The organism is Arthrobacter sp. KNU40, from assembly GCF_051515115.1.
GTDB lineage: Bacteria > Actinomycetota > Actinomycetes > Actinomycetales > Micrococcaceae > Arthrobacter.
Map to the genome: position 1 here is coordinate 1,070,097 of NZ_CP195850.1, position 57,017 is coordinate 1,127,113.

49 protein-coding genes (2 of these 49 cut by a window edge) are annotated in these 57,017 nt (G+C 64.0%); 17 read left to right on the forward strand and 32 right to left on the reverse strand.

Going from position 1 to position 57,017, the window contains the following annotated elements; all coding sequences use genetic code 11:
* The 7 genes from ACSKT0_RS05125 to ACSKT0_RS05155 all read right to left on the reverse strand — a co-directional run.
* On the reverse strand, positions 1 to 641 hold the beginning of the coding sequence (locus ACSKT0_RS05125; RefSeq protein WP_437772805.1) for a hypothetical protein. Its footprint begins 889 nt before the window's first position; the window shows 641 of its 1,530 coding nt (coding positions 1-641); the start codon lies at positions 639 to 641; its stop codon lies beyond the left edge, outside the window.
* A gap of 6 nt (positions 642 to 647) precedes the next feature.
* Positions 648 to 1,055 carry a hypothetical protein gene (locus ACSKT0_RS05130; RefSeq protein ID WP_437772806.1) on the reverse strand — a complete coding sequence of 136 codons (408 nt, stop codon included), beginning with the start codon at positions 1,053 to 1,055 and terminating at the stop codon, positions 648 to 650.
* A gap of 36 nt (positions 1,056 to 1,091) precedes the next feature.
* Entirely contained in the window at positions 1,092 to 1,700 is a 609-nt protein-coding gene (locus ACSKT0_RS05135) for a hypothetical protein (RefSeq protein ID WP_437772807.1), read from the reverse strand.
* A 10-nt stretch (positions 1,701 to 1,710) separates the two neighbouring features.
* Positions 1,711 to 2,202, reverse strand: a complete 492-nt coding sequence (locus ACSKT0_RS05140; RefSeq protein WP_437772808.1) for a stage II sporulation protein M — start codon at positions 2,200 to 2,202, stop codon at positions 1,711 to 1,713.
* 73 nt (positions 2,203 to 2,275) lie between these two features.
* Positions 2,276 to 2,542, reverse strand: coding sequence for an uberolysin/carnocyclin family circular bacteriocin (locus tag ACSKT0_RS05145; protein ID WP_345449998.1), 267 nt, complete (start codon positions 2,540 to 2,542; stop codon positions 2,276 to 2,278).
* Positions 2,543 to 2,845: 303 nt separating this feature from the next.
* Positions 2,846 to 4,285 (reverse strand): UDP-glucose dehydrogenase family protein, encoded by a 1,440-nt coding sequence (locus tag ACSKT0_RS05150; RefSeq protein ID WP_437772809.1) that lies wholly within the window; start codon positions 4,283 to 4,285, stop codon positions 2,846 to 2,848.
* The gene (locus ACSKT0_RS05155) at positions 4,282 to 5,550 is read right to left on the reverse strand and encodes a glycosyltransferase family 4 protein (protein ID WP_437772810.1); all 1,269 of its coding nucleotides are present in this window, start codon (positions 5,548 to 5,550) and stop codon (positions 4,282 to 4,284) included. Before ACSKT0_RS05155 ends, ACSKT0_RS05150 begins: the two co-directional genes overlap by 4 nt.
* Positions 5,551 to 5,922: 372 nt before the next feature.
* On the opposite strand from ACSKT0_RS05155, the gene ACSKT0_RS05160 reads away from it, so the two are divergent.
* Positions 5,923 to 7,812, forward strand: coding sequence for a polysaccharide deacetylase family protein (locus ACSKT0_RS05160; protein ID WP_437772811.1), 1,890 nt, complete (start codon positions 5,923 to 5,925; stop codon positions 7,810 to 7,812).
* A gap of 55 nt (positions 7,813 to 7,867) precedes the next feature.
* Here ACSKT0_RS05160 and ACSKT0_RS05165 read toward each other — a convergent pair whose 3' ends face one another.
* The 4 genes from ACSKT0_RS05165 to ACSKT0_RS05180 form a co-directional block, all read right to left on the reverse strand.
* On the reverse strand, positions 7,868 to 8,110 hold the full coding sequence (locus ACSKT0_RS05165; RefSeq protein ID WP_437772812.1) for a hypothetical protein: 243 nt from the start codon (positions 8,108 to 8,110) through the stop codon (positions 7,868 to 7,870).
* An 8-nt stretch (positions 8,111 to 8,118) separates the two neighbouring features.
* Entirely contained in the window at positions 8,119 to 9,555 is a 1,437-nt protein-coding gene (locus tag ACSKT0_RS05170) for a flotillin family protein (protein ID WP_437772813.1), read from the reverse strand.
* A gap of 109 nt (positions 9,556 to 9,664) precedes the next feature.
* The gene (locus ACSKT0_RS05175) at positions 9,665 to 10,936 is read right to left on the reverse strand and encodes an FAD-dependent oxidoreductase (protein WP_437772814.1); all 1,272 of its coding nucleotides are present in this window, start codon (positions 10,934 to 10,936) and stop codon (positions 9,665 to 9,667) included.
* Positions 10,929 to 12,257, reverse strand: coding sequence for an MFS transporter (locus tag ACSKT0_RS05180; RefSeq protein WP_437772815.1), 1,329 nt, complete (start codon positions 12,255 to 12,257; stop codon positions 10,929 to 10,931). The genes ACSKT0_RS05175 and ACSKT0_RS05180 overlap by 8 nt, the downstream gene beginning before the upstream one ends.
* 47 nt (positions 12,258 to 12,304) lie before the next feature.
* Between ACSKT0_RS05180 and ACSKT0_RS05185 the strand changes: the two genes are divergently transcribed.
* The 4 genes from ACSKT0_RS05185 (at position 12,305) to ACSKT0_RS05200 (ending at position 15,986) form a co-directional block, all read left to right on the forward strand.
* Positions 12,305 to 13,105, forward strand: a complete 801-nt coding sequence (locus tag ACSKT0_RS05185) for an IclR family transcriptional regulator (protein WP_437772816.1) — start codon at positions 12,305 to 12,307, stop codon at positions 13,103 to 13,105.
* A gap of 192 nt (positions 13,106 to 13,297) precedes the next feature.
* Complete coding sequence (locus ACSKT0_RS05190; RefSeq protein WP_437772817.1) at positions 13,298 to 14,428, forward strand: cupin domain-containing protein; 1,131 nt, start codon at positions 13,298 to 13,300, stop codon at positions 14,426 to 14,428.
* Positions 14,425 to 15,255 (forward strand): fumarylacetoacetate hydrolase family protein, encoded by an 831-nt coding sequence (locus ACSKT0_RS05195; RefSeq protein WP_437772818.1) that lies wholly within the window; start codon positions 14,425 to 14,427, stop codon positions 15,253 to 15,255. Before ACSKT0_RS05190 ends, ACSKT0_RS05195 begins: the two co-directional genes overlap by 4 nt.
* The gene (locus ACSKT0_RS05200; protein WP_437772819.1) at positions 15,255 to 15,986 is read left to right on the forward strand and encodes a maleylpyruvate isomerase family mycothiol-dependent enzyme; all 732 of its coding nucleotides are present in this window, start codon (positions 15,255 to 15,257) and stop codon (positions 15,984 to 15,986) included. The genes ACSKT0_RS05195 and ACSKT0_RS05200 overlap by 1 nt, the downstream gene beginning before the upstream one ends.
* Positions 15,987 to 16,139: 153 nt before the next feature.
* Here the strand turns inward: ACSKT0_RS05200 and ACSKT0_RS05205 are convergent, their stop codons facing one another.
* Positions 16,140 to 16,604 (reverse strand): DUF4383 domain-containing protein, encoded by a 465-nt coding sequence (locus tag ACSKT0_RS05205; protein ID WP_345450010.1) that lies wholly within the window; start codon positions 16,602 to 16,604, stop codon positions 16,140 to 16,142.
* A gap of 332 nt (positions 16,605 to 16,936) precedes the next feature.
* Here ACSKT0_RS05205 and ACSKT0_RS05210 point away from each other — a divergent pair, with 332 nt between their 5' ends.
* A complete protein-coding gene (locus ACSKT0_RS05210; protein WP_437772820.1) occupies positions 16,937 to 18,268 on the forward strand; it encodes a cell division protein PerM in 1,332 nt (443 codons plus the stop codon).
* A 30-nt stretch (positions 18,269 to 18,298) separates the two neighbouring features.
* Here ACSKT0_RS05210 and ACSKT0_RS05215 read toward each other — a convergent pair whose 3' ends face one another.
* The gene (locus ACSKT0_RS05215) at positions 18,299 to 18,721 is read right to left on the reverse strand and encodes a hypothetical protein (RefSeq protein ID WP_437772821.1); all 423 of its coding nucleotides are present in this window, start codon (positions 18,719 to 18,721) and stop codon (positions 18,299 to 18,301) included.
* 38 nt (positions 18,722 to 18,759) lie between these two features.
* On the opposite strand from ACSKT0_RS05215, the gene purN reads away from it, so the two are divergent.
* A complete protein-coding gene (gene purN / locus ACSKT0_RS05220) occupies positions 18,760 to 19,332 on the forward strand; it encodes a phosphoribosylglycinamide formyltransferase (protein WP_437772822.1) in 573 nt (190 codons plus the stop codon).
* A 116-nt stretch (positions 19,333 to 19,448) separates the two neighbouring features.
* Here the strand turns inward: purN and ACSKT0_RS05225 are convergent, their stop codons facing one another.
* From ACSKT0_RS05225 to ACSKT0_RS05235, 3 genes are read right to left on the reverse strand one after another with little or no spacing between them, the layout of a single operon-like run.
* Entirely contained in the window at positions 19,449 to 20,801 is a 1,353-nt protein-coding gene (locus ACSKT0_RS05225) for an MFS transporter (RefSeq protein ID WP_437772823.1), read from the reverse strand.
* A 20-nt stretch (positions 20,802 to 20,821) separates the two neighbouring features.
* Positions 20,822 to 21,778 carry an N-acetylmuramic acid 6-phosphate etherase gene (gene murQ, locus ACSKT0_RS05230; protein ID WP_437773969.1) on the reverse strand — a complete coding sequence of 319 codons (957 nt, stop codon included), beginning with the start codon at positions 21,776 to 21,778 and terminating at the stop codon, positions 20,822 to 20,824.
* Positions 21,771 to 22,709: an N-acetylglucosamine kinase gene (locus ACSKT0_RS05235; protein WP_437772824.1), complete on the reverse strand. Its 939-nt coding sequence runs from the start codon at positions 22,707 to 22,709 to the stop codon at positions 21,771 to 21,773. The genes murQ and ACSKT0_RS05235 overlap by 8 nt, the downstream gene beginning before the upstream one ends.
* Before the next feature lie 120 nt (positions 22,710 to 22,829).
* Here ACSKT0_RS05235 and purH point away from each other — a divergent pair, with 120 nt between their 5' ends.
* Positions 22,830 to 24,527, forward strand: a complete 1,698-nt coding sequence (gene purH / locus ACSKT0_RS05240) for a bifunctional phosphoribosylaminoimidazolecarboxamide formyltransferase/IMP cyclohydrolase (RefSeq protein ID WP_437772825.1) — start codon at positions 22,830 to 22,832, stop codon at positions 24,525 to 24,527.
* Positions 24,528 to 24,721: 194 nt separating this feature from the next.
* Here the strand turns inward: purH and ACSKT0_RS05245 are convergent, their stop codons facing one another.
* Together ACSKT0_RS05245 and ACSKT0_RS05250 are read right to left on the reverse strand one after the other, a co-directional pair.
* Positions 24,722 to 25,756, reverse strand: coding sequence for a trypsin-like serine peptidase (locus ACSKT0_RS05245; protein WP_437772826.1), 1,035 nt, complete (start codon positions 25,754 to 25,756; stop codon positions 24,722 to 24,724).
* A 173-nt stretch (positions 25,757 to 25,929) separates the two neighbouring features.
* Entirely contained in the window at positions 25,930 to 26,922 is a 993-nt protein-coding gene (locus ACSKT0_RS05250; protein ID WP_437772827.1) for a trypsin-like serine peptidase, read from the reverse strand.
* Positions 26,923 to 27,132: 210 nt separating this feature from the next.
* Here ACSKT0_RS05250 and ACSKT0_RS05255 point away from each other — a divergent pair, with 210 nt between their 5' ends.
* A complete protein-coding gene (locus ACSKT0_RS05255) occupies positions 27,133 to 29,352 on the forward strand; it encodes an NADP-dependent isocitrate dehydrogenase (protein WP_437772828.1) in 2,220 nt (739 codons plus the stop codon).
* Between the two features lie 80 nt (positions 29,353 to 29,432).
* Here ACSKT0_RS05255 and ACSKT0_RS05260 read toward each other — a convergent pair whose 3' ends face one another.
* Positions 29,433 to 30,533 carry an FAD-dependent oxidoreductase gene (locus ACSKT0_RS05260; RefSeq protein ID WP_437773970.1) on the reverse strand — a complete coding sequence of 367 codons (1,101 nt, stop codon included), beginning with the start codon at positions 30,531 to 30,533 and terminating at the stop codon, positions 29,433 to 29,435.
* Between the two features lie 115 nt (positions 30,534 to 30,648).
* Here ACSKT0_RS05260 and ACSKT0_RS05265 point away from each other — a divergent pair, with 115 nt between their 5' ends.
* Positions 30,649 to 31,095, forward strand: coding sequence for a DoxX family protein (locus tag ACSKT0_RS05265; protein WP_437772829.1), 447 nt, complete (start codon positions 30,649 to 30,651; stop codon positions 31,093 to 31,095).
* Between the two features lie 5 nt (positions 31,096 to 31,100).
* On the opposite strand, the gene ACSKT0_RS05270 is transcribed toward ACSKT0_RS05265, so the two are convergent.
* Together ACSKT0_RS05270 and ACSKT0_RS05275 are read right to left on the reverse strand one after the other, a co-directional pair.
* Entirely contained in the window at positions 31,101 to 31,715 is a 615-nt protein-coding gene (locus tag ACSKT0_RS05270; protein ID WP_437773971.1) for a uracil-DNA glycosylase, read from the reverse strand.
* Between the two features lie 779 nt (positions 31,716 to 32,494).
* Positions 32,495 to 33,850 carry a DUF3100 domain-containing protein gene (locus ACSKT0_RS05275; RefSeq protein ID WP_437772830.1) on the reverse strand — a complete coding sequence of 452 codons (1,356 nt, stop codon included), beginning with the start codon at positions 33,848 to 33,850 and terminating at the stop codon, positions 32,495 to 32,497.
* A gap of 208 nt (positions 33,851 to 34,058) precedes the next feature.
* Between ACSKT0_RS05275 and ACSKT0_RS05280 the strand changes: the two genes are divergently transcribed.
* Entirely contained in the window at positions 34,059 to 35,546 is a 1,488-nt protein-coding gene (locus tag ACSKT0_RS05280) for a chlorohydrolase family protein (RefSeq protein ID WP_437772831.1), read from the forward strand.
* A gap of 121 nt (positions 35,547 to 35,667) precedes the next feature.
* On the opposite strand, the gene ACSKT0_RS05285 is transcribed toward ACSKT0_RS05280, so the two are convergent.
* From ACSKT0_RS05285 to ACSKT0_RS05295, 3 genes are all read right to left on the reverse strand, one after another.
* Entirely contained in the window at positions 35,668 to 36,942 is a 1,275-nt protein-coding gene (locus ACSKT0_RS05285) for a hypothetical protein (protein ID WP_437772832.1), read from the reverse strand.
* A gap of 107 nt (positions 36,943 to 37,049) precedes the next feature.
* Entirely contained in the window at positions 37,050 to 38,000 is a 951-nt protein-coding gene (locus ACSKT0_RS05290) for a hypothetical protein (RefSeq protein ID WP_437772833.1), read from the reverse strand.
* A gap of 100 nt (positions 38,001 to 38,100) precedes the next feature.
* Positions 38,101 to 39,171 (reverse strand): Gfo/Idh/MocA family protein, encoded by a 1,071-nt coding sequence (locus tag ACSKT0_RS05295; protein WP_437772834.1) that lies wholly within the window; start codon positions 39,169 to 39,171, stop codon positions 38,101 to 38,103.
* Between the two features lie 147 nt (positions 39,172 to 39,318).
* Between ACSKT0_RS05295 and ACSKT0_RS05300 the strand changes: the two genes are divergently transcribed.
* The 3 genes from ACSKT0_RS05300 to ACSKT0_RS05310 are packed head-to-tail and all read left to right on the forward strand — an operon-like array spanning position 39,319 to position 42,388.
* Positions 39,319 to 40,419 (forward strand): hypothetical protein, encoded by a 1,101-nt coding sequence (locus tag ACSKT0_RS05300; RefSeq protein ID WP_437772835.1) that lies wholly within the window; start codon positions 39,319 to 39,321, stop codon positions 40,417 to 40,419.
* A gap of 2 nt (positions 40,420 to 40,421) precedes the next feature.
* Complete coding sequence (locus ACSKT0_RS05305) at positions 40,422 to 41,210, forward strand: ABC transporter ATP-binding protein (RefSeq protein WP_437772836.1); 789 nt, start codon at positions 40,422 to 40,424, stop codon at positions 41,208 to 41,210.
* 8 nt (positions 41,211 to 41,218) lie between these two features.
* Positions 41,219 to 42,388: an ABC transporter permease gene (locus ACSKT0_RS05310; protein WP_437772837.1), complete on the forward strand. Its 1,170-nt coding sequence runs from the start codon at positions 41,219 to 41,221 to the stop codon at positions 42,386 to 42,388.
* 81 nt (positions 42,389 to 42,469) lie between these two features.
* Here the strand turns inward: ACSKT0_RS05310 and ACSKT0_RS05315 are convergent, their stop codons facing one another.
* From ACSKT0_RS05315 to ACSKT0_RS05340, 6 genes are all read right to left on the reverse strand, one after another.
* Positions 42,470 to 43,171, reverse strand: coding sequence for an ABC transporter ATP-binding protein (locus ACSKT0_RS05315; RefSeq protein WP_059388016.1), 702 nt, complete (start codon positions 43,169 to 43,171; stop codon positions 42,470 to 42,472).
* 2 nt (positions 43,172 to 43,173) lie between these two features.
* Positions 43,174 to 44,604 (reverse strand): ABC transporter permease, encoded by a 1,431-nt coding sequence (locus ACSKT0_RS05320; RefSeq protein ID WP_437772838.1) that lies wholly within the window; start codon positions 44,602 to 44,604, stop codon positions 43,174 to 43,176.
* Positions 44,605 to 44,803: 199 nt separating this feature from the next.
* Complete coding sequence (locus ACSKT0_RS05325) at positions 44,804 to 45,904, reverse strand: sugar-binding protein (protein WP_345450042.1); 1,101 nt, start codon at positions 45,902 to 45,904, stop codon at positions 44,804 to 44,806.
* A 51-nt stretch (positions 45,905 to 45,955) separates the two neighbouring features.
* The gene (mmsB, locus tag ACSKT0_RS05330) at positions 45,956 to 47,224 is read right to left on the reverse strand and encodes a multiple monosaccharide ABC transporter permease (protein WP_437772839.1); all 1,269 of its coding nucleotides are present in this window, start codon (positions 47,222 to 47,224) and stop codon (positions 45,956 to 45,958) included.
* Positions 47,225 to 47,268: 44 nt separating this feature from the next.
* Positions 47,269 to 48,825, reverse strand: a complete 1,557-nt coding sequence (gene mmsA / locus ACSKT0_RS05335; protein WP_284992025.1) for a multiple monosaccharide ABC transporter ATP-binding protein — start codon at positions 48,823 to 48,825, stop codon at positions 47,269 to 47,271.
* 138 nt (positions 48,826 to 48,963) lie between these two features.
* On the reverse strand, positions 48,964 to 50,154 hold the full coding sequence (locus tag ACSKT0_RS05340; RefSeq protein ID WP_437772840.1) for an ROK family transcriptional regulator: 1,191 nt from the start codon (positions 50,152 to 50,154) through the stop codon (positions 48,964 to 48,966).
* A gap of 237 nt (positions 50,155 to 50,391) precedes the next feature.
* Between ACSKT0_RS05340 and ACSKT0_RS05345 the strand changes: the two genes are divergently transcribed.
* Positions 50,392 to 51,189, forward strand: coding sequence for a carbon-nitrogen hydrolase family protein (locus ACSKT0_RS05345; RefSeq protein ID WP_437772841.1), 798 nt, complete (start codon positions 50,392 to 50,394; stop codon positions 51,187 to 51,189).
* Here ACSKT0_RS05345 and ACSKT0_RS05350 read toward each other — a convergent pair.
* On the reverse strand, positions 51,186 to 52,793 hold the full coding sequence (locus ACSKT0_RS05350; protein ID WP_437772842.1) for a PucR family transcriptional regulator: 1,608 nt from the start codon (positions 52,791 to 52,793) through the stop codon (positions 51,186 to 51,188). The two genes, ACSKT0_RS05345 and ACSKT0_RS05350, sit on opposite strands and share 4 nt — an antisense overlap.
* Positions 52,783 to 54,003, reverse strand: coding sequence for an alanine racemase (alr, locus tag ACSKT0_RS05355; RefSeq protein WP_437772843.1), 1,221 nt, complete (start codon positions 54,001 to 54,003; stop codon positions 52,783 to 52,785). Before alr ends, ACSKT0_RS05350 begins: the two co-directional genes overlap by 11 nt.
* A 219-nt stretch (positions 54,004 to 54,222) precedes the next feature.
* On the opposite strand from alr, the gene ACSKT0_RS05360 reads away from it, so the two are divergent.
* Together ACSKT0_RS05360 and ACSKT0_RS05365 are read left to right on the forward strand one after the other, a co-directional pair.
* Complete coding sequence (locus ACSKT0_RS05360; RefSeq protein ID WP_437773972.1) at positions 54,223 to 55,653, forward strand: amino acid permease; 1,431 nt, start codon at positions 54,223 to 54,225, stop codon at positions 55,651 to 55,653.
* On the forward strand, positions 55,650 to 57,017 hold the 5' portion of the coding sequence (locus tag ACSKT0_RS05365; protein WP_437772844.1) for a flavin monoamine oxidase family protein. 357 nt of this gene lie beyond the right edge of the window; the window shows 1,368 of its 1,725 coding nt (coding positions 1-1,368); the start codon lies at positions 55,650 to 55,652; its stop codon lies off the right edge, out of view. The genes ACSKT0_RS05360 and ACSKT0_RS05365 overlap by 4 nt, the downstream gene beginning before the upstream one ends.

A 57,017-nucleotide genomic window follows, 5' to 3' on the forward strand; every position in this document is an offset into this window, starting at 1 on the left:
AAGAGGCAATACCGCCAATGGATCCCTATCCGTCGCGCAGGTGTTGAGGCGAAATGGAGAACACAGTAGACGCACGCACAGGAGGCGAAGACCATGACGGAGACCGAAGCGGCCACGACGTCGAGGTAGCTCGACGATTCCTCGAAGAAGACCAGGAGGAATACCGCAGCCGAATACCAAAGGATGCCTGTGCGGCGGAGCGCCGGGACCAGGCCGTATCTCACCACAACCTGCTGCAGGGGAAGTTCCATCGCCCGGAATAGCTCCAGGTGCGGAGTGCCGGAGACTGCCAGCCGTCGGCTTGAAACTACCTCGGTGAGCACCGTGGCGACGGCGCAGTAGAGGACCGCTAGGAATCCCCAATTGAGCACAGCGGCCGTGTCGTGGCGGAGCGGGCCATCGCGGAGAACAGACATTGTGGATGCGAACACCATTGTTCCGAGCAGGACCACGGCTATCGATCCGAAGATCACGAGGGCCCTGAAACCATCCAGCGTGAGAGGCAAACGCATCGCATTGACAATTTCGAACGCCCGGAAGTCCCGCAGGATTCGGTAATCGGACCGCCGGACGGACGCCGAAGGGATCCTGGCGTTCGAAACCTGGCCTTGGACGTCGGCGGGAGAGACTTTGGTCGCCATCAGCGCCTAGAACTTGCTCCGCGGACTCTTCTTCTGGACTGAGTCCATGAAGGCCACAATGGTGAGGACGGCGAGTCCGAGCGCACAGACGGCGGCGACGGCCGACGTCGTTCCCTGGAATGGGACAACTATCACCGGGCTGAGGGCCGCCGCGTGCGCAAAACCGGCGACGGCGAAAACGGCCGCCTTGAGCGGTAGCCATTTCCCGGCCGGGCTGAAGGCCGCAATCAGGGGTGACGCCACGCCGAGGACGAGAAGTACGGTGATGGTCGTGTTCTTCACGGCGAGGGGATCTATGTTCTTGAGGCCTTCCGGGGCAGGAGAAGCCCAAATCAGGCCGAGGGAAATGCAGGAGAATGCAGCGACCATGAGGCCCACGATTCGTAGAAGAAGGCTGTAGAGCTGAGTAGTCATTGAGAATTTCTGCCCCTGGGTGGTGGTTGAGGAAGGTCAGCCGATGGCGACTATTGTTGACAGACAAATGGCCGAAAGCGCAACGAAGATCTTCCTGCCTGTGGAAAACTCGCGCCAATGCCGGTAGAAGATCGCCAGGACAAGTACGGCCATCGAGGGAAAATATGCCCAATATCCCGGGACGTCCCGCGGTTGGATGACGCCGAAGACCACGCTGAAGAGGTTCACGGGGATCGTGGCGAGAATGGCGATCACAAAGAAGGACCCGATTTTGAAGCGGCCCGCGATGACCGATTTTCCCGGGATCACTCTTTTGTCCAGGAACGTGGCGAGGGAGAAGTACAAAGCGATGATGACGGCGTAGACAAGGAAGAACAAAACGGTGCCCACCGTCATGGAGAGGCTCAGCAGTCGACCGTCCCCGATTTCCGCGCGCACGTCCGCCGGAACGTTCGCGTTGAGGTACTTCCTGGTCAGCGGAAGCCGCAGAGCCACCAAAGCCATCAGCAGGATGTAGCCCGCGATCCACAGACCGCGGGATGTCGAGACCCATTCCCTGCCTCCCGTTGGCTCGGGCCGCAACTTTCCGACCTTAGCGACGCTAATGACGGTTTCGGACTCCCGGCCGTCTTCCGTGCTGGTCATGAATTCCTCCTCAGGTCCTTAGCTGAATCACGATGGCCTCGATGGCAGCACCGAGGACTATCAGGGCAATGGCAATGAGCAAGGTGCCGAGGGAACGGGCCATATCGTCGATGAACGACCTCAGGGTTGCGGGCTCGTTCTTCGTCAGCAGCCTGCGAGCCAGGCCAGCGGCGGGCTGGAATCCGGCGGTCGCCGCCAGCACGAGGCCGAAGAACTCGAAAGGGACATACCAAATCACGTCGGCAACCAGGCCGGCACCGCCGACCGAGTGCACCCCGAGCGATACCGTCGCCCCGACATAAAGTGCCAAGATGCCGGCTCCGAGGAGCGTGGTCAGCCCGAGGGTCACCACCCCCGAATAGAGCACCAAGGCCGCGCCGAGGTTCCGCGCAAGGATCTGGAGGAAGTCTTTGCTGTAGAGGGGACTCCCACCCATGTCCCTCGCGTCCCGGATCCAGGACAGGTCCACGGCCGAATAACCGAAGACGGCTATGGCTGCCATGGCCAGACCCGTGCTTGGGAGCAACCATCCAGGGATGCCCCCAAGCACGTGTGCTGTCTTAGCAAGCATCGATTTACGCGACTGCTTGCGCTCGGCCGATGCGGAAGAGGATTCCTCGAGCCGTTGCGATCAAGGCACCAGTGATTCCTGCCCCGAATATTGTGCCGATGACAACGAGAGCCCAGCCTCCGACCTCGATGGCGTTCATGATCTGGGACGCCGCCGCGGCAGAGATGCCGAGGGACCCCGCGATCCATGAAACGGCCAAGCTCGCGCCGAAGATGCCGACCACAGCCAGCGCAGCCGCGGCCGCAGCCTGAAGGCCGGTCCTTTTCGTCATTGTTGATTCCACTACAACCCCATTTCTCGAGTAGAACGGCCAACGGTATTGCTGGCCTTGAAACGTGGTGGTCCTCCTCAAAGGAAGGCCATCCACGATTCAGATTCTCTCGGTGAAATTGGCGTCTACGTGTAAAAAACGGAAAAATCCGTGTGCCAAAGGCCGTTTCTCAGTGTGAACAAGCCGGATCTCCGTGTGCGTGCGGGCCCGTCTACGTGTTCACAGGGCAAAACACTGAGAGCCGCTAGCGGCCCTTCGAACGGTCAGGAGCGGCTTGCGGCCTTGATCATGGCCGCGGCAAAGCTACCGTCGCGTCGACGGTGCCTTGGCCGGAGAACCGACAATGAACGGCCGTGTGTTGAGCGGTTCGACAGGAACGACAGGAGGCTTGACGTCGGCAATCGGCTCCGACAGCTCAGCGCGGGAGCCGGTTCCGAGCCCGCGAACTGTCCAGCCCTGCGCCCGCCATGCCGCAGCGTCCAGGACGTTCCGCGCGTCCAGCACCATCCGGCGTCGTACGAGCGAGCCGATGGCGGCGGGTGAGAGGGCGCGGTATTCGTCCCATTCGGTGAGCAGCAGCACCAACTCAGCGCCTTCGAGCGCGCGCGTGGTGGACGCTTCGAAGCGGAGCTGGGGGTAGCGCATCCACGCATTGTTGATGGCTTTGGGATCGGTCACCGTAACGTGGGCGCCCGCCGCGGCCAGCTGGAGTGCGACGTCAAGGGAGGGGGAGTCCCGGATGTCGTCGGTGTCCGGCTTGAAGGCAGCGCCCAGCACGGTCACGGTGCGGCCGGACAGGAAGCCCTTGCACATGTCACGGGCGACGTCCACGGCCCGGGCGCGCTGGCCGAGGTTGATGGAATCGACCACACCCATCCACTCATCGAGGGAAGGCACGGACAGCGCTTGTGCCTGCGCGCGGAACGAGCGGATGTCCTTCGGCAAGCAGCCGCCGCCGAAACCCAGGCCGGCGTGGAGGTACCGGTTGCCGATGCGCGGATCCAGGCCCATCGCCTCACTGAGCTCGGTGACGTCGGCCCCCGAGGCGTCGCAAAGTTCGGCTATCGCGTTGATGAAGCTCAGCTTCGTCGCGAGGTACGCGTTGGAGGCGGACTTGATGAGCTCGGCCGTTGCGAAGTTGCAGACCAGCCGCGGGATCCCGGCGGAAATCAGCGGTTCGTAGACGGCGTCGAGCGCAGCCGTGACCGGGGCGCCGGCGGCGGAGTCCTTGCCGCCCGGAACACCGTACACCAAACGATCCGGTACCAGGGAGTCCTTCACTGCCGTGCCTTGGCGCAGGAATTCGGGGTTCCAGCCGAGCATGACATCGGGCCTGCGGGCAAGGATGCCGCGGAGCATGTCCACTGTTCCCACAGGAACGGTGGACTTGCCGACGACGGCGGCGCCCCTCGCCAGGTGCGGGAGGAGGCTCTTCGTGGCTGCGATCACGTAGGAGAGGTCCGCGGTATCCGAGGTCTTGGACTGCGGGGTGCCCACGCAAAGGAAGTGCGTCTGGGCATCGGCGGCATCGGCGAAATCGGTGGAGAACCTGAGCCGCTTGGTTGCGAAGCCGTCCCGGAGAAGTTCATCAAGGCCGGGTTCGTGAAAGGGCGCGAAGCCCTTGTTCAGGTGGGCCACCTTCTGGGCGTCGACGTCGATGCCCACCACGGTGTGGCCCATCGACGCGAGCGTTGCGGCGTGCACTGCGCCAAGATAGCCGCAGCCTACAACGGAGATTTTCATGCTGGGAGTCCTTTGCTGGAAGTCACGGAAATGGGGGCAGGCTTTGCCGCCTGGATTGCGGCCGCCTGAACTTCGGACGCCTGAAGTTCGGACGCGTGAAACTCGGCTGCCTGAACCGGGTGGCTGGGAGCAGTGGCCGGCTCCACAAGCGCTTCACCGGAGATCACTGCCTCGTAATGCTCGACGAGCTGGGCGCTCAGCACCGGCCAGGTCCGTCCTTGGACCGACGCGAGCGCTGCCAGTCCGAACGCGCGGCGTTTGGCATCGTCGCCCACCAGGTCCTGTACGTAGGCCCGCAGCTGCGCGAGGTCTCCCGGCTCGTAAAGCCAGCCGGTGCGCGAGTTCTCCACGAGATCGAGCGGACCGCCCCGGCCGGTGGCCACGACGGGAACGCCGGACGCCATGGCTTCCTGGATGGTCTGGCAAAACGTTTCGAACTCGCCGGGATGGACGAAGAGATCAAAGCCGGCCACAACTTGAGCCAATTCGTCGCCGCCCAGGAAGCCGGTGAAGAAGGCGTTCGGGAGTGCTGCTTCGAGGGCAGCGCGTTGCGGGCCGTCGCCCACAATGACAAGCCTGGTTCCAGGCAGATCCGCCAACACGGCAAGGTCCTCCACCTGTTTCTCGATCGCGAGACGGCCGACGTAGCCGATGATGCGCTCGCCGTGGGGCGCCACCGAGGCGCGCCACGCCGTCGAGCGCTTGGTGGGAGAGAACCGCGCGGTATCCACACCGCGCCGCCACGTGCCCACCCTGAGGATCCCGCGGCCGCGCAACTGGTTGAGCGCGAACGTGGACGGGACCAGTGTCCGGTCTGCACGAAGGTGGATGTTGTCCACCCGGTTCCATGCCCAGTTCTCCAGCATGGGGAGGCCATACCGGGCGGCGTAGCTGGGGACCTCGGTTTGATAGATGGCAACCGTGGGGATGCCGAGCTGGTGCGCAGCCTGCACAGCCCGCCATCCTAGGACGAAAGGGGATGCGAGGTGGACGACGTCCGGTGCGTAGTCGGCAAGGATTCTCTTGACCCGGCTCACACCGCCCAACGCCACCCGCACATTTGTGTATCCGGCCAAGGGCACGGAGGGGAGGCGATGGACAAAAGCGCCGTTCACGACGTCCGAGACAGCAGTGTCCGACGTCGATGGCGCAATCACCATCACTTCGTCGCCTCGCTCTTGCAGATGCTCCAGCACCCGCAGGATGGAGTGCGTGACTCCGTTCATGAGCGGCAGGAATGATTCGGCAACGATAGCGATCCTCACCCCTCCACGGTGTGCGCGGCGGTTGGCGAAGCGGGGGAATGGGCGTGACTGCGAGGGGAAGGTTTGGTTAACAAATTGATGTTGTTTCCCCGAGTGGAGGATCCGTAGGGACGGAAAATTCGCCACTCTAGGTAATTACGGAGCTGAAAGACGGGTAGAAGTCACTCTTATTCCCCAATATGGGCCCGATTTACGGTGACAACGGTAGTGAACCTCGTGGCCATGACTGGGGCTTGTCCCGGGCACCGGGGTATTTCGGTAAGCGGGCGATGACTGGGCGGCGCGCCCGCACATGCTGAATAGCGTTGGGTGATTCACCCTGCGCCGCCCGTATGTCCGGCCAGGCCGTTGTCTAGAATCGAGCCAGACCCTATGAAGATCTTCAACCGTACTGACCAGGTTGACCAGCACCGGACGTTTAAAGGGACGATCCCTGGTAAATGGTTTACGTGGTTCTCCACCGTTGTGGTGGTATTTGCTTTCACCGGCGTCACCGCCGGCATCACTGCACCCGCGGCCCAAGCCGCTAATCCAACCGTCGTCACGTTGACCTTTGACGACGCAAATGCCGACCAACTCAACGCCGCGCAGACCATGCAGAGCCTGGGCCTGGTGGGTACTTTCTTCACGCCGTCCGGATTCATCAACAATCCGGGCTACATGACTGTGGCGGACATGCAGGGCCTCGTGGCGAACGGCAACGAGATTGCCGGCCACACTGTTACCCACCCCGATCTCACCACCTTGCCGGCCGACGAGGCCACACGCCAGATATGCAATGACAGAGTGAACCTCAGCAATTGGGGATTCACAATCACCGACTTCGCCTACCCCTTCGCAGCCGAGAACGCCTCTATCGAAACGATTGCCAAGAACTGCGGTATGAACAGCGCCCGCGGACTTGGCGACATCAAGACCCGGTTCAGCTGCGCCGGGTGCCCGCTCGCGGAGACAATCCCTCCTGCCAACCCGTACAACACGGCCGCCCCTGATGAAGTGGACAACACCTGGACCCTGGCAGACCTCCAAAAGTCCGTCACCCAGGCGGAGCCCGCAGGCGGGTGGGTCCAGCTCACGTTCCACCACATTTCAGCCACCAGCACGGATCCGCTGAACATCACCCCGACCCTCTTCAACCAGTTCGCCACGTGGCTCAAGTCCCGACCCGCAACCACCACGGTCAAGACGGTGGCCCAGGTCATCGGCGGAACCGTGAAACCGCTCGTGTCGGGTCCGGCGGTCCCGCCCCAGGGCACTGGAAACCTGGTCAAGAACCCGAGTCTTGAAACCCTGGTGAACGGCGTACCGCAATGTTGGGCAGCCGGAGGCTATGGAACCAATACCGCAGCCTTTTCCACCGTCAGGCCGGGTCACACAGGAAACGTCGCTGAAAAGCTCGTCGTGAGTGGATATGTCGACGGCGATGCGAAGTTACTGCCCGCGTTGGACTTGGGAGGCTGTTCTCCAACGGCAACTGTGGGACACACCTACAACATAGGCGCGTGGTACAAGTCCACCACCAATACTCAGTTCGAGCTGTATTACCGAACCGGGCTCGGTTCGTGGACGTATTGGACCTCCAGCCCATGGTTCGCCGCAGCTACTACCTACCAAAAGGCCACCTGGACCACTCCGGCGCTCCCTGCCGGTGCCAACGGCATCAGTTTCGGGTTGAACCTGTTCAGCAACGGCACTATCACGACTGACGACTACGAGATGTTCGACGTCGCCACCGTGACACCACCTCCGCCTACGCCGGCCGGAACCAACTTGGTACAGAACCCGAGCCTTGAAACAGCCGGGGCCGGATCGTTCCCGCAATGCTGGCAGGCAGGTGGATACGGCGCCAACACCGCCGCGTTCAGCACCGTAGCCACGGCCCACACCGGTACCAAAGCGGAGAAACTCACCATCACGGGCTACTCCAGTGGTGATGCGAAACTGCTTCCCACAATGGACAGCGGCAGTTGCGCTCCACCTGCCATCGCGGGACACACCTATTCGGTGCGTACCTGGTACACCTCCACAGCCGTCACACAGTTTGCCTTGTATTATCGTGACGCCTCCGGAGCCTGGGTGTACTGGACCTCCGGACCGTGGCTGGCTGCAGCCAGCACCTACACACAGGCAAGTTTCACGACGCCGGCACTTCCTGCCGGGGCCACTGCCATCAGCTTCGGCTTGAGCCTGTTTAACAACGGCACAGTCACCACGGATGACTATTCGCTGTATGACACCGTGGGAGCCCCGCCACTGGGGTGACTAACTGATCAGTGACAAACAACCGAGGGCGGCCAACTAGCCGCCCTCAGTTGTTTTATCTGGCAGCCTTCAGGACGTCCGGCAGCTCGTCCACGAATACTGTCCCGGGCGGCTCGTAGTAGATGACAAGCACCTCGTCACCCACGTTGAAAACACTGCTCTTGTCGAATGGATGCGCGTGGAAGGCGTTCGTGCCGCCGTGGAACGGCAGCATCACTTCCCCCACGGTGCCCGGCCCGATTCGACCCGTGACCCTACCGATTTTGCCCGTCAGGCTCCGATCAACCTCTTTGTGCATCGGTGTCCCTACGCATCAGGCGTTTTGGTGGGCCGCTTGGGCGGTTCCTTGCCGTTCTTGAGCGCTGCTGTGATCGAGGGCAGGTAGTTGCCCACCTGGGACAGGATCCCACCCACCATGCTGTTGAGGCCCTCGCCGCCGTTCAGGACCGTCAGGTTACCCACGTGGGCAAACGGTTCAGCAGCGGCTGCCACGATCGCAGGCATGTTCTCCGCGAGCTGTTGGGAGATAACGGCCTCTTGGTTGGTTCCGAGAGCCTCGGCACGGGCCTTGATGCCGTCCGCTTCCGCCAAGGATTTGGCCTTGATGGCGGAGGCTGCAGCGTCACCCCGGGCCTTGGTGGCTGCCGCTTCGGCTTCACCGGTGATCTTCGTAGCTCCCGCAATGGCGGCCGCGGCCGTGGCGTTGGCCTGGGCTTCGACTTCCACCTTGCGGGCGTTCGCCTGGGCCTCGAGTTCCGTGCGCCGTGCCCGCGCCTCGGACGCGCTGATGTCGGCGGCCTTTTGGGCTTCCGCCTCAGTCCGCTGCGCGTACGCCTTGGCATCGGCAGGCTTCCGGATGGACGTCTGGAGCTTTTGCTCCTCACGGTCCGCCTCGAGCTTTGCCACCTCGGTTTCCTGGACCACCACTTGCTGGCGAGCCGTGGCATCAGCCAACGGTCCCGCCTGGGCGGCGTTGGCCTTGGCGGTTTCGGCATTGGCTTGGGCCGCTGATTGCTTGATCGCCGAAAGGCTTTGGGCGTCCGCGATCTGGGCGGCGGCCTCGGCCTCCCGCTCCGCGGCCTCGCGGTTCCTGGTGGCTTCAGCGATGCGGGCCTCCATTTTGACCTGCGCAATGTGCGGTTTGGCCAGGTTTTGGATATAGCCCGTGGGGTCCTGGAGATCCTTGATCTGCAGGGAATCAACCACTAGGCCAAGCTTTTCCATTTCTATGCCACTGGCGCTGCGGACCAACGACGCAAGTTTGTCGCGCTCACGGATGATCTCCTCCATGGTCATGCTGCCAATGATCGAGCGCAAATGCCCCTCAAAAACGTTGTAGACCTGGCTTTGCATTTTGGGCTGCTGGCCGAGAAACCTCCTCGCGGCATTCGCAATGAAAGGTGCGGCGTCACCGATTTTGTAAATAACCACGCCCTCCACGATCACCTGGATACCTTGCGAGGTCACGCAGTTGACCTGGAGTTCTGTTTCATTCAGCGTGAGGGACAAAGTCCTCACTGTTTGGAGCCCTGGAACCACCAAGGCGCCTTTCCCGGTGACGATTTTGAAATCCATTCCGTCCCTGGTGTCCAAACTTCCCCGAGTCAGACCGGAAATGATCAATGCCTCGTTTGGTTCAGCCACCTTCCACATCAATTTGATGAGAAGCCTAATGACGGCAACGGCGACAACTACCCCCAATACGGTGACAAGAAGGGGGAGATACGCAACGAGGTCGAACATGACTGTCCTTTCAACGGCAAGCACCCAAGTGGCTCGTGTAGTCAGTCTGCTGTGGTCTGCTCCAGGAGTCCAGCAATTTGGATACCTACAATTGACACAACGGATGCTCCTAGGCGTGCGTTCCCGCGAGCGATTCAGTCCTCGCCTCTGAAGCGCCTTCCGCTGGGCCAGCCGGTACGCCGTCGCCCTCTTGGCCGTAGAGCCAGTCGTTGTACTGGAAGTCGCCGTCCTGTCGGCTCTTGAACAGCAGGTTCCGCAAGATGCGCGCGACGCCGGAAACGTGCCACGACTCTCCCCAGACGCGCGCGGTGCGTTGGACGCGGGCCGTGCGCGCTGCGCGGGCTGAGTTGAAATCGCCGATGGCGCGGTCCCACGCACCGGCGTCGACGCCGTCGTCGGTAAACACGGAACCGATGGTGGAGTCCTGGAGGACGGCGGCGTCTTCAAGCGCCTGGCAGGCCCCCTGGGCCAAGTACTGGAGCATGGGGTGCGCGGCATCGCCCATCAAAACAAGGCGGCCATCGATCCAGTTCTCGATGGGATCGCGATCGTACATGGGCCAGCGGATCCCAGTCGCCAGGTTCCGGAGCGCCAGCTGTACGGCCGGAATGCAGTCCTTGTAAGCGGCCTCGAGTTCGTCGACGCCGCCGTACTGCTCCTCGCCGCGCTCGAACGAGGGCGACTTGAAGACAGCCACCGTGTTGAGCAGTTCGCCTTTGCGCAGCGGGTATTGCACGAGGTGGCAGTCGGGTCCGAGGTAGACGACGACGTCCTCGAGATCGGTTGCCGGGGTCTCAGGCGTGATGGGCACCGTTCCGCGGTAGGCGACGTACGACGACGACACCGGCCCGTCCTGCGCGACGGCGGCGCGGAGCGTGGACTTGAGGCCGTCCGCGCCGATCACGACGTCGGCCTCGTAAACGTCGGCGCTCGCGGTGTGGGCCACGCCGCGGTGGTTCACGGTCTCGACTTTCTCGATGACGACGTCGTTCACCAAGCGGACACCGGCGTCCTGGCAGGCCTCCAACAGGATCCGGTGCAGGTCGCTGCGATGGATCACGACGTACGGGGCGCCGTAGCGCTCTTCGAACTCGCCGCCGAGGGTCTGACGGGTGAGTTCCTCACCGGTCAGGGCGTCGCGGAACACCAAGTGCTTGGGCCGGACGCCGATTTCCAACGCCTTCTCCAAAAGGCCCCAACGCTTCAGGACGCGGGAGGCGTTGGGGGCCATCTGCAGGCCCGCGCCGACCTCACCGAATTCGGGCGCCCGCTCAACCAACGTCACCTCGGCGCCGTTTGCGCGGAGGGCCAGGGCGCCGGCAAGGCCGGCCATCCCTCCGCCGACGACGAGGACTTCAGTGGACGGTTTGCGGTCAGACATTGCTAACTCCTACAGAGGTGGTGTTTTTGGAATTGATGTTGGCGGTCTTGATTTTGGCCGTTTTGATCTTCGCGCCGATCGCGCCGAGCAGGATGGCCGCGACGGCGGCGGCCCCGGCAAATGCGAGGAAGTTCGAGTTGACGCCGAGCCCGGCCGCGAGCAGCAGTCCGCCTACCTGGGGTGCGGCGACTGCGCCAATGCGGCCGACTCCGAGGGCCCAGCCGAGCGCCGTGCCCCGCAGGTGCGCCGGGTAATGGCTGGCCACTGCCGCGATGATGAGGCACTGGGTTCCGTGGGTGCCCACCCCGGCCAGCACCAACATGACGTAGACAAGCCCCACGGGCGGCCCCGCCACCAGTACGGCCAGCGCGACGGCGGCGACGGCGGCTGCCGCGATCGCCGTCGGGATCGGGCCGAAGCGGGTTCCTGCCCAAGCGGTGGCCACCGAGCCGACGACGGCACCGAGGTTGAGCGCCAGCGCGAACGTCAGGGCTGACCCGAGGTTGTAGCCAGCCAGTTGCATCAGGTTCGGCAGCCAGGTGCCCAAGCCGTACCAGGCAAAGAGCGTTACGAGGGTGGAGACCGCGAACAGGAGACTCATGCCGAGGTACGGGGCCCGGAGCAGGGACTTGAAGCCCACTGCTTGCTTCGCATCTTTTGCTGCCGGGAGGGTCGCCGGGAGAGTTTCCGGGAGGAAGCGCATGCCCAGCGGAACCACCACGAGCAGCGCCACAGCGGCCACAAGGAACATGACCGGCCACCCGAATGCGGGAATCAGCGGAATCCCAGCCAATGCGGCAATCGAGCCGCCGATCGGCACTCCGGACATCATGAGAGTGGCGATGGTGGACCGCCATTTGGCAGGGACCAGCTCCGCGACCAAGGCGTTTGCCGAGGGAACAAGTCCGCCTAGGCCGATGCCGGCCAGCAAGCGCAGGCCCCCGAAGACAAAGGCGTTCGGGGAGAACGCGCACAGGATCGTGAAGAGCGAAAACAGCGCGGCGCAGGCGATGATCGTCCGTCGGCGGCCCCAACTGTCTGACATCCTGCCAGCGAAGATGGCTCCAATCATCATGCCCAGGAATGCCATCGAACCGACCGTGCCGGCCGTGGCTTTGGTGAGCCCCCAGCCTGTGTCGGTGATGAGGGACGACTGCACGGTTCCGTAAACGATGAGGTCGTAGCCATCGAATACTACGAGCAGCCAGCAGACAAGCACAGCGGCGGCGGATCGCTTGGAGAACCGGGCGGAGGCCCCGGGGGATTGGTGAACGCCGTGTTGGGTCCGCTCCGGCGCTGCAGCGGATGGTGTGTGATTCATCCCACCACTGTGTGGCCGTTGTTTGTATAGCCCAATAGAATTCTGTGGTGCAGAATCTCCCAGCCCGCAAGAAACCGGCCTACTCCATCGAGGCCGTCGACAATGCCCTACACCTCCTTCAGCTCCTGCGCGACGGCGGCAGCCTACGGCTCAAGGACGCCGCCGCGGAGCTGGGAGTTGCCCCTTCCACAGCGCACCGGCTGCTGGCCATGCTGGTCTACCGGGGGTTCGCGGTCCAGGACGAGACCCGCCGCTACGTGCCTGGGCCGGCCATGGGGGTTGGCCCGGCAGGACTCAGCTGGAGCCGTTTGCTGCGCACGGTGGCGCAGCCGCACATGGAACTCCTGAGTGGTCGGATCAACGAGACCGTCAATCTCATGGTTCGGGTGGGCACCAAAGTGAGGTTCCTGGCCACGGTGGAGGGGACCAACGCCTTACGGGTAGGCGACCGCCAGGGGACCGTTCTGCCCGCGAACAAGGCCTCGGGAGGCAAGGCGCTGCTGGCCGAACTGGAGCCCGCCATGATTGAGCAGTTGTTCCGCAGCCACAATGCGGAAATCGGCGGGGACAACATTCCAGACGCGGAATATCCGGCTTTCCTCCGCGAGCTCGAGACGATCCGGAGCAACGGATTCGCCGCGAATTTCGAGGGCACCGAGGAGGGGATCAGCGCCTTGGGGGTTGCCCTTCACAACGGACGGGGCGTTGCCGTGGGTGCACTGAGTGTCGCGACTCCCGTGGCAAGGTTCCGCAGGCTCTTCGACAGCGGACTGGTGGGCATCATGCGGGAAACCCAGCGCCAATTGGAGATCGATATCGCAGCCAATCCGGCCGAGTCCCAGCCTTAACCCACCCAACTGGCTCGCAGTCGTTGTCGTTTTGAGGGCCCATAACGACAACAAATGCGAGCCAGTTGGGTCAGCGGGCCTGTCAGTTGGGCCAGCGGATTCTGGCTAGCAGAATATGCTGGAGATCACTTGAGGACCTCCCTAGGGTCTGGAGTACGCAAAAACTGTCCCGTACCCCTCGAGGAGGCCCCTGTGTCCATCAGCGCCGATAGCACAACGCATGAATCAGTTGCCGCCGCGCACGCGATTCCGGAACCGACCCCGGAGGAAGCGGCGCAGCTGGAGCAGCTGTATGAGGATTTCGAAGCCGGGAACCTGATCCCGCTCTGGACCGAGATCGCGGACCTGATGCCGATGGTGCCGTCCCCGAAAGCGGTGCCGCACGTGTGGCGCTGGAACGATTTGTACCCATTGGCGGCCCGTGCCGGGGACCTCGTGCCCGTAGGCCGGGGTGGTGAACGCCGTGCCATAGCACTGGCCAACCCTGGCCTGTCCGGCACGCCGTATGCGACGCCTACCCTGTGGGCCGCCATCCAGTATCTGGGCGCGCATGAAACTGCCCCGGAGCACCGCCACTCGCAGAACGCCTTCCGTTTCGTCGTCGAGGGCGAAGGTGTCTGGACAGTTGTCAATGGGGACCCGGTGGCGATGCGCCGCGGGGATTTCCTGCTCACGCCGGGCTGGAACTTCCACGGCCACCACAACGACACCGATCAGCCGATGGCGTGGATCGACGGACTGGACATCCCGTTCGTGCACTACGCGGACGCCGGGTTCTTCGAATTCGGCACCGAACGGGTCACGGATGAGGCCACCCCGGATGTTTCGCGCTCCGAGCGATTGTGGGCTCACCCGGGACTGCGCCCGCTCTCCGGCCTGCAGGACACGGTGAATTCCCCGATCGCGGCCTACCGCTGGGAGCACACGGACGCGGCCCTCCGCGAACAGTTGCTTCTCGAAGATGAAGGCCACCCCGCCACTGTGTCCCAGGGCCACGCCGCCGTGCGCTACACCAACCCGACCACCGGAGGGGACGTCATGCCGACCATCCGCGCGGAATTCCACCGTCTGCGGGCCGGCGCTTCGACCGAGCCGTTGCGCGAGGTCGGCTCGAGCGTCTGGCAGGTCTTCGAAGGACGCGGCACCGTGGTGTTGAACGGGGAGTCCAAGATCCTGGAGAAAGGCGACCTGTTCGTGGTCCCGTCCTGGGCTCTGTGGTCCCTCGAAGCCGAGAGCGAGTTCGATCTGTTCCGCTTCAGCGACGCACCCATTTTTGAACGACTGAATTTCAACCGCACGTACATCGAAGGACGCAACAAATGAGACTCCTCACCCTCCGCACCGGCGCCGACAAAGGTACCGTGGCCGTCCGCCAGGACGGCGACACCCTGACAGAGATCGACGGCTTCTCCGATGTGGGCGCGCTCCTGCAGAACCCCGCCTGGGCGGCCATCGCTGAGGCGGCCAACGGCGCAACGCACGCGTACGACGGCGCCGACCTCGCCGCCGTCGTGCCCTCACCGGGGAAAATCATCTGCGTCGGGCACAACTACCGCAACCACATCAAAGAGATGGGCCGGGACATCCCCGAGTACCCCACCCTGTTCGCGAAGTACCAGGAATCGCTGATCGGTCCCAACGACGATCTGGCGCTGCCGCAGGAATCGGACACCGTTGACTGGGAGGCCGAGCTCGCCGTCGTGATCGGCAAGAAGGGGCGCCGCATTAGCGAAGCCGACGCGGCTGATCACATCGCTGGGTACTCGGTGCTGAACGACATCAGCATGCGCGACTACCAGTTCCGCACCGTCCAGTGGCTGCAGGGCAAGACCTGGGAGAAGTCCACGCCGTTCGGGCCGGCCCTGGTCACCAAGGACGAATTCACCGCGGGGCCGCTGATGACTTCCGCGGTGGACGGTGAGATCCAGCAGAGCACCCCCACCGGGGACCTCGTGTTCACCCCGGAATTCCTCGTGTCCTACATCTCGACCATCATCACGCTGAACCCGGGCGATGTGATTGCCACGGGCACGCCGGGCGGTGTGGGCCATGCCCAGGACCCGAAGCGGTACCTGCAGGAAGGCCAGCTCCTGGTCACCACCATCGAGGGCCTGGGCCAGCTGAACAACCGCGTGGTCAAGGAAGCCTGATGGTTGCCCGCCAGGACCTCACCACCGATCCGGGCCTGCAGGAACAATTGCTGCAGGCCCGGCGGGGGACCGCATTCTTCGCCCGCAAGCTCAACGAACTCTCCGACGTCGGGGTCGACGGCGATTCGCTGCTTCCCGGCTGGAGCCGCCGCCACGTTGTAGCACACGTCGGCTATAACGCCCGGGCCATCGCCCGCTTGGTCGAGTGGGCCTCGACCGGCGTGGAGACTCCGATGTATCCCTCCGTTGCCGCGCGGGATGAGGAGATCAACTTCGGTGCCACTCTGTCTCCCATCGCGTTGCGGAACCTCTTCGATCATTCGGCCGTGCACTTGAGCGTGGAATGGCGGGATCTGCCCGAGGACGCCTGGCACCACACGGTGCGCACGGCCCAGGGCCGCACCGTCCCGGCGTCGGAAACGGTCTGGATGCGCACCCGCGAAGTCTGGGTGCACGCCGTCGACCTCGACAACGGAGCATCGTTCGGCGACATCCCGGCGTCGGTCCTGGAGCGGCTGCTGCGCGACATCACCTCCGCTTGGGCAACCCGGGGCACCGATGCCGGGTTGTTGGTCAGAGTCGCCGCCACAGACCTCACGTTCGGCGATCCGGACGCCGCGGTCGTGATCACCGGGCCTCTTGCCGGCGTCGTGCAATGGGCCACCGGGCGCGGGACCGGCGGTGTCGCTAGTGGTGCCGGGCCGGTACCGGCGGCACCAAAGTGGATCTGACGGCGTAGGGCACAAAGAAGGTTGGCACAGCCCCCGGCTTCTTCACCGCAGGAACTGCACCAACCGCTTGTATGACTATTCAGATTTGGCTCTAGACCCTACCATTGGCGGCTCCTGTAATCCCGGGCTAACTTATTCCGGGCTTTGAATGGGCTATTTTGCGTCGTCAGCCAGATGCCGTGAAAACATCCAGCCTGCGGCGACCATCAGGATGCCCAAGACGATGAACGTCCAGTTGTCGAGCGTGTTCAGCGACAGGAAGTTGGCCGCCGAATCAACCCCGACACTCAGTCCGTACACACTGAGCACGATGTACAAGGCACCGAAGCTCATCAGGATATTGCGTGCGCTATGGCCGCCCGAGCGGGACATCGCCCAGCTGGTTCCGCCGATCAGCAGCTGCACAATGTTGAGCAGCAGAGACACTTGGAACGCACCCAGGAGCATTGCGTGCGAATTTGGCCCGAAGAACTGCAATTCCCCGTACCGCATGGTGATGCCCGGAATGAATCCGAGAAGGCCCACCAGCGCCATCAGAATACCTACACCCATGCCGATGTTCTGGATGTCCGTGCGTCCAAAGTGAACACCATGTGCATGTGGGGTTGCGGTAGTCATTTATGCCCTCCATCCACCTTTGCGAACAATCCAATTTTACGTCTGGCATATGCAAAAAGCGCTGGGAGCGGCGGCAGCCCGGCGGCCCGGCGCCGCCCCCCCGGACCTCGCCGCCCCCGGACGCGCGCTCAGATATGCGCGGTTTTCCCCGGACGCTCGCTCACCCATACGACGGCGGCGCGGCCGGAGTGAGCGAGCGTTTGGTGATCGCGCCCTATAAGTGAGCGAGCGTTGGCCGGAAGGGGGCTATAAGTGAGCGGGCGTTGGAGGATTTGCAGGCCGTGCGGGCGCCTGCCGGGGGAGCGGGGCACGCCGTGGCACGATAGAACACGATGAAACTGCGCGCTGATCAGACCGGTAACCATGGCCTGCCCATGCCTTTGTGGCTGCAGGGTGCCCTTGAGTCGGCCCAGGCCGCTATCATCTCGGCGCTCGTGGTGGTCCTGCCGCTGATCGGAGTCTGGGCAACTGACGGATTCCAGAACCACACTATCGATTTCCTGGCACGCTTGGCTGGCCAAACTTGGCTCCTGGTCCACGGCGTGCCGCTGCAGCTTGCCACCGTCAATCTGGGAACCGCAGGCCTACCGGGGTCCGGGATGCTGTCCCTTATCCCGCTCGGACTGACTTTGGTCCCCTTCCTCCTGGCATGGCGCGCGGGCCGCCGGCTGGCCAGGGCCTCCTACACGGACCAGCTGTGGCAGGCCTTCTTCGGAGCGTTGCTCGTCTACGGGGCATTCGGCGCGGCGACCGGATTCGTCTGTCGCACGCAGGATATCGGCATCAATATCTGGTTCGCTGCATTAATTCCCCTTATCCCGTTCGGCCTCGGCATGGTGGTGGGCGCCCGGCGGGAGTCCGGCTCCTGGAGCAGGCTCATTGGCGTCGACGCCGTCGATTGGCTCGCACGCACAAGCCAGCATTCCCGTTGGGCCGGGTCCTACTTCGGCTCCGCCATCAAGGCCGGATTCGTGGCAATCATGGCGGCCATGACACTCTCAGCGACGCTGCTCGCCGTCGACCTTGTCATGCACTGGACGGACATCATCGCTGTTTACGAAGGCCTGAAAGCCGGGGCCCTCGGCGGTGGCGTCCTCACCATCGCCCAGCTCGGCTATCTGCCCAATCTGGCAGTTTTCACTTTGGCTTGGTCCTCCGGCGCCGGCTTCTCGCTCGGTGTCGGCTCGCACGCGGGGCCGCTGGGCACCGCCGTCGGGCCGCTGCCCGCGATTCCTGTGTTCGGCGCACTGCCCACCGGGCAGCTCGACTTCGGCGCCGCGGCCCTTGCCCTTCCGGTGATCGCTGGTCTATTGGCAGGGTGGTGGTTCCTGCGTGCGGGGGAGAACCACTTCGACGAATGGCTTTCCATCAAGATCAAGGCGCGCTGGTTCACCGCTCCTGTTTCCACGTTGATCCTCGGCGCGCTCATCGGGGCCGTCGCAGGGGCTTTGGCTGGAGGCCTCGCCTGGCTTGCGCGTGGTTCCGCCGGAATCGGGCGTCTCACCGAGATCGGCCCGGACCCGCGGTGGACGGCAGTCTGGATCGCCGCGGAGGTGGGGATCGGCGTCGTAATCGGTTACTGGGTGGGGCCCTGGCTCGAGAGGCGGCAGAAGCTCCACGAGGCGGATCTCGACGATGCCGTGTACGACGGCGACCGCCGCTAAGGTGCCCGCCTCACCTGGCTCGCGCCCCGGCTAGCGCAATCCGGAGGGAATGGACTTCTGGAAATCCACCTGGCACGAGTTCTGGGCGTGGAGCGTCAGGGCGCTTCGTGCGCAGTTCTCCAAGGTGGTGATCTGCTGGAAGAAGACAACCGCGGTCAGCACCAGCAGGCACATGACGGCCGTGACCACGAGCCCGGAAATCGTGCCAAACAAGACGATGCGTGGCTGCTTGAACCGGATGGTCCGCACGAGGACCACCACTCCAAGCACCCCCGCGATGACGGTGAGGATGCCACTGAGCCAGACGTAGCTGATGTTCAGGATGTAGACGAAGATGGCGCCAAGCACGGTCAGCAGGAATGTCCTGAACAGCGTTTGGGTAACGGCAAGCGCTGATTTGGCAGCCTCGCTCTGTGGCTGATGCTGCGGGGTGGGTCCAACGCCGGAATTCATGTTTTCCAGCCTACGCGAGCCAGCCATAAGCTAGTGCAATGCGCATTGTTGTCCTCGTCTCCGGAACCGGTTCCAACCTCCAAGCAGTCATCGACGCCGTGAAAGCGCGCGAGCTGGACGTTGAGATCGCGGCCGTGGGAGCAGACCGGCCGGGTACCTACGGCGTGGAACGCTCTGCCGAAGCCGGACTGGACACTTTCGTGGTGGACTTCAAGGACTACGCGGACCGGGCCGATTGGAACGCCGCGCTTACTAAAGCCGTTGCCTCCTACGATCCGGACGTTGTGGTTTCCTCAGGGTTCATGCGGATTGTCAGCCCGGAATTCATCGATGCCTTCGGCGGCAAGTACCTCAACACGCACCCGGCATTGCTGCCCGCTTTCCCGGGTGCTCACGGAGTCCGCGATGCCATGGCCTATGGCGTGAAAGTGACTGGCTGCACCGTCCACTGGGCCGACGCCGGCGTGGACACCGGGCCCATCATCGCCCAGGAAGCCGTCGAAATCGCCCCGGAGGACACTGAAGATACCCTGCACGAACGCATCAAAGTGGTGGAGCGCAGGCTCCTGGTCCGGACCCTCGCGGAGCTCGCGGCGGGAAAACACGCCTGAGTCCTCCTTCGGACCCAACTGACTCGCATTTGTTGTCGTTATGACGGCTCAAAACGACAACTAATGCGAGCTAGTTGGGGATGCGGGGGGGGATGCGGGGGGATGCGGGGGCATGCTCAGTCGAGGTCGAGCTGCTTGGTCTCGGGCGCAAACAATGCCATCCACAGCACCGCCGCCACGATGAGCCCGCCGGCCAAGGCGAAGGACGTGGCCAAGCCGAACTCGGGCCAGAAATACGAGGCGAACACGAGCGGCCCGATGCCTGCTCCAACCCGTGAGAACGTCGACGCCCAGCCGAAGCCGGAGCCCCGGAGCTCGGTGGGGTAGAGCTCCGACACATACGTATAGAGCACCGGGATCGCCACTTGGATAACGAAGCCGAACGCCAGGAGCCAGAACACCGCGGCGTCAGGAATGTCCACCACCAAGGACACGATCACCAGGGTCAACGCGGACAGCGGCCCCGTGATGGCCAGGATCCATTTGCGGCCCACCCGCTCCACCAGCACTGCGGCGACCGCCACGCCCAGGAGCCCGACGCCGGCCATCCCGGCTGTCGTCACGAAGGCCTTGTACTCCTCGAATCCGGCGCCGATCAGAATCCGCGGCATCCACGTCAGGCTCAAGTAGTAGACCAGAAGGATGCTGAAAAACAGGGCCCAGGCCGCCGTCGTGATCTTCCAGTTGAACTGCCAGACCCGCCGTAGCTGCTGCCACGCGCTGCCGGCTGAGAGGCGCGGTGCGTCTTGCGGGGCGGGAAGACTGTAGGCCCGTGGCTCGGCCCCTGTGGCCAGGACGAGACCGTCGATGACGTCGGCGGCCTCTTGGCGCCGGCCCCTGCGGATGAGGAAGAGCGGGGATTCGGGCACGCTCCGCCTGACCCAGAACACCAGCAGGGCAGGCAACACCATGACGAGCATGGTGAGGCGCCAATCGGCAAAGGCAGCGACGAGTCCGGCCGAAATGAAGCCGCACAGGGCTGCGCCCACGGGCCACCAACCATCCATTGCGGTCAGCACCTTGCCGCGTTGCTTCCGCGGGGTGAATTCACCTACCAGGGCGTAATCCACCGGAATGCAGCCGCCCAGCCCGAAGCCCGCCATGAAGCGGAAGACGCAGAACCAGACGAAGTCCGGCGCGAAAGCTCCCAGGACCGTGAAGATGGAGAAGATCAGCAGGGTGGCGGTGAAGGCCTGCTTCCTGCCGATGGTGTCCGCGATGGTGCCCCAAGCGAAAGCGCCCAAGGCCATGCCGATCAGGTTGGCGGTACCGATCCATCCGGCGTCGGCGGGCTGGAGGGACCAATGCTTGGAAAGCAGCGGGATGAGGATCCCGTTGAGGGTGACGTCCCAGGCATCGAACATGAAGCCGAGGCCGCCGATCAGGAAGATCCTGCCCTGGACTTTCCACCGCCATGGCAGCTCCTGGACAACTTGCTCGCCGCTCGGGACGGTTGTGTAAGTATTCATTTCCCCTCCTGGGGAAAACTCTATCCGTGCTTCTCGATCGCCTTTCGCAGGAAGCCGCCGGCCTCATCCAAAGCGCTCTTCGCATGCGCCGGATCGATGCCAGTCAGCACCACCAGGATGGCCGCCTTGACCGATCCACCCACGGAATCCAGCGCGCGAATCGCCGTTTCCGCGTCCACGCCCGTGGCGTGTTGGATGGTCCGCTGGGACCTCGCAAGGAGTTTGTTGTTGGTTGCCCGCAGGTCGACCATCAGGTTTCCGTAGGTCTTCCCGAGCTTGACCATGGCGAGCGTGCTGATCATGTTGAGGACGAGTTTTTGCGCCGTGCCCGCCTTCAGCCGCGTGGAACCGGCAACGAATTCCGGACCGACCACCACATCGATCGCCACGTCCGCCAGTTTGCTGATGGCTGAGTCGTGGTTGCAGGCGATCGATGCCGTGAATGCGCCTCGGCTGCGGGCCTCCTCGAGGGCGCCGATCACATATGGCGTGCGTCCCGAAGCCGAGATTCCGATGACGGTGTCCGCCTCGGTCACGCTGATGTCGTGCAGGTCCCGGGCTCCGGCCGTGGCGTTGTCCTCGGCGTATTCCACCGGTTTCTGGATGGCCTGGGTGCCGCCCGCGATGATCCCGACGACGAGCCCCGGGGGAGTGCCGAAGGTTGGCGGGCATTCGCTCGCGTCCAACACTCCGAGCCGCCCGGCAGTTCCTGCGCCGACGTAGAGCAGCCGGCCGCCGCGGGCGAGGCGCTCCGCAACGGCGTCGACCACTGCGGCGATCTCCGCGCTGGCCTGTTCGACGGCGGCCGGGACGCCGCGGTTCTGCTCGTTCATGGCGGCGACGAGCTCGGCCGTGCCCATGGTGTCCAATTCACTGAGCGCAGGCGATGCCGCTTCGGTTTGCAGGCCTTCGAGCTCGGAGCGGAGTTCCTTGAGCCGGTCGCCGTCGGGAGAATCAGGGGAAGAAGCGTCAGGCAGTTCCGTCACGGTGAATGTACCTTTCCTGGAGGAGCCCGCGGCGGTTCGCTGCGAGGGCGGCCCCGTCCATTCCATCGCCGAGAGCCACAACCACCTCAATCCCAGCCGAAGCGAGGGCGTTGTGCAAGAGCCCGCCGAAGAACTCCGATTTCACGACGCCGCCAAGCAGCGCCACTTGTTTCGTCTCGCCGGAGGCAAGGGTCACGGTGTTCACGAGGAGCCTGCACGCTTCGTCCACAATGCCGCGCGCGACGGCGTCTCCCGCCTCCGCTTCGTCCAGCACCACTGGCGCGAAACGCGCCATCGCCCGGGCAGGGTTGTCGGATTCGGCGAGCCACGCCGGAAGCTGCGCGGGCGAGCCGAGCAGCGCCGCAGCCGCGCCGAGCAACGACGTGGCCGCTCCGCCGTCGTGCGCTTGCAACGCGGCCTGAAGACCCTGCTGGCCGATCCAGCGGCCGCTTCCGCGATCGCCCAACAGCGGTCCCCAACCGTCGGCGCGGTGGAGGGTCCCGGCGTCGTCGAAGCGGAAGGCAACAGCCCCCGTGCCCACAATCAGCACTGTTCCGGGCGCGCCATCCAGGGCGCCGAGTTGGGCCGCGGTGGCATCCGAGAGAACCGCGGCCGGGACCTTGAAGCGCTCGGACAGCAGGACGGCGAGTTCGTGGGAGTTGGCCGCTGAGGCCTCAACCCCGGCCACGGCGGCGCCGATTCCCCGCAACGAACCTTGCGCGAATGCTGCCGGAAGCCCCCGCGGCAGCATGGCCGCGGTGTCAGCCATCAGCTCGAAGGCGAGCCGCGCGCCGTTGTCCATGCCCAGGCCGGGGAAGCCCTGCTGGTCCGCCGAGCCCAACACCTCATTCCCCAGCCTGAGTTCAACCCGGCACCGGCTCTTGCCGACGTCGGCTACCAAAATCACATCCTCGGAATCCATGGCCCAACCATATGTTGCGGACGCGGCCACGTCTCGAAAAACGAAGAGGAGCCACAACACGATAAACTCGTCCATATCCCCAGCAACCGCGGAATCCCGCGATATAAGACGGAGACTTTTGTGAGCTTGACGCAGCTTGACCGTGTTCCCATCCGCCGTGCACTGATCTCGGTTTACGACAAGACGGGGCTGGAGGAGCTAGCGAAAGGCCTGCATGCAGCAGGAGTCGCCATCGTCTCCACCGGTTCCACCGCGAAGAAGATCGCCGCAGCCGGTATTCCGGTCAAGGAAGTCGAAGAAGTCACCGGCTCTCCGGAGATGCTCGATGGCCGGGTCAAGACCCTGCACCCCCGCGTGCACGGCGGCATCCTGGCCGATCGCCGCGTTCCTGCCCACATGGAAACGCTCGCCAAGATGGAGATCGAGCCTTTCGACCTCGTCGTGGTCAACCTCTACCCGTTCGTGGAGACAGTCCGCTCCGGCGCTGCCCAGGACGACGTCGTCGAGCAGATCGACATCGGTGGCCCCGCCATGGTGCGTTCGGCCGCCAAGAACCATGCCGCCGTCGCGATCGTTGTTGACCCGAACTTCTACGGCGCCGTGGTGGAAGCCGCCGCTGCTGGTGGCTTCGACCTGAAGACGCGCCGCCGCCTGGCCGCGAAGGCCTTCGCGCACACCGCGACGTACGACACCGCCGTTGCCACCTGGACTGCCAACCAGTTCCTCGACGAAGACGGCGACGGCGTCATCGACTGGCCCGCTTACGCCGGCCTCGCCCTTGAGCGCTCTGAGGTGCTGCGCTACGGCGAAAACCCGCACCAGCAGGCCGCCCTGTACGTGGACAAGGCTGCGCCCGCCGGCATCGCCCAGGCAGACCAGCTGCACGGCAAGGCCATGAGCTACAACAACTTCGTCGACGCCGACGCCGCACTCCGCGCCGCGTTCGACTTCTCCGAGCCCGCTGTCGCCATCATCAAACACGCCAACCCCTGCGGTGTGGCCGTTGGTTCCGCAGATGCCGCCGACCCCATCGCCGACGCTCACGCCAAGGCCCACGCTTGCGATCCGGTGTCCGCTTTTGGCGGCGTCATCGCCGCCAACAGCATCGTCACGGCGGGAATGGCCAAGACCGTGGCCGGAATCTTCACCGAGGTTGTGATCGCCCCGGGGTTCGAGCCGGAAGCCGTTGAGATCCTGTCCAAGAAGAAGAACATCCGCCTGCTGGCCCTCCCGGACGGCTACGGCCGCTACCCGACGGAAATCCGCCAGGTCTCGGGCGGCGTCCTCGTCCAGCAAGCCGACAAGGTGGACGCCGACGGCGACAACCCCGCCAACTGGACCCTCGCCGCCGGCGAAGCCGCCGACGAGGCCACGCTGGCCGACCTCGCGTTCGCTTGGACCGCTTGTCGCGCCGCCAAGTCCAACGCGATCCTCCTCGCCAACAACGGAGCGGCAGTTGGCATCGGCATGGGCCAGGTCAACCGCCTGGACTCGTGCAAACTGGCCGTCGAGCGCGCCAACACCTTGGGCGTTCAGGTGGAGTCCGACGGTGCTATTGGGGGCGATGCCCCCGGCGGTGCCTCAAACGTCGGGACGACAGAATCAGACGCGAGCAGCGCTCCCGAGCGTGCCCGCGGTGCCGTGGCCGCTTCCGACGCGTTCTTCCCATTCGCCGATGGCCTGCAGATCCTGATCGACGCCGGCGTCCGCGCCGTCGTGCAGCCTGGCGGTTCAGTGCGCGATGAGGAAGTCATTGCCGCGGCCAACGACGCCGGCATCACGATGTACTTCACCGGAGCACGGCACTTCTTCCACTAGGTCCGGGCTTTCACTAGGTCCACTCGCTTCACGAGGTCCACTTGCTTCGCGAGGTCCACTTGCTTCACCAAAAATGGACATGTCCCCCGTTCCCGGGTGGACATGTCCATTTTTCGTGTTCATGACCGGGCATATTCGCAATATGTCCAGCCCTGGGAGCGAACAGGGGGCATGCCCGGGGGAGAGGGGGGAGGCTAGGGGGCCGTGGACGCGGTCTGGTACGTGCCTTGGATGACCTTGCCCCAGTACGGGCCGTACATGTTGCTGGAGTTGCTTCCGTAGCCGTAGCTGTTCACCGAGTTCTGGTACCCGCTGGAACTGGTTCCAATGAACCACGGGCCCCCAGAAGAACCGCCCGTCATGTTGCAGGGGATCCCCTGGGTGTTGTACTGGGGGTTGTTGGGATCATTGGCGGCCGTGCCGGAGCAGCTCTTGAGTGATTCTCCGGTGAACGGCGATGCTGCAGGGTAGCCGAACGACTTGTACGCCAGTCCTCGTGCGGCGTTGAACTGGACCCCTGAGGCGCCCACTACGTCCGAGAGCTTCTGGCCATTGAGGGTGTTCATCACGGCGAAACCGGTGTCGTACTGGATATTTCCATTCGAGGACCATTGGCTGGTTGTGTAGAGCGCCTTGGCCGTCCACTTGCCGTAGGGCGCGGCGCCGTCCAGGTAGGCGGGAACGAACGTGAAGTTGCTTGCGAACGCTCCGGGGCCTTCGTTCAGGCAATGGCCTGCGGTGGACACCGTGCTCTGGTTGGCCGAGGTGACGGAATTGCCGGAGCAGACATAGTTCACCCCGCCGAGTGTGAAGAACACCTTCCCGATGTGCGAAACGGACGACTCACTTGCGTTCGTTTCGCGGTCCGCGGCCGGGGACGGCGCTGCCGGGCTGGCGGCTTTCTGGCCTTCGATTGTGGTCAGGGCACTCCCCAAGCCGGAAAATACCTGCTCGGGAGAAACCGGGAGGTCGGAACGGCCCACTGCGGCCTGTGCCCGCGTGAGCGCCTTGCTCGCGAGAACGTCGCCGGAGACGGCGTTCTTCATCCGTTCAGGAGTCCAAAAGTCAGCGGTGTTGGCGTCCGACGCCGAATTGCTGCTGACGGTCGACGCATCGGCGCCATTGTTCATGGACGGAGCCGCCGTGGCCCCGCTGCCGGCGCCCAGTGCGAGTAAGGCGGCGGCAGTGAGGCTCAGCAGGCTTGTGGCCAGGGTCTTCGTTCTCGTCACAGTTGTCCTAGATATCGAGGGGAAGGCGGTCGGTTGGTGGTGGCCGCCGACTGACGGAACCGAAACTACCCAAGCCATGACAAGCATGTAAAGAGATTGTGAAACTTTTGTGAGATTTGACTTTCGTTTTGACAAGATGCGAATTCTGCCCTATTTCCGAGTAGCCGGAGGACCTAGGACGCGGACGCCGACTCGTAGGCTTCCCGGATGACGGAGCCCCAATAAGGCCCGTAGATCACAGCCGGGCCGCCGGGGTAGCCGTAGCTCGTAATGGAGTTTTGGTAGGAATCCCGGCCTGAGTCCACCATCCATGGTCCGCCTGATGATCCGCCCGTCATATCGCAGGGAATGCCCTGCGCCTTGAACTGTGGATTGATCGGATCCTTGGTGGCGTCACCCGAACAGCTCTTCAGCGATTGCCCGTCGAACGGCGGGGCGGCAGGGTAGCCGAACGCTTGGTAGCTGAGCCCCCGGTCCTGGTTGAACTCGACGCCGGACGCGCCGACGACGTCGGCCAAGTGCTTGCCGTTCACCGTGGCAGTGACTGCGAAGCCCGTGTCATAGCGGATGTCGCCCGCGGTGCGCCACTGGGGTGTGGTGTAGAGGGCTTTGGCAGGCCAAATGCCGTAAGGGGCCTTGCCGTTGAGATAAGCCGGAACGAAGACGAAGTTCTTCACGAATGCGCCAGGACCCTCATTGACGCAGTGGCCCGCGGTCGCCACGGTGCTGTCGTTGTCCGACACCACCACGTTGCCGGAGCAGACGTAGGCGAAGGCACCCATGGTGAAGAAGACCTTGCCGACGTGGTCAATGGGGTCTTCGTCTTGGTGCAGGCTCGCGCTGCCGCCTTTGGCGCTGGAGATTTTCACTGGCGGTCCGGTTTCGACCGTGCCGTTGGCGGTGCTGGAGGTGCCACCTCGTGCGAGGGCTTTGCCAGCTAGGACATCGCCAGGAATTGCCGCTTGCATCCGTTCGGGAGTCCAGTACCCCGTGGGGTCGGTGTTTGTTGTCGCCAAGCTGACGAGCTGCTGCGTCCCAGGCGCTGCGAAGCTCGAAACCGCGGTGAAAGGCGTTGCGGCTGCCGCCCCTCCAGCGGCACAGAGGGTCAAAACGGCGGAGGTAAGGAGGCTCAGGAGACCAGTGATGGGGAGTGATTTCTTTGTCATGATTGTCCTGCCAATCGTTTGGCGGCCACGTGTCGTCGGCCACAGTTTGACCCCATGAACCTACTCCGATTTGGCGCGGAGGTACATAAGGTGCGGCGGGGTATGACGTAGCACAGCTCGAACGGGGCCGTCCCGGTACGCGGCAATCCGGCCCCCTCAGGTAAGTTAGAGATGTTGAAATCTGCAGACTTTCAGGGAGATGCCCCGCCAATGGCAAAGATTATCTATACCCACACTGACGAAGCGCCGATGCTGGCGACGTACTCATTCCTGCCGATTGTGGAAGCTTTCGCCTCGACGGCCGGCGTTGAGGTCGAGACCCGCGACATTTCGCTGGCCGGCCGAATCATCGCCGTCTTCGGTGACTACCTGACTGAAGAGCAGCGCATCAGTGACGCGCTGGCCGAACTGGGTGAACTGGCAAAGAAGCCCGAAGCAAACATCATCAAGCTCCCCAACATCAGCGCGTCCGTCCCGCAGCTGAAGGCAGCCGTTGCCGAACTGCAGGGGCAGGGCTACGCACTTCCGGACTACCCGGACAACCCCTCCTCCGACGAAGAGACGGACATCCGCTCGCGTTACGACAAGATCAAGGGCTCGGCCGTGAACCCGGTCCTGCGTGAAGGCAACTCGGACCGTCGCGCGCCCCTGTCGGTGAAGAACTACGCCCGCCAGAATCCGCACTCCATGGGTGCCTGGAGCGCGGACTCCAAGACCAACGTCGCTCACATGACGGAGAACGACTTCCGCTCCAACGAGAAGTCCGTGGTCATCCCCGCCGATGACGCCGTCAAGATCCAAATTGTCCGCGAAGACGGCACCGTCAAGGTCCTCAAGCCGGCCTTCCCCGTCCTCGCCGGTGAAGTAGTGGATGGCACAGTTCTGCGCGCCGCGGCCTTGGACGAGTTCCTGGCTGCCCAGGTGGTCCGCGCCAAGGAAGAAGGCGTGCTGTTCTCGGCACACCTGAAGGCCACCATGATGAAGGTCTCCGATCCGATCATCTTCGGCCACGTCGTCAAGGCGTATTTCTCCGAGCTTTTCGACACCTACGGCAAGCAGATCGCTGCTGCCGGCCTGAGCGCCAACAACGGCCTCGCTTCCATCCTCAACGGCCTCGATGAACTCCCGGAGGACGTCCGCGAAGGCATCAAGGCGGCCATCAAGAAGGGCCTGGCAGACGGCCCGGCACTGGCCATGGTCGATTCCGACAAGGGCATCACCAACCTGCACGTTCCCAGCGACATCATTGTTGACGCTTCGATGCCGGCAATGATCCGCAGCTCCGGCCACATGTGGGGACCGGACGGCAAAGAAGGCGATACCCTCGCGGTCATCCCGGACAGCTGCTACGCGGATGTCTACCAAGTGGTCATCGATGACTGCCGTGCCCACGGCGCCTTCGATCCCACCACCATGGGTACGGTTCCGAACGTCGGCCTGATGGCACAAGCAGCTGAGGAATACGGCAGCCACAACAAGACCTTCGAGGTTGAGTATGCGGGCACCATGCAGCTTGTGGATTCCTCCGGAACCGTGCTGATCGAACACCAGGTCTCCCCGGGCGACATCTGGCGCGCCTGCCAGACCAAAGACGTGCCGATCCGCGACTGGGTCAAGTTGGCCGTCACCCGTGCCCGCGCCTCAAAGATGCCGGCTGTCTTCTGGCTCGACGAAACCCGCGCCCACGACGCCCAGCTAATCGCCAAGGTCAAGGAATACCTGAAGGACCACGACACCGAGGGCCTACAGATCGAAATCATGTCCCCGGAGAAGGCCACCGCGTTCACGCTGGAGCGGATCCGCAAGGGCGAAGACACCATCTCGGTGACTGGCAACGTGTTGCGTGACTACCTCACCGACCTGTTCCCGATCCTCGAACTTGGCACCAGCGCCAAGATGCTCTCCGTGGTCCCGCTGATCAATGGCGGCGGCCTCTTCGAGACCGGTGCCGGTGGATCGGCTCCGAAGCACGTCCAGCAGCTCCTGCAGGAAAACCACTTGCGCTGGGACAGCCTGGGCGAATTCCTCGCGCTGGCCGTTAGCTTCGAGCACCTTGCCACCACCACCGGCAATGCGCGGGCCCAGGTCCTCGCCGACACGCTGGACCGCGCAACGGGCACGTTCCTGCTGGACAACAAGTCCCCTAAGCGCAAGGTGGGCGAACTCGACAACCGAGGCAGCCACTACTACCTCGCCAAGTACTGGGCGCAGGAACTTGCCCAGCAGACCGACGACGCCGAGCTCGCCGCGGCGTTCTCCGCCGTTGCCGGGGCCCTGACGTCCAACGAGGAAACCATCATTGCCGAGATGCTCGGAGTCCAGGGTTCGCCTGTCGACATCGGCGGTTACTACCGCCCCGACGCCGCAAAGGCAGAGGCCGTGATGCGTCCTTCCGCAAAGCTCAACGAGGTTGTCGCCACGCTGAACTAAGCGTCCCACCCCACCCAACTAGCTCGCAGTTGTTGTCGTTTTGAGGGTTCATAACGACAACAACTGCGGGTCAGTTGCATTTAAGCGCGGCGGAAGCGGTGCGGCGCGTCGAGCCCGTCGACAAGATCGGCAAGTACTCGGCCGATAGCAGGGGTGAACTTGAATCCGTGCCCGGAGAACCCGGCCCCGACCACCAGCGGTCCAAAACGGTCGAGCACGAAGTCTTCGTTGGCCGTGCTCGTGTAGGTGCAGCTGATGGGAACCGCCGATTCGGCGTCGACCCCTGGCAGCCAATCACGAGCGTAGCGGCGGAGGGCCTCCAGCTGGACCGGCTCGGGTTGGAACGTGCGGGCATCAGGATCGGTAACCGGCCCTACGCCGTGCCAGCCCGCCTTGACCCCTTCGCCCGGCGTGAGCATCCCATAGACAGGGCTGTACCAATAGTCGTCACGGGGATCTCCGGGGTCCGGAGCGTGGTTGAAACTCGGCCAGGACTGGGAATCGTCGATGGGCGCGAAATGGGCAGGTTGCTCCTGGGTGACCACCAAACGGGGGAGCGGTACCTGCGCCCCGACAAGCTTGCTGGTCCAGGCGCCCGCCGTGATGACAGCCCGGCGCGCGGTGATCTCCAGCGAATCAGTCACGACGACGGCGCGATCCTCGCCGAGGACGCGGATCTCGCGAGCAGGGGTCGAATACTCGAAGCGGGCACCGTGTGCCTCGGCCGATGTGCGCAGGGCCCTGAGGGCCTCGCCCGCCCGCACCCGGCCCGATTCCGGCACGAAGAGGACATCGCTTCGGAACACCATGCCTGGCCAACGCTGTGACGCCTCCTTGGCGGAGATGAAATGGCTTGCGATGCCCCGCTCTGCGTGCGCGGTACGGACTTCCCGGAGCCGGGCAACATTTCCGTGGTTGGCCAGACCCACAAGATCCAACAATTGCGTGTCGGTCTCCTCTGCGAGCCCGTCCCAGAGGTCCCTCGCTTCGCTGACCAAGGCGAGATAGTCGTCCTCCGCGTAGGCCGTGTTGAAGTTGCGCGTGGCTCCGTGCGAAGCGCCCACATGGTGCCCCTCCTCAAACTGCTCAAGGAGGACCACCGATCGCCCCCTGAGTGCGAGCTGCCGCGCCGCAGCTGATCCCATTGCACCTCCGCCGACTACGACGACGTCAACATCCATCCTGGATTCACCCATCCTGTCCTGCGGCCTCCCATCGAGGTCCACTGCAGTTCCATTCTGCCGTGGACGGAGCGGCTGTTTTGAGCTGTGCCCAAGGCATGGAAGATTGGACCGGGTGAAATTCCTCCTTCCCTCGCAGATCTCATCCTCGCGTGGCATCGCGTTTCTGAGGATCGTGTTCGGCGGCCTTTTGCTGCTTCATGGGGTCCAGAAGCTGCTCGCGGGGCAGCCTGCGTTCGAGGCAACCATCGCCGCCATGGGTGTTCAAAAAGCGGAGCTGATGTCCTGGCTCGTCATCTGGGGCGAAACCGGTTTGGGCGCGCTTTTGGTGCTCGGCGCGCTGACCAGGGTGGCTGGCTTCCTGGCGGCCCTCATGTACGCAGGGATCTGGTTTGTCACCGAATCAGGCAAGCCATTGTTGAGCAATAGTCCCGGCATCAACGCGGAGCTGCTCATTCTGTATATCGCGTTGGCGTTGGCGTTTGCCTTCATCGGTTCCGGGGCGCTTTCGCTGGACCGGAAACTGTTTGCAGGGAAGCCAGCCCGGAAGTCACGGCGCTAGGCGCCCTAGCGTCGTCCGGCCTGGAGACCCGCGCGCGCCATGGCGTCCGCGTAGGAGCGGCCCATTTCTATCAGCCATTCGGTCTGGCGCTCCTTGGAACCTGCGAAGGCGCGCCCGTGCAGCGAACGGGCCTTGTAGACCTTCAGGCCGCGGCGCCAGATCAGCTGGTTGTCGGTCTTGAGGAGCATTTGCGCCAAGCGGTTGGCTTCCGTTCCGTGGGCGACGATCGCCGAGGCGCGTGGAACGAGTTTGAGGAAAGCGAGGAGCGGCTTGAGGCCGGCGGCGACCTGCTCCGGAGTCAGCTTTCCGTTCGCCTCGCCGGGAGTGAACCACGGGTGGGTGTTCCACGGCATCATCCATTCCGGGCGCAGGCCGAGTTGGAACTGCAGGCCCAGTAGCCGGGTGGCGGCGGCGTCGTCGCCGGCCCAGACAACGCCCCGCGAGGAGGCCTCGCTGGTGTTGGAAAACAGGGTGACAATCCGGCAGTCCTCCACGGAGTGCATCGGATCCACGTAGGGGACCTCAAAGCCCGGGCGGAGCTTGCGGAGGAACTCCACATGCGCGTTGACCGGGGCGATGTGCGGGGCGAAGAAGGGGCTGTCCGGAATCGAGGGAGTCATGGCTTCTTCGGCGGGAGCCGCTGCGGGAGCCGCTGCGGCGGCCGGCTCGAGGGCGGCGGGCTCGACGGCGGGCTCGACGACGGCCGGCTCGACGACGGTTACCGTCGGCGTCTCTTCGACGGCGGGAGCGGCACCAGGTTCCACCTTGCGGGTAACGACCGGGCTGGCCTTGGGCATCGAAATCGAGGAAGACTTCTTCGGCGCCGTCTTGACGGCGGCGGCCTTCGGAGCGTCTTTCCGGGCCGGAGCCTTCATTTCGGCCTTGGCCGGTGCGTCCAGGTCATCCTCGTCGTCGAACAAACCATCGAAGAGCTTGTCGAGTTCGTCGTAGCTGCTGCCGTAGTCGTCGTCGAGCTCGGGGCCGCGCCCGAAACCTTCCTCGTACCGCGAGTCCAGTTCGCTGCGGTAATCCTCGTCGTGTACCTCGAAAAAGTCCGGTTCGGCCAATGCGGTCATGAGAGCAGGGGTCTCCTGGGGTCGGGCAGGGGCCGGTATCGGGCGCGTGGGGGCACGTCCGTTCCGGACCAGTTGATGGGGGGCTCTCCCGGGGGCCGGGTTGAGCCTTTAGATCTTAGCAAGCCACAGGTGGTCTGGTGTCCTTCCGCCGTTCACCTGACGCGGTATGTCGCGCAGCCCCGGGGCGTGAAGGAACCGCGATGCGTCGAACATCACCCGGACGCGCCGCCGAGGGCGGGAGCAGAGACACGAGAAGGCGGTGGAATGAAGGAAGGAGTCCATTCCACCGCCCTTGTTCGGCGTCAGTTGTTCGGCGTCAGCACTCAGACATGGATGACGAATTGTGCAAGTGCCGCAGCTGCTATGAAACTTGCGGAGAATGTGATTGTCGCCACAATCACCGTGCGCCAGTTCAGGGTCTTCAGCGCGTTGATGTCGCGCCCGACGTTCAGGCCGAGCAAGGCGATCGAGCCAAGGCCCACGTAGAGCGGGTCAAGGTTGTGGGTGAAGGAGACAATCATGCCACTGAACGGCAGGATCGGAGCCGTCGCCAAGGTGGCGAGTGCAAGGACCCATACGCTCGACGGCACGGCCGGGACGTATTTTGCGAGTACGAATGCCAGAGCGGTAAGGAGGCCAAGGATCACCACGCCTGCGGCGATGCTTGCAACGAAAGCGATGATCCATGTTGAAGGCTTCGTGCGCACCTCGGGGTCCTGGAGCACAGCCGAAACGTCCACCTTGTTTCGGGCCTGTGGCCTGCGCAGCTTCGCGGCAACAGCGTTCCCGTGGCGGTCAAGACGCTTGCCCTCGTCATCGCGGCGGAAGAGGCGCGCCCAGAACTTGTAGAGCCGCAAGGACATCGGCAACGAAAGGAAGGCCCCGGCGTAGAAGCCCACAAGGTTCGTCACCAGGTTCGACAGGGCCGCCAGCGCCATGATCTCCGGTGCTTGCCCCGGATAAAGGATGGACAGGGCCGCCACGCCGCCAAGCATCATGGATCCCGAGCCGAGGCCCAGGCCCAGCGCCAGTGCAAGCGGGTCGAAAATACCCATCCCGCCGAGCAGTCCGGCCAGCAGGGAGATGAAGACTGCACCGAAGACGCTGCCCAGAAGCCACACGGAGAACACGCCGCGGTAGACCGGGGATTTCACGCCAAAGCGTTGCAATGCGTAGGCCAAGTAGGATTCGCGGTCGATTGCCCAAGTGGCACCGATCGCCGTGCGGCCCATGCCCAGCGCGACGCCGACCGGCAGGGCGACGATGACCGTTCCGAAGATGTGGCCTACTTCCTGGAGCAGAATGGCCGGGCCGAGCGAGGTCAGCTTGGCGAAAGAAGGTCCCACCTGGGTGCCGAGGGCCCCCAGGAACATGACGATGCTGACGTTGAGCAATACCGAGGCCACGGCACGGCTTTGGCCGGACATGGGGCGCACCTTCTGGACGCCGATGACGGCGCCCATCAGCACTGCCCACAAGACGGGCATGAGCACGATAGCGGCGTTTCCCAGGGGAATCTTGTGCGTTCCGGCCAGGATGGCCACGGCGCAGACGGCAGTGGACAGCAGGATCATCGATCCCCATTGCCGTGCGGTCGGGGTGAAGAGGCGGACCGGTCCGTGATCGACATTGACTACGGGCGTATCCACCTCCGGAGTGGTTGTGGATTGGTTCTTCATTGTTGTGCACCCTTCGTGTGCTGCAGTGGCGAAGACGGAGCCGCCCGCGCCATTTGGTATACCAAAGATGGTAAGGTGGATCACATCGCAATGCAAGACATGTCACAAATGCCGCTCATAATCCTGTAATTGAAGGCGTCCATATGCTTGGCCAACTTCGAACTTGATCTGCGGCCATCTGACCTGGGATACCAAATTTGGAGGGTTTATGATCACTCAGCTTTCTGCCCGGTACGTCCTTGGCTATGACGGGACGAGGCACGTGATGCACAAGGATGGGCAGGTCGTGATGCGGGACGACGAGATCGTCTATGTCGGTACCGACTACACGGGGCCCGTTGACGAACGCCGGGACTTTGGACAGAGCCTCATCACGCCTGGCCTCATCGATCTTGATGCCCTGACGGACATTGATCACATGATCTTCGACTCCTGGCCCACGGACGAGACCGCCCCGGGCTTGCAATGGTCCGAGGACTACTTCCACAACCGCCGGCGCGATGTCTTCACCGCGGCGCAGCGCCAGAGCGTGCGAAAGTTCGCACTGGCGCAGCTGGCCTTGCACGGCGTGACCACTTACATGCCGATTGCTTCGGAGATCCACAGCTCATGGGCTGAAACCTTCGAAGAACTCAAAGGGATGGCGCAGTCCAGCATCGAGCTCGGCCTGCGCGGTTTCCTGGGCCCCGCGTACCGCTCGGGGATCAACGTCACCGACGACGACGGCCAACGCGTGATCCTCTTCGACGAGGAGGAGGGACATAAAGGATTCGCCGACGCCGCACGGTTCCTCGACTACGCCGACGAGCTAGGGCATCCGTTGCTTACCGGTGTCCTGCTGCCGTGCCGAATCGAGACACTTTCGGACGAACTGATGCGCCGGACTGCTGAGCTGGCCACCGAACGCAACGCATTGGTCCGCCTCCATTGCCTCCAGGGGGCGAATGAAGACGGGTTCCTCGTCAAGCTCACCGGGCGCACCGTCCTGGAGCAGCTCGCGGATTCCGGCCTGCTGGACACACGGCTCCTTATCCCGCATGGGGTTGTCATCGACGGCACCGACCCGTCCTCCGGCGCACAGGGCGGCCCGTTGGATGTGCTGGCCCGGCATGACGTCAGCATCATCCACTGCCCCCTGACGTCGTTCCACTACTCAGGCATGCTCAAGTCCTTTGACGCCTTCGCGGCTGCCGGAGTCAACATGTGTCTGGGAACCGATTCGTTCCCGCCGGACCTGATCAAGGGCATCGATATCGGCACGCACCTAGCGCGCATCGCGGAGGGTCGGCGGGACGCCGGCACGGTGTCGGCGTTCTTCGACGCTGCCACTTTGGGTGGTGCCAAGGCATTGGGCCGCGACGACCTGGGACGCCTGTGTCCGGGCGCCCAAGCAGACATCATGGTCGCCTCACTGGGGGACTTCCGTGATGGGGTCGTGGAAGATCCATTGCGCACGCTAATCCTCAACGGTTCGGCACGCAATGTCACCGACACGTACGTTGCAGGCCGCCCCGTAGTTGTTGGCGGCTCCCTCCCGGGCATCGAACTGGATGAACTGCGCGGGGAGGGTCAGCAGCTTTTTGGACAGGTGGTGGAAGCCTACGGCGAACGCGACTACCGGCGGCGCAATGCGTCCGAGCTGTTTCCCCCGGTCTACGCCCCGGCGTCGGTTCGGATCCATGGCACGACGGCGTAACGCACCGAAGGGTGGGATCTCTCCGTGGTTCCACGCATGAGCTCCTCCGCGGGGCTGTTTGCCCTGCGGAGGAGCCCGGAGCGGGCTACATCCAATGCGGTGGAGAAGCCCAAGCCAGTGATTATGCGGGAATTGTTGCCCGGATCTTCCGGCTACCTACCATCACGATGAGGCCAAGCAACAGCAGCGCTGCCGCGAACAGCAACCACAGGCCATTGAAGCCGGTGCTTGCAAGAAGGGCCGTTCCAGCCCCAACAGCAACCGCTGCACTGGCAGAGGCCGCATTGGCTTGTGCGGCAGTTCCGGATGCGATTGCCGACGGCGTCTCAACCGAAGGAGCGGCTGCAGCCGGATCGACGAAGCCCTGGGAACCGATCGGCTGGTTCACGACGGGCGGGGTGACTGTCGACGGGTTCGTGGCGCCAGAAGGCAGACCCAAACCTACCGACGCGGTGTCGATCATCAGCGGAAGACCCAAGGCTGAGATGAGGCCGGTCCCCGAGAGGCTGCCTGTACCTGTCGGCGTGGTGCCAAGCAGGTTGACCGAGGTGTCACCCACGGTGGCCAGTCCGGTTACTGGCGCCGCGACCCCGGTGCCTCCGGTGGTGCCTGCAGGCGTCGTGCTGAGGACGTTGACCGAGGTGTCACCGACGGTGACAGGAGCGGTTACTGGCGCCGCGACGCCGGCGCCTCCGGTGGTGCCGCCTCCGGTCGTGCCGGTCGGCGTCGTGCTGAGGACGTTGACCGAGGTGTCACCGACGGTGACAGGAGCGGTTACCGGTGCCGCGACGCCGGTGCCTCCGGTCGTACCGCCTCCGGTCGTGCCGGTCGGCGTCGTGCTGAGGACGTTGACCGAGGTGTCACCCACGGTGACAGGAGCGGTTACCGGTGCCGCGACGCCGGTGCCTCCGGTCGTACCGCCTGCCGGTGCGGTTCCGGTCGGCGTCGTGCTGAGGACGTTGACCGAGGTGTCACCCACGGTGACAGGAGCGGTTACAGGCGTGTTGACGGGAGCCGTCGCCTGGGCGCCAGGGGCCGTTCCAGGGGCGGAATTGCTCAGAACTGCCAGTGAGGTGGCTCCGATATCAACAGGGACCGATATCGGAGCCACCACCTGGGTTCCGGACGGGACGGCTGCTCCGCCGGAATTGATCGCCGGGGCCGGAACCGGGGCGAGTGCAGGGGTGGTGGTCGCGGCGCCCGAATTTCCAAGTATTGAGAGCGACGTCGACCCGAGGTTCACCGGAATGGATACCGGTGCAACGACTTGAGTGCCTGAGGCATTGCCTAGCGCACTTGTAGTGGTGTCTGCCGCGTTCGCGGCAGTTGCGCCGAGGGCTATCAACCCACCGGCAAAGAGGGTGCCAAGCAGCCCCTTGCGAATCATGCTGTGCATTATGTTGTTCTCCTGAACGAGTAGTTCCAAAAGGCGCATAGGAGCGCCCGGATCGGCCGTTTGCCGCGGCCCGGAATGAACTTCCGGGAAAGCGGCGGGGCTCGGAACTAGTCAGGTGAAGAACCCGGGTCAAACGACACCGGAGCCGGAACTCTGCCAGCAGCAGCTGTGGACACGAGGGTCCCAGTCAACGGGTAAGAAAGGTTCGTGCCTTGGAGCCACGCAGCGGCAGCCCCCGATGGATTGCTGGAAAGGACTGCAGATCCACTGACGGTGTCGCTGCCGCCTGGCGTACCGGGCGGGAATGTGCCGTCGGACCGGGACGCGGGAGAATCGTTGGAACCGCTAGTACCGCGGACTGCCGCCTTCGAAGGAGTCCCATTCAGGCCCGGCGGGCCACTGTAGCCAGCGAGGCTGAGCAGCGGAGCCGCGACATCCTGAGCCACCGTTGAAGGGACTCCGGCAGCGGGCTCAATTACATCGGGTCCCGCTGCAAGGGCCTCAACTATTCCGGTGACATCGGGGACGTGGATGGAAGGGACAGCTATCACTTGGACCGTGACCGGAAGGCCGCCGATCAAGGAACCGATGCCTGACCCAACCCCGTCAACCGCGCTCGCTGCCGGCGAGACAACGCTTGCACTCACGGCACCAACGGTCCCCTCAGGGAGGACTGCGCTGACCACGGGCGTGTTGGCCAGAAGCTGGTCGACGCTCCCGGTCAGCTGGGGAAGTGCGTTGACTACCGGGGGCGGCACCTGGACCGCTGGTAGCTGGACCCCGGGGACTGCAACGGATACTACGGCCGGGGCCGGCACGGATGCGACAACTGCCGCAACGGCATTGCCGGGGGTTCCGGGAAGTCCCTTGGCAGCGTTGTGTACAACGTTTGACACTGCGGAGCCCGCACCGCCCAAAAGGGTGTGGTTGTTGGTGTTCCCGGAATCAGCGTTGGCTGCCGTGGAGGAGAGGGCTATCCAAACGACGGCGCCGGCGCCGGCGAGCAGGACGGAGCGGAGAACATGAAGAACGCGCGGTTTGCCTTGCTCTGCTTCCATCTCGACACCCCCCAGCGTCAGCTTCGATAGGCGATCGCTCCCATCGTAGGCCTCGCTAGTTAACTAGTCCAGACGTTGGAGGACGGATTCGTCATTCAGTTCAGCGGGCGTCGTTGGCGTACCGGACTCCGAGCTGGGATCGCACCCCGTCGAAGAGGCGCATCGTGTTCAATGAATCGTCCAAGGGCATCACAGGACTTTCGGTCAGTCCTTGCTGAACACAGCGTGTAACCTCACGCAGCTCGTAGGTGTAGCCGATCCCTACCGCGTCGAAGCGTTCGGTCCGTGGTTCATCCCAGCCTGTTCGAATCAGAAGCTCGCGCGGATTGTTGATGGACCCCTGCGTCTGGAGGAAGCCCTTGGAGCCCGCAACGGACGCCGAGCGAGGACCATGGGCCAGCAACGAAGAGGTCAGTTGGGCGATGGCACCGCCGTCGTAAGCCAGCGTGAGCGCATTCTGGGAGTCGACGCCGTCGTCCGTCAAAGTACCCACTGCGCTGACTGACTGCGGGAAACCGAGGGTGCCCAAAGGCCACAGCAGAGCGTATACTGTGAGGTCCAAAAGTGCCCCGCCGCCGGCCGCCGGGGCCCAGATCCGGGCGGAAGGATCGTAGGGGGCAGGGAACCCAAGGTCGGCGCTGACCCACTTGATGTCGCCCAGTTCGCCCGACGCGGCAATGGCGAAAGCCCTCTGCATGCTGGGCAGGAACCGACTCCATACGGCTTCCATGAGGAACAATTTCCGTTCCCGGGCCAAAGCGACGAGCTCTGCCGCTTCACGGCCGTTGATGGTCAAGGACTTCTCGCACAGAATGTGCTTGCCCGCCTTGAGGGCCTCCCTGACGATCTCGAAATGCTGGGCATGCGGGGTGGCCACGTAGACCACGTCGACGGCGTCATCGCCGAGCAGACGCTGGTAGCCGGGCACGCCGCCGTCGTCCCCGTAGGACTTCGTGACCCCATGCGCGGCAGCAAAGGCGTCCGCCGATTCCTGGCGCCGCGAACTCACTGCGTAGTGGTTTGCGTCCTCGAGCTGGGCGAGGTCACTGCTCACGGTCTTAGCGATGCCTCCTGTGGCGATAATGCCCCAGTTCAGGGCCTTGCCGGTGGCTGCGCGGGGATCCTGGTTCGGCTGGCTGAACAACCATGGCTTGGCGATATGCAGACTCATGCGGCCTATCCTCTCATTCCGCCGCAAGCGTTATACGGCACACGCTCAAGTCACGGGCCATCTGAATTTCGTCGGAGCCATCGCCTAGGCTGATGGTCATCATCCCTCGCAGAGAGGCTCTGTGGGGAGTTACCGAATGGAGTAGGGATGGGTGTTTTTCGACGCGTCATTTTGCCTGTGGCATGGCTGCTGGTATTTGCAGTGATCGCCGTGGCCTTGGTGAAGATCGCCTTTGTGGATGGGCTAAAGCCGCAGGGTGCCGAGCCGGCCCCGATGGCCAGGGTGGAGACGCCTGTTGTGCCCGCGGCGCGCGCAACGGTCACCAATACTGTGCAGATCAAAGCCACCGTTCAGAGCGACCCCATTGTCGGTGTCCGCAGCACGGCGGCGGGAATGGTGGTCCACCTCTATGTGGAGCCGGGCGTTGCCGTGGCCAAGGGGGACCAGCTCTTCCAAGTCAAGTCCCAGCGGACCAAGCCTGCCAGCACCGGCACAACGCCCGGGGAGAAGACCACGTCGGAACCCGTGTACGTGTACACCGACGTGCTCGCCCCTGCCGCCGGAAAGCTCAATGAACTGACGGCCCTCCTTGACCAGCAGTTAAGCGTGGGCGAAGTTGTGGGCAAAGTCGATCCCGGGACCTTCACGGTGTCCGGCCCGGTCAACGCCGCCCAACAGTATCGGCTTCTTGCCAAGCCGAGCTCAGCGCAGATCTCGCTGGTGGGCGGGCCTGCTCCGTTCGGCTGCCCTGCAGTGACGCTGAAGAACAACGCCAACGACGCCGGAGCCACTGCCGGCGCGAACGGAACCGGCGGCGTGGGGATGGCCGTGCCAGGTGGCGGACTGTCGTTAGCCGCGGCTGGACCGGGTGGGGCAACGCAAAGTGACAGCGCGAGCACCGGGACGATCAGTTGTCCTGTGCCGGCCGGAACGGAAGTCTTCGCCGGCTTGGGAGCAACCATGACGGTGAGTGCGGGCGAAGCCAAGGACGTGGTGACAGTTCCCCTGACCTCGGTGAAGGGCAGCGTCAAAGAAGGCATTGTTTGGATGGCCGGCGCGGCTGCCGAGGGCAAAGCTCCGGAACAACGGCCTGTGAAGTTGGGTCTCAACGACGGTGACAAGGTGGAGGTGCTGTCCGGCCTCGCCGAAGGGGAACGGGTGCTTGAATTCGTTCCCGGCGCCCCGGCTGCTCCTTCCCAGCAAGGCTACGGGCCGGGCCCGGCGGCGTACCGTCCGGCGGGAGGCTAGGCATGGAAAGCCTCGTGAGTTTGCGCGGTGTCACGCGCACGGTGGTGCTGCCTGACGATCAGAAGCTTCATATCCTCCGCGGGATCGACCTTGAGATTTCCGCCGGCGACCACGCTGCGATCATCGGCCGCTCGGGCTGCGGGAAGTCAACGTTGCTGAACCTCCTGGGTCTGCTGGACGTGCCCACGTCCGGCGAAATCCAGTTTCTTGGCACGCCTGTGCTACAACTCGGTGGCGACGCGCGTGCACGGCTTCGAGGCACCATGGTGGGCTTCGTGTTCCAGCAATTCAACCTGCTCCCCGGCCGTAGCGCACTGGACAATGTCATCACGCCGCTCCTCTACGCCCGCGGCCGCGATTTCCTGCGACGCCGTGAACTGGCCATGGACATGCTGGACCGTGTGGGACTTGCCGGCCGCGCCCACACCATGCCGAACATGCTCTCGGGTGGTGAGCAGCAGAGGGTTGCCATCGCGCGGGCCTTGGTCCGGCGGCCCCGTCTGATCCTTGCCGACGAACCCACGGGCGCGCTCGATGTAGAGACCGGGCGAGCGGTCATGGCACTTCTGGACCAGGTGGCCACGGAGTCCGCCGCGGCACTCGTGACCATCACCCACGACAGCAATGTAGCTGCACTAGCACGGTCCCGCTTCCGTCTGGACTCTGGCGTTCTGCATCCCCTTGACGGCGAGTCGAACTCGGGGATCCCTTTGCCGGAACCGGCTTTGTCGGCACTGGCTTCGTCGGCTCCGGCGCTGTTCGGGCCCACATCCTCGGAGGTCGATCGATGATCGGTTTCATGTCAGCCATCGTGGAAGCCTGGCAGGAACTGCGGATCAACAAAGTCCGGATCCTGCTGGCTTTGCTGGGCGTAGCCTTGTCCGTCGCGGCGCTCACGTCCGTGGTAGGCGTCGGCAATCTTGCACGCGAAGGATTCAAAGCCTCGTCCGAGCGCACAGGAGGACGCTCAGCGACGCTCGGACTAGGGGTCAACGGTCCAACCCGGCCGGATCCAGGGCGTCTGGATGCGGCGTATCAGTCCATCGTTGACCGTTACGGCATTGCCTTCTCCTCGCACGAGGCCCACGCCGAGCAGCCGTTCCAGTTCCCTCGCGGTGTCCAGTCTGTTCAATTGATGGTGGTGGACCCCGGATATGGGGTCATTCACCGGCTGGAGGTACGGCAAGGGTCCTGGTTTGCCAGCGACGACGAACAGCGGCTGGCGCCCGCCGTCGTCGTCACTGAAGCGTTCTACAACGCGGCTGGGAGGCCTGACCTTGCCTTGCAACCCGGCATCAAGACCGCAGGCGAGCAGGAATCGAATGCAGTGATCATCGGCGTCGTGCCGGACACTCGGCCGGATGCACCCCCAGCGGCGTACATACTGTCGGGCGCTGCCAAGCAAATGGGAGTCAACCAGCTAGGTGGGCAGTTCAAAGTGTGGGTGCAGGACGGGCAAGCAGAAATGCTTTCGGCCGCCATCCAAGCCGATCTGGCGCAACAGTTCCCGGAAACGTACATCACGGCGCAGCGGATGGACTTTGCGGCACACGGAGATCCCCTGGCTCCGGTGCAGCTGGTGGTGGGCGGTATTGCAGGCCTGGTCCTCTTGTTGGGCGCGGTGGGGATGTTGAACATCTCGATGGTCACGGTCCGCTACCGGGTGCGGGAAATCGGTATTAGAAGGAGCTTTGGAGCGACCTCGGGGCGGATCTTCCTTGGCGTGATGATGGAGTCCGTCGTTGCCACCGCAGTGGCCGGGCTGGCCGGCGTCATGGTGGCCGTGGCGGTGGTCAAACACCCCTGGATCCAGTCAAAGGTTGCGCCAGCCCTCAGCCAGTACCCTCCGTTCCCCATCGAAGCGGCCATGCTCGGTTTCGGAGCAGCTGTGCTGGTGGGAGCGCTGGCCGGAGCAATCCCGGCACTTGTGGCGGTGCGCGTCAAGGTTATCGACGCGATTCGCTTCTAAGGAGCCGAGCTCGGCGCACCCGGAAAGAGGGCCGGGAACCTTGGGGTTCCCGGCCCTCCTTCCGTTGTTTGGAAAACGTGGTCAGGCCCCGGCAGCTACGCGTGGACGAACAGCTTCCTCGCTCAGTTTGCCCTGTTGCAACCTGAAGCGGCGCTCGGTCTTCTGAGCCAGGCTGCGGTCATGCGTTACCACCAGAATGGTGGTGTTGTGGTCCCGGCTCAAGGAACTGAGCAGTTCGATGATGTGCTCACCGGTCTGCTCATCAAGGTTGCCGGTGGGCTCGTCCGCAAGGATGAGCTTGGGCTCGTTGGCCAGCGCCCGGGCAATGGCAACCCGCTGCTGCTCACCGCCCGAGAGCTTGTTGATGCGACGGGACTGTTTCTCCGGATCCAGCTGCACCTGCTCCAGGAGGGACCGCGCCCGCTCCAACCGGGCCGCCTTCCGCATTCCGGCGAACTCCATAGGCAGCATCACGTTGTCCACTGCCGAGAGGTTGGGGATGAGGTTGAACTGCTGGAAAACGAAGCCGATGTCCCGGCGCCGGTATTCGGTGAGTTTGCCGGCGGGCAGCCCGGCCAGACTGACCCCGTCCACTACGACGTCCCCGCTGGTGGGCTTGTCCAAGGCGCCGAGCAGGGAGAGCAGGGTGCTCTTGCCGCTGCCGCTCTTTCCCACGATCGAGGCAAGGGTCCCCTTTTCGAGCTCGAAGCTCACGCCGTTGACGGGCTTGATGGTGCGGTCGCCGGATTTGAACTGGCGGACCAGGTCTTTGACTTCAATCATGGCTATTCTCCTCGGAGGACTTCGATGGGGCGGATGCGGGCTGTGAGCAGCGCTGGTACCAGGGCGCCCACGACGGCGACGCCGAAGACCGCGGCAATGCCGGCGGCAATGACGCCGGGGGAGGCGCTCGCCGTGACCGAGGTGAGCAGCTGGGAGGCTCCGCCGAACGGGTTTCCACCGGGACCGCCGAAGCCTCCGCCGCCGGGGCCGCGCTGGCTCGTGGCCGCCGTCGAGCTGTTCGAACTGATCAGTGCCGATGCGATGCCGCCGCTGGCGAAGGATGCGATGGCAGCGCCAACGACGCTGCCAAGCGCCACGAGGACGAGGGCTTCGAGCACGAACTGCAAGCCGATGGTGCGGTTGCGGGCGCCGATGGCCTTCAGGACTCCGATCTCACGGCGGCGCTCGCGGACCAGCATGACCATGATGAGCAGGATGATGAGGCCGGCCGTGCCGAGGGCCGCGATGAAGGCCACGAGTGAAATGTTCTTGACGCTGTCCAGGGAACTGACCGCGGTTTCGAGGTTCCGCTGGCCCTGCGTGACGTCGGCTTTACCCGAGCCCAGGGCGGTCTGCAGTGCTGTCTTGGCGGCATCCACGTTTGCCATGCTGTTGACCGTCACCACCATGCTGGAGAGCTCGCCGGGTGTTGCGGCGAGGGCCTGGGCTTCGGCGAGTGTCGTGTACACGGCGTTGTTGCCGAAAGTGGTGCCGGCGTCGAAAATGCCCGCCACCATGAACGTCGTGCCGGCGATGGTGAACGTTGAGCCGGCCTTGAGGTTGTTCTTTGTCGCGAGCGTCGTTCCGACGAGGGCCTTGGTGCCGGCCACCGTGTAGTCGCCCAGGCCCGTGCCGCTGGTGATGTTCAAGGCCTTGCCGGCGGTGTCCACCTCGGCGCCGATACCAGTGGCCGTGATGGGCAGCGAGAACGCCGGCGCGGTTCCGGTGCTGCCTGTTGGCGTGTTTCCCGATCCGGTGCTGCCGCTGGTGTTGTTGCGGTTGCCGAGCGTGCCGGCGTCGATGGCTGCCTGAAGGTTCGTGGTGACGCTCGTACCGCCGCCGGGGCCGCCGCCCGGTCCCGCTTGTTGCGTCGTGGTGCCGGTGGTGCCGGTGGTGGAGGCCGCCGATGCGGCCTCCAGCCGCAGCGCCTTGGTGCCCACCACGGAAACGACGTTCGGTACGGCTGCCGCCGTCGCGGTCTGGGCCGTGGTGAGCGGCTCGCCGCCGCCGTCGAAGCCCTGCGCCCCGGCGGGGTTCACAGTCAGGACTGTACCCACGGAGGCGTTGAGCTCCTGGACCTTGCCGCCAACGGCTTGGTTGGCCACGAGCATGGCCAGCGCCAGCCCGATCGCGACGGCAAGCACTGCCACTACAGCCGCGGTTCTTATCTTGTTGCGGAAGGCATTGCCTACACTCCGGGCGAGGACGCTCACGTTTCTCCTTCTGGACCTGGCCCGCCCCAGCGGCGCGCCTGCTCACCTAACAGTGCTCACCGCGGCTGTGCGGTTGTGCTGCTGTTGCTATGCGGGGCCTGTGAAGAATTGCGCGACGGCGGATGGATCCGGACACAGCGACGGCGGCCACCCCCTTGAGTGGGGATGGCCGCCGTCGTTGGTGTCTGAATGGGAAGTGTTACTTGGTGATCGGTCCGAGGATCGGATCGTCCACGTAAGCCGTCTTCACGTTGGCGAGGGTCACGATGACCGGGGGCAGCAGGTATGCCGGCACGGTCTTGACGCCGTTGTTGTAGGACTTGGTGTCGTTGATTTCCGGGGTCTTGCCGGACTGGACGTCCTGGACCATGGTGATGGCGTGCTCAACGAGCTTGCGGGTGTCCTTGTTGATGGTGGAGTACTGCTCACCTGCAAGGATGGACTTGACCGACTCAACTTCGGAGTCCTGGCCGGTCACGACCGGAAGCGGCTTGCCGGCCGCCTTGACCGAGGTCAGGATGGCGCGGGCCAGGGTGTCGTTCGGGGAAAGTACGCCGTCCAGCGAAGCGCTGGTGTAGGTACCTGCGAGCAGGGTATCCATGCGCTTCTGGGCGTTCTCTGCCTTCCAGCCCTGGGTGACGGCCTGTTCGAACGACTTCTGGCCGGACACGACCTTGAGGGTTCCATCATCGATCTTCGGCTGCAGGATGCTCATGGCGCCGTCGAAGAAGACCTTCGCGTTGGCGTCATCGGGGGAGCCTGCAAACAGCTCAATGTTGTACGGGCCGCTCGGCTTCTTGGCCTTGAGTCCGTCCAGCAGGGCCTGGCCCTGCAGCACGCCGACCTTGAAGTTGTCGTAGGCCACGTAGTAGTCCACGTTGGAGGTGTTCAGGAGCAGGCGGTCATATGCAATGACCGTAGCGCCGGCGTCCTTGGCCTGCTTGAGCTGCGTGCCCAGCTGGGCGCCGTCAATGGCACCGACGATGATGAGCTTGTCGCCCTTGGTGATCATCGCGCTGATCTGGTTCTGCTGCTCCGAAACGCCACCGTTGGCGAACTGCACATCCGGCTTGAAACCTGCGCTCGTGAGCCCGTCGTTGAAGAGCTTCTCCGCCAGGACCCAGTTCTCACTGGTCTTCTGGGGGAGCGCGACGCCGATCGAGGAACCCTTGGGGAATGCCTCGCTGCCGCTGGATGAACCACCGGAGGTGCCGCTGTCCGTACGGCCGCAGGCCGTCAGCGCCAGTGCCGCGATCGCAGCTACTGCTGCTGCCTTTCCTGCTTTACCAAACATTCGCATATCTTGGTTCGCTTTCTTTGTTGTGGATGGAACAATCCGTCTTGAAGCCGGTCAGGCTTCCTTGGAGATGACTTCCTTGGTTGAGGTCGTCTCGTCCGGGGCGTTTTCGCTGCTCCGGCCGAAGTTTTTCATCATCATTCCGATGATTGATTTCTTGCCCTGGGTCTTGTTGTAGACGTCGAAGGCAACGGCTGCCAGCAGCACCAGGCCCTTGATGATCTGGGTGAGGTCCGCGCCGACGCCGAGCAGTTGGAGGCCGTTGTTGAGGACAGCCATGACGAGGCCACCAACGATGGAGCCGATCACGGTGCCCACGCCGCCGGTGACCGCTGCGCCACCGATGAATACCGCAGCGATCGCATCCAGTTCCCAGCCGACGCCGTCGAACGGACCCGAAGCGGTGGAGCGGCCCACGAAGATCATGCCGGCGAGGCCAGCAAGGATGGACATGTTCATCATGACCATGAAATTGACCTTCTTGGACTGAACTCCGGAGAGCTCGGCCGCGTGGCGGTTGCCGCCGACTGCGTAGATGTGGCGGCCGATGACCGTCTTGGCGGAAATGAAACCGTAGATCAGGACCAGCACGGCCAAGATGAGGCCCGGGATGGGGAACGAGGTGCCGGGGCGGCCAGTCGCGAACAGGTACGTGGCGTAGAGGATGGCTGCATTGACGAGCACGAGCTTGGTGACCATCACCCAGCCTTCCTGTACTTCGGCGCCCAGTGCCTGGGCGGTGCGGCGGGAACGAATCGCACTGACAATCACGAATGCGACGGCGATAAGGCCCAGCAGGATTGTCAGGTTGTTATACCCCGTCTTCGGCCCTATCTCGGGCAGGTACCCGGAGCCCAGGTACTGGAAGTCTTCCGGGACCGGAACGGTGTTGGACTTGCCGACGAACTGGTTGAAGCCGCGGAACAGCAGCATGCCCGCAAGGGTCACGATGAATGCCGGAATCCCGACGTATGCCGTCCAGAATCCTTGCCAGGCTCCGATCAGGGCGCCGAGCAGGAGCCCGAACAGGACTGCTACGTACCAGGGCAGGTGCCAGTCCCTGATGGCGAGGGCCACCGAGATACCGACGAAGGCCGCTACTGAACCTACGGAAAGGTCGATGTGGCCGGCGATGATGACCAGGACCATACCGATTGCCAGGATCAGGATGTAGGAGTTGCCGTTGAAGAGGTTGATGACGTTGCCCGGGGTGAGCGTGCGGCCCGAGGTGAAGATCTGGAAGAAGATGACGAGTGCAACCAGGGCGAAGATCATGCCGAATTGGCGGGTGTTGCCACCGAATAGCTTCTTGAGCGCGTTCATTGTTTTGGGTCCTTGTGTCCGTGTGGTTCTGGAGGTGACCGGGGTCAGGCAGCTTTGCGGCTGGATGTCATGAGCTTCATGAGGCTTTCCTGGCTGGCTTCGTCCTTGTTGAGTACGCCAGTGATGGAGCCCTCGAAGATGGTGTAGATACGGTCGGAGAGGCCCAGCAGCTCGGGAAGCTCGGACGAAATCACGATCACGCCCTTCCCTTGGTTGGCCAGCTGCTGGATGATTCCGTAGATCTCGTACTTGGCCCCGACATCGATTCCGCGCGTGGGCTCATCCAGGATGAGAAGGTCCGGATCGGTGAACATCCATTTGGCGAGAACCACCTTTTGCTGGTTTCCGCCGGAGAGCTTCGATACGCCTTCCTCCACTGACGGGGTCTTGGTGCGCAGCGATTTCCGGTATTGCTCGGCCACCATGAATTCCTTGTTGGTGTCCACGACAATTCCCCGGCTGATCTTCTTCAAGTTGGCTGACACCGTGGTGGTCTTGATGTCATCCAGGAGGTTCAGTCCCAGGCTCTTGCGGTCTTCCGTGACGTAGCCGAGACCGGCGTCGATCGCCTGGCGGACGCTCCGCATCGTGATCGGCTTGCCGTCCTTGTACACCTGTCCCGAGATGAACCGGCCGTAGGAGTGGCCGAAGACGGAGCGGGCAAGCTCGGTGCGGCCGGCACCCATCAGGCCGGCAAAGCCGACGATTTCCCCGCGGCGCACATGGAAGCTGGAGTTCTTGCAGACAAGGCGGTCCTGGATCTGGGGATGCCCGACCGTCCAATCCTTGACCTCGAAGAACACCTCGCCGATCTTCGGGGTGTGGTCCGGGAAGCGGGACTCGAGCGTCCGCCCGACCATGCCCTTGATGATCCGGTCCTCGTCGACGCCGTCTTCCACGACGTTGAGCGTCTCGATGGACTTGCCGTCGCGGATGATGGTGATCTCGTCCGCGATCTGCTCGATCTCATTGAGCTTGTGGGAAATGATGATGGACGTGATGCCCCGGCCCTTGAGGCCAAGGATCAGATCCAGCAAGTGCTGGGAGTCCGATTCGTTGAGGGCCGCGGTGGGCTCGTCGAGGATGAGCAGCTTGACGGACTTGTTCAGGGCCTTGGCGATTTCCACGAGCTGCTGCTTGCCGACGCCGATTTCCTTGATGGGGGTATCCGGGTCCTCGCGCAAGCCAACCCGTGCGAGCAGTTCGATTGAGCGCTTGCGTGCCTCGGCCCAATCGATGATGCCGCGACGGACCGGTTCGTTGCCGAGGAAGATGTTTTCCATGATGGACAGCTCGGGAATCAGCGCCAGTTCCTGGTGGATGATCACGATTCCCGCATGTTCGCTGGCCCGGATGTCCTTGAACTGCTGGACTTCCGCCTGGTACACGATGTCGCCGTCGTAGCTGCCGTAGGGGTAAACCCCGGAGAGCACCTTCATCAACGTGGACTTGCCTGCACCGTTTTCACCGCAGATCGCGTGGATTTCGCCCACCTTGACCCGGAGGCTAACGTCCGAGAGCGCCTTCACGCCGGGGAATTCCTTGGTGATGGACCGCATCTCGAGGAGAACCGGATCCTGGTGCGTAATGGGGGTCGACATACGCTTGCGCCTCCAATGTTTGACGTCGTTGTCGGCTCGGGGATGGCGAGCCTATCTGATGAGAAAGTAAACTGGATCACACCGCTTGTCGTCAAGACTTTAACGCAAGACGGCGATAACAGCGTGGTAACGAAATGTTCAGCCCTGCTTGATTCCGGCGTGCTGGAACACCAAAGCGGCGGCCCCGAGGGCCTCCGCCCGGGCGCCGAGCGAAGACATCGCCAAGTGCGTTGTCTCGCCGATTACGGGCACTGCGTGGCGGACTAGACCGCGCCTGATCGGGTCCAGGAGGATGTCGCCGAGCCCGGCCAGGGGGCCGCCAACCACGATGACTTCGGGGTTTATGAGATTCGCCACATTGCCCAGTGCCCGCCCCACCGCGAGCCCCGCATCGTCCACCACGCGAAGGGTCGCCGGATCCCTCGCCAGGGCGTTTCGGACAATGTCCTCGGGCTCGAGGTGCAGCCCCGAGCCCTTCCCGAGCAGCTCGATCATGGTGGTGGTGGAAGCCATCGTTTCCAGGCAGCCCCGGTTGCCGCAGCGGCAGATGGCGCCGTATTCGTGGATGGTCGCATGGCCGATTTCTCCCGTGATTCCCACCGCCCCGTAGTAGGGTGCGCCATTGATGATGAGGCCCGCTCCAATGCCGGAACCGATCTTGAGGAACATGAGGTTGCTGATCCCGCTGTGCGGCCCCCATGTGACCTCGGAGAGGGCACCGAGATTGGCGTCGTTGTCAACGTATACGGGAAGATCAAGGGCTTCCTCCAGTCGTTCGAGAATCTGGATCCCCACCCATTCGGGCAGGATGGCACCCTGCGCCACAGTGCCGGAACGGCGGTCGATGGGACCGGCTATGCCGGCGCCCGCGCCAACTACCGCGCTTCGGTCAACCCCGCTTTCGAGCAAGAGTTTGTTGAGGAGCGCGACGGCGGCGCTGATGCCCTGTTCGGCGTGGTGGCCAAGGGGCAGTGTGACGGTTTCCTCGACGATGATGTGATAGCCCAGCGAGGCCAGGACCACCCGCAGGTGCCGCCGGCCAAAATCGATCCCGACGGCGACAGCACCGTTGCTGTTGAGCCTGACGTTCAGTGCCCGGCGTCCGGAGCTAGTGATCGGTTCGGTGGAGACGAGCCCCGCGTCCTGCATGATCTTGACGATGTTGGACACCGTTGCCGTGGAAAGACCGGTCTGCCTGGCGAGTTCGGCCTGGGTGGATGGCCCGCTCAGCAGGCATTCGATGAGCCGCTGCTGGTTCAGATGGCGCAGCGCTGATTGCGAGCCGGGGTTTTTGCGATGGCTCTTCGTCGAGCTGGATGTTGCGGGCATGACAAGAAGCGTGCCTCAAATCACAGTTGCAGTCAAGAAGTTAACGCAATGGAGCAAACTTGCATCGGCGTCATGAACTATGCGGCAGATTTGTACGATCCATCCCCGGCGGGCCGTCCGCAGGTCCATTTGTCCTGTGGGGCCGGCCTGCGGCTGGCTAGGCTGGAATCACGAGTAATCCCGGGCGTGTCTCACATGAACGCCCGACGGGGGATGCAAGGTGCTATCGAGGTGGTAATGATGCTGCTGTCCGTTCTGCAGGCCAACGCTGTTGTCCTGGACATCGACGCCAATCTAAAGACGGTCGATTCGGCGGCGCAGCGCGCTGCCGCGGCGGGGGCCTCCTTGTTGCTGACGCCCGAGCTCTTCCCGGTAGGCTATGCGCCGCTGAGGCTCCACACCGAGCTGGATCCTGCAGTTCTCCCAAGTATCCGGGGGCGCCTTGCGGACATCGCCAGCACGCACGGCATCGGACTCGTTTACAGCCTTCCCGCACCTGCTGCCGATGGCGGCTGGCATATCTCCGCCACTCTTCTGGACGCGCACGGAACCGTGCTCCTGGACTACGACAAAGTGCACCTCTTCGGCGAGGAGGAGCGAAAGGCGTTCTCAGCCGCCCAAGCTGCTCCCGGCGTCGTGGACTTCAACGGGATCAAAACGTCGCTGCTGATTTGCTACGACGTCGAGTTTCCCGAAAGCGTCCGCGCTGCGGCCATGCGAGGCGCTGAACTTCTGCTGGTTCCCACCGCACTCTCTGCGGGCTTCGACGCCGTACCGCAGGTCCTTATCCGTGCCCGGGCGATGGAGAGCCAACTCAACGTGGCCTACGCGAACCACAGCGGCCAAGAGGACGGTTGTGACTTCCTTGGCGGAAGCGTGGTCGCCGGTCCGGGCGGCTCATTGCTCGCTGCCGCCGGTGATGGCACGGCATTGCTCTTCGCCGAGATTTCCACGGAAAGCGTCAAGGCAGCCCGGGAACAGGTGCCCTACCTGCGCGAACGCCGCCCCGAGCTGTACCGGGAGTGGGAAGACTAGCCGTCCCCTCCGCCCACCAAACCGTCCGTGTACTGCAGCGCGATCCAAAGCTCCGCGCGCACTTGAGCCTGGTTCAGGTCCGTGTCGAGCAGTTCGGCGAGCAGGCCGATCTGGCGGCGCACGCTGTTGCGGTGCAACCCCAGCAGTTTGGCGGAGGCGTCCCAGCTGCCGTTTTCGCTCAGCCAGCCCCGGAGCACAGCCAGGAGGGGATCGCGCCGATCAGCTTCCAAGGCAAGCACCGGTTCAAGGAGCCTCGCGGCCAGCATGGACCCGGCCTCGCGTCCCAGGAGCCCGGTGACGGACCAGGTCACCTCATCGACGCGGGCGCTCCGTCCGCTGGACTGGACCCGTGAACGGAGCGACGTCACCCGCTGATGCGCTGCGGCGAGGCCAGTCAGTTCCGTCGCGTCTCCAATGACGAGCCGCCAACCGAGCTTTTCGATGTCCGCCAGGAGCGCGTCGTCCACCTTCAAACGGGTGATTGCAGCGAATCCGTAATCGGTGATTTCCACCAGTTTGGTGTCGAAGAGGCGCCGCCACTGCAAAAGCTCGCGCACCGGGCTGTCACCTGCAGGCCATTCGGGGGAGTCCACCTTGATGCCCTGGACCACGCGCAGGGGAGCGGATCGCGTGGAGGACAGGCTTTGCGCGAGGAGGTCCTTGAGCCCGTTGACGTGCCGGGTTCCGCCGCTGGCAAGGCTTTCAGGGTGCAGCAGCAACGCCGTCGCCAATTGGCTTGGCGCGAGCGAACCGCTGGTCCGTTGGCGGACGAGCAACTCCAGCAGCCCCACCACCGACTGCACCACGCTGTTCTGGGCGGGTGTCAGCGCAGTGTCCGAGCCCAGGATCAGGGCGCCCAGGTTGGCGTCCTTGGTGCTGCGCAGCGGGTGGCCGAAGACCATCGCCGATCCCGGCTGCTCAAAGCCGTCCACTTCAACCCGCGGTCCGCTGCCCGAAAGGAGTCGTCCCAGCATGGGCTCCAGTAACGAGTGCTCGACGCCGGTGCTGCCGCCGGCAGCGTGGGCGCGCGCACGTACACGCCCGTCCGCTCCGACGAGAAGTGCCCAGACAGGCACCTTCTGGACCAAAGCGGCGAGCAGCTCGTGTTCCGGCCGAGGGGAGAGGACTGCCCGCATGAGTTGCCTGTTGGTGTCCGCGAGCTGGCGGAAGACCTTCGCGTTGTCCGATTCCAGGAGCTGGGAGAACTCAAGCCCGATCGCGGCGAACGGGATGGACTCCGGGATCTCAATCAAGGTGAGCTGGTGCCGTCGGCACGCCTTGAGCAGCTCGGCCGGGACGGCGTCGAAATACGGCCTGATCCCGAACCCCAGCGCCGCCACCTCGGCCCCCACCAGCCGCTTCACGTACGCATCGACGTTTTCCCTGGACCCGCCATCACCCAGGAAAGGGAGTCCCGCGGTCAGCAGGAACTCCCCCTCCGGCAGGTAGGGGGTGGGATCGTCCAGTTCGCTGGGTTCAACCCAGCGCAGCAGCTCCCCGCCGCTGCCGCCGTCGTGGAGTATCTCCAACTCTGGCGGCAGCTGCTTCAGGAACTGCTCAAGCGTGACGAAACTGAGGCGGCCGGGGGTGGGCTCAGGCGACATCGCTCGGTGCCTCCTGGTAATCGGGGCACTCGTACGCAGCGGACTCATACACGCGGGGGAGTCGCGGTGCGATCCGGTTGATGATCTCGTCGCCGTGGCTTCCGATGGCGGCGCCCCAATCGTCGGCGCTCGCAGCCCCTTCGGCAGGATCGCCGAACAGGACTGCCGTGTCTCCGACCTCGATTCCAGACGCGTCCGGGCCGAGGTCCACCATGAACTGGTCCATGCACACCTTGCCGATCACGGAGACTTTCCTGCCGGCGATCTGGACCAGGCTCCGGCCGCTGATGCCTTTGGGGATGCCGTCGGCGTAGCCGAGGGGAATGAGGCCGAGATAGCGGGGCTCATGCGTGATGGCCTGGTGTTCGTAACTGACGCCAGTCCCTGCCGGGACTTTCTTGACCATGACGAGCGGCGCGGTGACGCTCAAGGCGGGGCGAAGTCCAAAGTCGGCGGGATCCAAATGGTCCGCCGGGGCGAGTCCGTAGATCGCCAGTCCGGCGCGGACCATGTCGAAGTGGAATTCGGGCCGGTCCAGGATGTTTGCCGAGCTCGACACGTGCCGCAGCTGCGGGTCCAGGCCGGCAGCCCGGGCTTCGCGAACGGCGTCTTCGAACTCCGCCACGGCTGCGGCGTTGCCAGGGTGGGCGGGTACATCGGCCCAGGCCAAGTGGGTCCAGATGCCGCGGACAACCACCGTGCCGTCCTCCTCGGCCTTGTGAGCCTGGGCCACGAGTTCGGACCAGTCTTCCTTGCGCGCGCCGCCGCGGCTGAGGCCGCTGTCCAGCTCCAGGTGCACGACGGCGGGGCGGCCCAATTGCCTCGCGATCCCTGCCAGGACCTCAAGTTGACCAACGCTCCCAAGCGAAACGTCGACGTCGTACTCGAGTGCCTCACGGATCGTTGCGCTGGTCTGGGATGCCAGATATAGCCACGACAGGACCGGCACGGTGATGCCCGCCTGGCGAAGTGCAATGGCTTCGCTCAACTGGGCGGTTCCCAGCCAATCAGCGCCTGCCGCCACCGCCGTCCGGGCCACATCCACGAGGCCGTGACCGTAGCCGTTCCCCTTGACGACGGCCATGAAATGCGGCGCTGCGGTGCGCTTCTTGAGTGCTTTGATGTTGTCTGAAATCGCAGACAGGTCAACGCTGACCTGCCCGGAAAGCGCCGCTTCCGGCGTCGTTTCTGATTGTGCAATACGTCTCATGGTTGATCACTATAGGTCATTTTGCACCGCCGTGAGAGCTGGCTCACAGGCTTACGGTTGTCAGGGGAAACCGCCAACTACTCTGAAGGGACGTCAACGGTGACTGTGCCTACCTCCACCCAGACCAAGCCAACGCACGCCACGAATACAGATGCCGGCAATGCCGCCCGCCGCCCGGGACTCGGTTCGCAGCTCCTGCGCCGCAAGCCGATCGGGCAGATGGTCAGCGAAGCCGGAAGCAGCGAAAGCGGTACGCCGCTCGTCCGCAGCTTCGGCGTGCTCCAACTGACGATGATCAGTGTCGGCGCGACGCTGGGCACCGGCATCCTGGTGATCCTGGGTGAATCCGTGCCGCTGGCCGGTCCAGCAGTCTGGATTTCCTTCGTGGTCGCGGGCCTGGCCGCCCTGTTCTCCGCAGTGTCCTACGCCGAAATGGCAGGCCTCGTGCCCGTTGCCGGATCCAGCTACTCCTACTCCTACGCCACGATGGGCGAGGGCATGGCCTGGATCTGTGGGTGGTGCCTCGTCCTCGAATACGCGGTCTCTGTGGCTGCAGTAGCCGTCGGCGCAGGGCAATATGTGAACGAAACCCTTGCCGCGTTCGGACAGTTCCTGCCGGACGCGATGTCCCAGCCACCGGGCAGCGGCGGCGTGGTCAACATCCCGGCCATGGCGATCGTGGTCCTCGCGATGATCCTGCTGGTGCGCGGCGCCAAGGAAAGCGCCTGGATCAACACTGTGATCGTGTGCATCAAGATTGTTATCCTGCTGTTCTTCTGCGCAGTTGCGTTCACCGCGTTCAACGCCGGGAACTTCGAACCGCTCATGCCCATGGGGGCCGCAGGCGTCTCGGCTGCCGCGTCCCGGGTGTTCTTCTCCTACATCGGCTTCGACGCCGCTTCCACGGCAGGTGAGGAAGCCCGCAACCCGAAGCGCGACATGCCCCGCGCTATCCTGCTATCCATGGTCATCGTGACCAGCATCTACGTCCTGGTTGCCGTGGCCGCCATCGGCGCACGCCCCTGGGAATGGTTCGGCGGCACCGAGGCAGCCCTCGTCCAGATCCTCGAGGAAACCACCCACCAGCCCTGGATCGCGCTCGTCTTCTCCATCGGAGCCGTGCTCGCCATCGCAAGCATCGTCCTGACGGTCCTCTACGGCCAGACCCGCATCCTGCTCTCCATGTCCCGCGACGGACTGGTCCCGGAGGTCTTCGGCCGTATCTCTCCGCGAACCGGCACTCCGGTGGCCGGAACGCTCATCGTGGGCACCGCCGTCGCACTCACAGCGGGCCTCGTCCCGCTCGGCGCGCTCGCCGACGCCACCAGCATCGGCACCCTCTTCGCATTCGCGCTCGTGAACGTCGCCGTCATCTACCTGCGGCGCAACCGCCCGGAGCTCAAGCGCAGCTTCCGCGTGCCGCTCTACCCGATCACTCCTGTTCTCGGCACGCTGATGTGCGCCTACCTCATGGCCAACCTGGGTGCTGACACCTGGGTGGTATTCGGCGGCTGGATGCTCGTCGGGATCGCGCTCTACTTCGGCTACGGACGCCGGAACTCCAAGGTAGCGGCCCTGACCGAACAGGAATACCGTGAACTATCCGCCAGGGTCGCCGACCCGGAAACTGTGAAGGCAGAACTTTCATGACCATCGCCACCGAATTGCCGACGGAACCCACACCCCGCGCCGGGCACCCGGGAACTTCCCAAGCAACGCCGGCCGACGCTCCCATCACCATGCTGAACCCGGACTTCCCGTTCAGCTACGACCACTACCTGGCCCACGCCGACGGCCTGGCGGTTGTTCCGCCGGAACTGTACGGGACGGAGGTCGCGGTGATCGGTGCCGGCCTGTCGGGACTCGTCACGGCCTACGAGCTCATGAAGCTCGGGCTGCGACCCGTGGTCTACGAGGCCGACCAGATCGGTGGGCGGCTGCGCACCGCGAGCTTCCCCTCGGCTCCCGGAGTGGTGGCAGACCTCGGCGGCATGCGATTCCCCGTGTCAGGCAAGGCGTTCTACCACTATGTGGATCTCCTCGGCCTGGACACCCAGGAATTCCCCAACCCGCTCGCGCCTGCAACATCGAGCACCGTGATCGAGCTGGCCGGGCAGAAGCATTACGCCGCCACCTCTGCTGAGCTGCCGGAGTTCTTCCACGAGGTTGCCGCGGCGTGGAAGGCCGCAGTGAATGACGGCGCTGCGTTCCAGGAAATGCAGGAGGCGATCCGGGCCCGCGACACCAAACGCATCAAGGAGCTGTGGAACGAGCTGCTCCCGCTCCTGGATGAGCAGACTTTCTACGGCTTCATCGCCGCAAGCAAGTCCTTCAAGGAGGCCGGATTCGCGCACCGCGAGGCCTTCGGGCAGGTAGGTTTCGGCACCGGCGGCTGGGACACCGATTTCCCCAACTCGATCCTCGAGATCCTGCGCGTCGTCTACACCGACGCTGATGACCAGCACCGGCTCATCACCGGGGGAGCGCAACGGCTCCCCGAGGCACTGTGGCACCACGCGCCGTCGGGCATGGCTCACTGGCCCGAGGGCACTTCCCTCGCATCGTTGCATTCCGGTTCCCCTCGCGGAGCCGTGGACCGCATCGAGCGCGGAGGCAACGGCGATCTCATGGTGCGCGAGCGTTGGGGCCGCGAGACCGGGTACTCCGCCGTCGTGACCACGTGCCAGTCCTGGCTGCTGTCCACGCGCATCCACACCCAGGAATCGCTGTTCCCCTCGGAACTGTGGACCGCGATCGAGCGCTCGCACTACATGCAGTCGTCCAAGACCTTCGTGATGGTGGACCGGCCGTTCTGGAAGGACATCGACCCCGAAACGGGCCGGGAGGTGTTGTCCATGACCCTGACCGACCGGCTCAACCGGGCAACGTACCTGCTCGACGACGGCCCGGACAAGCCTGCCGTCATCCTCCTTTCCTACACGTGGAACGACGACGCCCTGAAGTGGCTCTCGCTCAGCGCCGAGGAACGAGTCAAGCTCATGCTCCACTCGCTC

Coding starts and splice junctions, on each gene's coding strand:
- purN (WP_437772822.1), top strand. CDS start 18,760: ATGCGCATTGTTGTCCTCGTCTCCGGAACCGGTTCCAACCTCCAAGCA.
- ACSKT0_RS05305 (WP_437772836.1), top strand. CDS start 40,422: ATGGAAAGCCTCGTGAGTTTGCGCGGTGTCACGCGCACGGTGGTGCTG.
- ACSKT0_RS05350 (WP_437772842.1), bottom strand. CDS start 52,793: ATGTCGCCTGAGCCCACCCCCGGCCGCCTCAGTTTCGTCACGCTTGAG.
- ACSKT0_RS05255 (WP_437772828.1), top strand. CDS start 27,133: ATGGCAAAGATTATCTATACCCACACTGACGAAGCGCCGATGCTGGCG.
- ACSKT0_RS05325 (WP_345450042.1), bottom strand. CDS start 45,904: ATGCGAATGTTTGGTAAAGCAGGAAAGGCAGCAGCAGTAGCTGCGATC.
- ACSKT0_RS05235 (WP_437772824.1), bottom strand. CDS start 22,709: ATGGATTCCGAGGATGTGATTTTGGTAGCCGACGTCGGCAAGAGCCGG.
- ACSKT0_RS05300 (WP_437772835.1), top strand. CDS start 39,319: ATGGGTGTTTTTCGACGCGTCATTTTGCCTGTGGCATGGCTGCTGGTA.
- ACSKT0_RS05315 (WP_059388016.1), bottom strand. CDS start 43,171: ATGATTGAAGTCAAAGACCTGGTCCGCCAGTTCAAATCCGGCGACCGC.
- ACSKT0_RS05225 (WP_437772823.1), bottom strand. CDS start 20,801: ATGAATACTTACACAACCGTCCCGAGCGGCGAGCAAGTTGTCCAGGAG.
- ACSKT0_RS05200 (WP_437772819.1), top strand. CDS start 15,255: ATGGTTGCCCGCCAGGACCTCACCACCGATCCGGGCCTGCAGGAACAA.
- ACSKT0_RS05270 (WP_437773971.1), bottom strand. CDS start 31,715: ATGACTCCCTCGATTCCGGACAGCCCCTTCTTCGCCCCGCACATCGCC.
- mmsB (WP_437772839.1), bottom strand. CDS start 47,224: ATGAACGCGCTCAAGAAGCTATTCGGTGGCAACACCCGCCAATTCGGC.
- ACSKT0_RS05135 (WP_437772807.1), bottom strand. CDS start 1,700: ATGACCAGCACGGAAGACGGCCGGGAGTCCGAAACCGTCATTAGCGTC.
- ACSKT0_RS05260 (WP_437773970.1), bottom strand. CDS start 30,533: ATGGATGTTGACGTCGTCGTAGTCGGCGGAGGTGCAATGGGATCAGCT.
- ACSKT0_RS05205 (WP_345450010.1), bottom strand. CDS start 16,604: ATGACTACCGCAACCCCACATGCACATGGTGTTCACTTTGGACGCACG.
- ACSKT0_RS05180 (WP_437772815.1), bottom strand. CDS start 12,257: ATGAATCACACACCATCCGCTGCAGCGCCGGAGCGGACCCAACACGGC.
- ACSKT0_RS05310 (WP_437772837.1), top strand. CDS start 41,219: ATGTCAGCCATCGTGGAAGCCTGGCAGGAACTGCGGATCAACAAAGTC.
- ACSKT0_RS05140 (WP_437772808.1), bottom strand. CDS start 2,202: ATGGCAGCCATAGCCGTCTTCGGTTATTCGGCCGTGGACCTGTCCTGG.
- ACSKT0_RS05195 (WP_437772818.1), top strand. CDS start 14,425: ATGAGACTCCTCACCCTCCGCACCGGCGCCGACAAAGGTACCGTGGCC.
- ACSKT0_RS05295 (WP_437772834.1), bottom strand. CDS start 39,171: ATGAGTCTGCATATCGCCAAGCCATGGTTGTTCAGCCAGCCGAACCAG.
- ACSKT0_RS05175 (WP_437772814.1), bottom strand. CDS start 10,936: ATGTCTGACCGCAAACCGTCCACTGAAGTCCTCGTCGTCGGCGGAGGG.
- ACSKT0_RS05145 (WP_345449998.1), bottom strand. CDS start 2,542: ATGACGAAAAGGACCGGCCTTCAGGCTGCGGCCGCGGCTGCGCTGGCT.
- ACSKT0_RS05290 (WP_437772833.1), bottom strand. CDS start 38,000: ATGGAAGCAGAGCAAGGCAAACCGCGCGTTCTTCATGTTCTCCGCTCC.
- ACSKT0_RS05360 (WP_437773972.1), top strand. CDS start 54,223: ATGGTCAGCGAAGCCGGAAGCAGCGAAAGCGGTACGCCGCTCGTCCGC.
- ACSKT0_RS05170 (WP_437772813.1), bottom strand. CDS start 9,555: ATGTTCGACCTCGTTGCGTATCTCCCCCTTCTTGTCACCGTATTGGGG.
- ACSKT0_RS05280 (WP_437772831.1), top strand. CDS start 34,059: ATGATCACTCAGCTTTCTGCCCGGTACGTCCTTGGCTATGACGGGACG.
- ACSKT0_RS05275 (WP_437772830.1), bottom strand. CDS start 33,850: ATGAAGAACCAATCCACAACCACTCCGGAGGTGGATACGCCCGTAGTC.
- ACSKT0_RS05340 (WP_437772840.1), bottom strand. CDS start 50,154: ATGCCCGCAACATCCAGCTCGACGAAGAGCCATCGCAAAAACCCCGGC.
- ACSKT0_RS05345 (WP_437772841.1), top strand. CDS start 50,392: ATGATGCTGCTGTCCGTTCTGCAGGCCAACGCTGTTGTCCTGGACATC.
- ACSKT0_RS05160 (WP_437772811.1), top strand. CDS start 5,923: ATGAAGATCTTCAACCGTACTGACCAGGTTGACCAGCACCGGACGTTT.
- ACSKT0_RS05130 (WP_437772806.1), bottom strand. CDS start 1,055: ATGACTACTCAGCTCTACAGCCTTCTTCTACGAATCGTGGGCCTCATG.
- ACSKT0_RS05165 (WP_437772812.1), bottom strand. CDS start 8,110: ATGCACAAAGAGGTTGATCGGAGCCTGACGGGCAAAATCGGTAGGGTC.
- ACSKT0_RS05210 (WP_437772820.1), top strand. CDS start 16,937: ATGAAACTGCGCGCTGATCAGACCGGTAACCATGGCCTGCCCATGCCT.
- ACSKT0_RS05215 (WP_437772821.1), bottom strand. CDS start 18,721: ATGAATTCCGGCGTTGGACCCACCCCGCAGCATCAGCCACAGAGCGAG.
- ACSKT0_RS05285 (WP_437772832.1), bottom strand. CDS start 36,942: ATGCACAGCATGATTCGCAAGGGGCTGCTTGGCACCCTCTTTGCCGGT.
- ACSKT0_RS05150 (WP_437772809.1), bottom strand. CDS start 4,285: ATGAAAATCTCCGTTGTAGGCTGCGGCTATCTTGGCGCAGTGCACGCC.
- alr (WP_437772843.1), bottom strand. CDS start 54,003: ATGAGACGTATTGCACAATCAGAAACGACGCCGGAAGCGGCGCTTTCC.
- mmsA (WP_284992025.1), bottom strand. CDS start 48,825: ATGTCGACCCCCATTACGCACCAGGATCCGGTTCTCCTCGAGATGCGG.
- ACSKT0_RS05250 (WP_437772827.1), bottom strand. CDS start 26,922: ATGACAAAGAAATCACTCCCCATCACTGGTCTCCTGAGCCTCCTTACC.